Origin of the sequence: Fodinicola feengrottensis, from assembly GCF_010993775.1 — a bacterium.
Classification (GTDB): domain Bacteria; phylum Actinomycetota; class Actinomycetes; order Mycobacteriales; family HKI-0501; genus Fodinicola; species Fodinicola feengrottensis.
Genome location: NZ_WOTO01000058.1, coordinates 1 through 55,478, shown reverse-complemented (window position 1 = coordinate 55,478; position 55,478 = coordinate 1). Strand labels below are relative to the sequence as shown.

Here is a 55,478-nt window from a genome sequence, read left to right as displayed (position 1 = left end):
AAAACGTCGCGGAGGAGGTCCTGCATGGTCTTCCAGTCCGCAATCAACTGGGCCGGGCGCGGGCGTCGCCTTCAGATCGAGGTCAACGTAGTCTCCCCATACCAAACAGAACACCGACCGCTCACTGGCTGCTTGGCTTGAAAGACCGCGCGTCGGCCAACGCCGGTACGGGACCCGCGTACAACCACGCTCCATGTCCCCAAGAGTTCGCAAACTCAAGCCGGCCCGAGCCGCCAGGGTCTTCCTGGGTCATTCCCGCGGCCCGCCTGAGCCGGGCATCTGGTCGCCAAATGTCACCGATGCCAGCGCAGTGCCGCTCACGGGAGCCCGCGATTCCCAGTACATTCCGGAACAAACAGCCGCGCGACCCCAACAGCGCGGCTGGAGGTTGAAAGGGCTGGTGATTGTTGCGGTTGTGAGAGTGGTTGGCTTGGGGCTCGGGCTCGGCCAGAGTATTGCGGTTGCGACGCGGGCAGACCGAAAATCGCATCGGGGGTAGGACTCTTGGCCGCCGGGACTTGTGTTTCCCGGCGGCCAAGAGAGCCTGCTTACTGGGTCTGGCGAAAAGTGTTCCGCAAGGTCTTCGTTCGGGTCGTAATATGCCGGTGGGATGAATTCGGGAAACCGTCCATCATTTGTGCGGACCAATCCCCGTGGTGGATCATCCAATAATTCTGCGAACCCAGCCGACAGTTTCGAGCCTCACATCCTGCCGGCAATGGATGCGGTCAGGGTACTGGTGGCCGCGACGACCCGTTACTCGCGCCTGCTGCAAGTAACGAGGCGTTGCGGACACCAGGTCAGACAACAAGCTCAGCGAGTCAGCCACACCGTCGTAGCGGCGGGAACAACGGCCGAGTGATCCGAGCCGCTGGCGGCGACGACTCTTCCCCAGTCGGACGGCAGTGGATATGGGTCGTCGCCGAAAACAGTGACACACACACGCCCGTAACCACGACGGAAAGCCAGCACATCCGAGCGCCCGGTCGACAGAAACTCCGGCACCTCACCAGCCTCAAAGGTCGACTTCCGGGACGCCAAAGCAGAACGGTAAATCGCCAGGGTCGAGTCTGCTTTGGTCTGGGTAGCGCAGGCGTACGAGCCGAACCAGTCGGGTTGTGGCATCCAGGTTGTTTTGGAGGTGGAGAACCCAAAAGCTGGCGGGTCGGCGGTCCAGGGCAGTGGTACGCGGCAGCCGTCGCGGCCGAGGTCAGCCCCACCCGTACGAATCCACTTGGGATCCTGGCGGGCTTCGTCGGGGAGGTCGAGGACTTCCGGGAGGCCGAGCTCCTCACCTTGGTAAAGGTAGGCGGTGCCCGGCAAAGCGAGCATCAGCAGCGCCGCCGCCCGGGCTCGGCGCAGGCCCAGCTCGCCGCCACCGTAACGGGTCGGCGTCCGTTGTACGTCGTGGTTGTTCAGCACCCAGGCCAAACTGCGGCCGGCGGTCAGTGGGCCGGCGGCTTTTTCGATGGACTGCTGGAAAGCGGTGGCATCCCAGGGTTGCAGCAGCAGGTTGAAGTAAAACGACTGGTGCAGCTCGTCGTCAGCGAGACTGGCGGTCAGGTCATCCATGTCGTCGGTCCAGATCTCGCCGACAAAACTGAGCTGCCGGCTGGCCTCGTACGAGTCCGAGATGGCCCGCCAGCGACGGTAGATGCCGTGCAGTTCGGGCTGCCCGTGGGTGTACGGGTTGACCCGCCGGTTTCCGGCGTGGTCAAGGAAATCCTGATGTTTGATCATCGAGTCCGGTACGTCGATCCGGAATCCGTCGATGCCCCGGTCGAACCAGAATCGCAGGACTCCATCGAACATTTCGGCGACCTCGGGGTTACGCCAGTTGAAGTCGGCCTGCGAGGAGTCGAAAAGATTCAGATACCACTGGCCGGGCTGGCCGTCCGCCTCGGTCACTCGGGTCCACGCGGGGCCACCGAAAGAGGACTCCCAGGTGTTGGGTGGCAGCTCACCTTTGCCTTCACGAAAGAGAAAGCGTGCCCGCTCGGGAGAGCCAGGTCCGGCCGCCAGCGCGGCGACGAACCATGGGTGGCTGGTCGAGCAGTGGTTCGGCACCAGGTCCATGAGTACGCGCAGGCCGGCTTTGTGAGCCTCATCAAGCAAAAGTGCGTGCGCGTCCAGATCGCCGTACGCCGGCTCGATGTTCACGTAGTCGCTCACGTCGTAGCCGTGGTCGTGCTGCGGCGAGGGATAGCACGGATTCAGCCACAATCCGTCCACCCCGAGGTCCACCAAATGGCTCAGCCTGGACCGCAGTCCGCCCAGGTCGCCGATGCCGTCGCCGTTGGAGTCCGCGAAGGAACGCAGATATACCTGATAGAGCACCGCATCCTGCCACCACTGCCGATTCGGCATGGTCACCGTTCCCCTTCGTCAGACATCCAGTTGTCAAACCAGTCCGCGTGTTCGTCGAGCCTTGGCGGTGGCAGCCGATACGCCCCACGGCGTCGCCGACAGTCGCACTGGATTTGCCGGCTGGCGTACGACAGTGCCGTCTTCCCGAGCCAGTTCGACGATCGGCTCGCAGCCGAGCTTTTCCGCGTACGCGAAGGCTTCCGCCACGTCGTTGACCACGCCGGCCGGCAGCCCCGCGGCGCCCAGCAGCGACACCCCCATTCCGCGGCTGGGCGGCGGCCGAGCGCGGGCTTCCAGCGCCGCGGTCAGCTCGGCGCGATGGGCCGTACGACCGCCGTTGCCGGCATAACGTACGTCGCGGCCCAGCTCCGGCGCGCCGATCACCTGACAGAGCTTGGAAAACTGGGCGTCGTTGCCAACCGCCACGGCAAGTGGGCGGTCGGCCGCGCGCAGGGTCTGGTAAGGCACGATGCTCGGGTGTTCGTTGCCCAACCGGCCCGGCAGCACACCGGCGTTGAGGAAACTGGAGGCCTGGTTCACCAACCCCGCGAGGACGGCGTTCATCAGGCTGACCTCGACCCGCGCTGCCCTTCGCCGGTCCGCTCCCGGGCCTGCAACGCGGCGAGGATGCCGACCTGCAGGTTGAGGCTCGCGAGCACGTCGACCACCGCCACGCCGACCTTCGTCGGTTCGCCATCCGGCCACCCGGTGATGCTCATAAGACCGCCGACCGCCTGCATCAGGAAGTCGTAGCCACCGAGGTCCGCACCAGCGCCGCGGCGGCTGCCGAACCCAGTCACCGAGGCGTAGACGAGCCCAGGATTGTCCGTACGCAGCCGCTCGTAGCCCAGTCCGAGACGGTCGGCGACCCCCGGTCGGAAATTCTCGACCAGCACGTCCGCCCGCGACGCCAGCGCGACGGCCCGCTCCAGATCCGCCGGGTCGGTGAGGTCGAGGGCGACGCTGCGCTTGTTGCGGTTGGCGGTCAGGTAGTACGTGGCCGTCGCCGTCCGCGGTCCAGGGCGGACCCCAACTCCGGGTGTCGTCACCGCCGCCGGGCCGCTCGACCTTCACCACCGTGGCGCCCAGATCGCCCAGCGCGGCGGTCGCCATCGGCCCGGCCAGAATGCGGGAGAAGTCGGCGACGACAACTCCATCCAAAGCGCCGCTGTGTCCCATTAGACCGACCCTATGCGATCAGCAAGCTGAATCGGTCGCCCGAAGTGTCGTTTTCTATCGTGGGATATCAGGAACAACCCGCAGAATGCCGTTCAGCAATGGTGGAAAAGACTTCCGAAAAGACAAAGCCCGATGCAAAGTGTTACCAGCGCCGCGGACGCGAATCCTGATATTTCGGGTAGTTGAGGGAGGCCCTGAAATGTTCGGTTCATCGTGCCCATCGTCGGCGCTCCAGGCCGGTCGGGTCCGCGGCTTGCGGACCGTAGCCGGCCTGGTCTTTGCCGCCGCGGGCCTACTTTTGGCAAGCGCGGCACCGGCAACTGCCGCGACTGGCATCAGCCATCCGGACGCCGACCACGCGGGCTCCGGTCTCGCCGGCACCGGCTCAGCCACCGTCATCCAGCCGCTTGCCGGCATCCGTCAAGGGCATGGATGTCGCCTCGTACGAAGGAAACGTCAACTGGGCGACCGCGTGGAAGAACGGCGCGAAGTTCGCATACGCGAAGGCGACCGAGAGCACCACCTACACCAACCCGTATTTCGCGCAGCAGTACAACGGCTCGTTCACCGTCGGCATGATTCGCGGCGCGTACCACTTCGCGCTGCCGAACAAGTCCGGCGGCGCCGCCCAGGCCGACTACTTCGTCGCGCACGGCGGCGGCTGGTCGAAGGACGGCAAGACCCTGCCAGGCGCGGTCGACATGGAGTGGAACCCCTACTCCGGCGGCGACTGCTACGGCCTCAGCAGCACAGCCAGCATGGTGTCGTGGATCAAGGCCTTCAGCAACGAATACCACGCCAAGACGACCCGCTATCCGGTCATCTACACGGCCACCGCCTGGTGGAGCGAGTGCACCGCCAACAAGGGCAACTTCTCCGCCACCAACCCGCTCTGGCTGGCCAACTACAACGGCTCGCCGGGCACCATGCCCTACCACTGGGGCACGTACACGATCTGGCAGTCCGCGGACCACGGCACCTTCCCCGGTGACCAGGACGTGTTCAACGGCGCGTACGACCGCCTGCAGGCCCTCGCCAACGGCTGACCGCCGATGTCCGCATGGCCCCCCTACCCACGCATGGGGGCCATGCGGACATCCCAGCGCGGCAAAGTGTGACAGAACAGCCAGTACGCGCGTACGGACAGGTTTCTCTCGGGGTTACGCACCGCGTAGCCTTGACACAGCAGGCTCGTCGTGAGTGGAAGAAGGCGAAATAACGGCCGTGTCGACCGAAGGCAGTTCCGCGGACCCCTCCCTTACCTCGTTCGGACCGAACGAGTGGATCGTCGAGGAGATGTACGAGAAGTACCTCAGCGATCCCTCGACGGTGGACGAGGCCTGGCATGATTTCTTTGCCGACTACAAGCCCATCCGCGGTGACGCGGCCGGCGGATCGCCCAGCGCGCCGGCCAAGCCGGCGTCGCCGAACGGGCAGACCGCCACCAAGCCAGCGCCAACACCGGCCGTGACGCCGGCGCCGGCCAAGGCTGCCCCGGTGGCTCAGGCTGCGCCGAAACCGCAGGCCCCGCCGGTCCGTACGGACGACGTCGACCTGCAGCCGATGCGGGGCGTGGCGGCCAAGATCGTCGCCAACATGGACCTGTCGCTGACCATCCCGACGGCGACCAGCGTCCGGGCGGTGCCGGCCAAGATCATCGCCGACAACCGGATCGTGATCAACAACCACCTGGCCCGCGGCAGCGGCGGCAAGACCAGCTTCACCCACATCATCGGCTACGCGATGATCAAGGCGCTGGCCGACTACCCGCAGATGAACAACTCGTACGGCGTGGTCGACGGCAAGCCGACCCTGGTCGTGCCCAAGCACATCAACCTGGGCATCGCGATCGACCAGAAGAAGGCGGACGGCTCCCGCTCGTTGGTGGTCGCCGCCGTCAAGAACTGCGAGGAGATGGATTTCCGCGGTTTCTGGCAGGCATATGAGGACATCATCCGCAAGGCCCGCACCAACAAGCTGACCGCCGAGGACTTCGCCGGTACGACGATCAGCCTGACCAACCCGGGCGGCATCGGCACCGTGCACTCGGTCCCCCGGCTGATGAGCGGCCAGGGCACGATCATCGGCGTCGGCGCGATGGAGTATCCGGCCGAGTTCTCCGGAATGGCCGTGGAGGCACTGGCGGACCGGGCGATCTCCAAGATCATCACGCTCACCAGCACGTACGACCATCGGATCATCCAGGGCGCGGTGTCGGGCGAGTATCTGCGCCGGGTCCACCAGCTGCTCCTGGGCGAGGACGGCTTCTGGGACGAGATCTTCGCGAGCCTGCGGCTGCCGTACGAGCCGGTCCGCTGGGTCCGCGACATGGGCCACCGGCACGAGGGCGAGATCGACAAGAACGCCCGCGTGCTGGAGCTGATCCACTCGTACCGGGTGCGTGGGCACCTGATGGCCGACACCGACCCGCTGGAATACCACGTCCGCAAGCACCCTGACCTGGACATCCTGCAGCACGGGCTGACCCTGTGGGACCTGGACCGGGAGTTCCCGGTCGGCGGTTTCTCCGGCCAGCAGGTGATGAAGCTGCGGGACATCCTCGGGGTGCTGCGCAACTCGTACTGCCGCCGGGTCGGCGTGGAATACATGCACATCCAGGACCCGGAGGAGCGGCGCTGGATCCAGGAGCATGTCGAGGTTCACAACGACAAGCCGGACAACGAGAAGCAGAAGCACATCCTGGGCCGGCTGAACGCCGCCGAGGCCTTTGAGACCTTCCTGCAGACCAAGTTCGTCGGCCAGCGCCGGTTTTCCCTCGAAGGCGGCGAAAGTGTCATCGCGCTGCTGGACGAGGTGCTGCAGGCCGCCACCGAGGACGACATGGACGAGGTCGTCATCGGGATGGCGCACCGCGGTCGGCTGAACGTGCTCGCCAACATCATCGGCAAACCGTACGAGAAGATTTTCGGGGAGTTCGAAGGAAACATCGACCCCGGCTCGGCGCACGGCTCCGGTGACGTGAAATACCACCTGGGCGCGGAAGGCAAGTTCACCACGCCGGACGGGTCGAAGACCTCGAAGGTCTCGGTGGTCGCCAACCCGAGCCACCTGGAAACCGTCGACCCGGTGCTGGAGGGTGTCGTACGCGCCAAGCAGGACCTGATCGACAAACGGCTCGAGGGCTACACCGTGCTGCCCGTGCTGGTGCATGGCGACTCGGCTTTCGCCGGTCAAGGTGTGGTCGCCGAGACGCTGAACCTGTCCCAGCTGCGTGGCTACCGCACCGGTGGCACCGTGCACATCATCGTGAACAACCAGGTCGGTTTCACCACCGCACCGGAGTATTCGCGTTCTTCGTTCTACTGCACCGATGTCGCCCGGATGATCCAGGCGCCGATCTTCCACGTGAACGGCGACGACCCGGAGTCGGTCGTACGAGTGGCCAAACTCGCCTACGACTATCGCCAGGCTTTCAACAAAGACGTGGTGGTCGACCTGGTCTGCTATCGCCGGCGCGGGCACAACGAGGGCGACGACCCCTCGATGACCCAGCCGCTGATGTACGACATCATCGACGCCAAGCGCAGTGTCCGTAAGCTCTACACCGAGGCGCTGATCGGTCGCGGCGACATCTCGCTGGCCGACGCCGAGGCGGCACTGAAGGACTACGGCGAGCAGATGGAGCGGGTTTTCCGCGCCACCAAGGATTCCGCGCCGCCCAGCACCGACCAGTACCCCGAGCCGGTATCCAACCGGCCGGAACGGGTCAAGACCGCGACCACCGCGGAGGTCCTGCGGCAGATCGGCGAGGCGCACCTGAACCTGCCCGCCGGTTTCACTCCGCACAAGCGGATCGCGCAGTTGCTGGCCAAGCGGGCCGAGATGTCCCGCGACGGCAACATCGACTGGGCGTACGGCGAGCTGCTCGCTTTCGGTTCGTTGCTGCTGGAAGACGTGCGTGCCGGTACGGCTGGCCGGCCAGGACTCGCGCGCCGCGGCACCTTCGTCCAGCGGCATTCGGTGCTGGTGGATCGGTTGAACGGCAAGGAATTCACGCCGCTCACCAATCTCTCCGAGGACCAGGCCCGATTCTTCGTCTACGACTCACTGTTGAGCGAGTATGCGGCGATGGGCTTCGAGTACGGATATTCGGTCGCCAACAAGGACGCCCTGGTGCTGTGGGAAGCCCAGTTCGGTGACTTCGCCGACGGCGCCCAGTCGGTCCTGGACGAGTTCATCTCGTCCGGTGAGGCCAAGTGGGGCCAGACGTCCGGCGTCGTACTGCTGCTGCCGCACGGCCTCGAAGGCCAGGGCCCGGACCACAGCTCCGGTCGGATCGAGCGGTATTTGCAGCTCTGCGCCGAAGACAACATGACGATCGTGAACTGCACGACCCCGGCGAACTACTTCCACGCGCTGCGCCGGCAGGCGCTGACCCCCCTGCACAAGCCGATGGTGGTCTTCACGCCCAAGTCGCTGCTGCGGCACAAGGCGGCGGTCAGCCAGGTCGCCGACTTCACCACCGGCACGTTCCAGCCGGTCATCGACGACGCCGGCGTGAACGGCAAGGCATTGCACCCGGGTTCGGTCAAGCGCGTACTTTTCTGCTCCGGCAAGGTTTATTACGACCTGGCCGCCGCTCGCGCCGAGCAGGACCTGACCGACACCGCGATCCTGCGGGTCGAGCAGCTGCACCCGCTGCCGATCGACGAGGTCCGGGCCGCGCTCGCGCACTACCCGAACGCCGTCGACCACGTGTGGGTGCAGGAGGAGCCGGCGAACCAGGGCGCTTGGTCGTTCATCGCGCTGAACCTGTTGGAGCACCTGGAAGGCGTACGTCTTCGCCGGGTGTCCCGCAAGTCCGCGGCCGCGCCGGCGTCCGGTTCCAGCAAGATCCACGCGAAGCAGCAGCAGCCGACCTGATCGCGGCGGCGCTCACCGGGAGCCAGTCCACCTGATGTATTTCACCGACAAGGGCATCGAGGAGCTCGACCAGCGGCGCGGCGAGGAAACCGTGTCGCTGGCCTGGCTCGCCGATCGCCTGCGCGACTTCGTCGACCTGAACCCGGAATTCGAGGTCCCGGTCGAGCGCCTCGCAACGTGGCTCGCCCGCCTCGACGACGAAGACGAGGACTGACCGGCTCTTACTCGCACGCACCGTTAGTTGCGGCCGTTTTCCGTTGCGATCGCTTCGCGTACGGCCGGGACGATCTCGGTGGCCCAGCGGCCGAGGGAGACGGCGTCCTGGGTGCCGCCACTGGGCGAGAAGAGGATGAAGCCCGAGGCGTCGTGGTCCAGCACGGCTCCGGTCAGTTCCTCGATCCACTGGCTGGTGGAGCCGCCGATCCAGCGGCCGTCGTGGTCGCGGGTGGCGGCCAGCGGCTGATCGGTGATGCGCCCTGGGAAGTTGAAGACGGTACGAACCTCGCGCGGGTCGCGGCCCCGCAGCGGCGGCCGCTTCGTCGATGATCGGCCGCGAACTCCGGTATCGCTCGCTGAGCCAGTCCGCCGCGTGGCCGGGGAGCCAGCCGTCGGCCACCCGGCCGGTGGCGGCCAGGGATTTCGGGCCCACCGATCCGGTCCACGCGGGGAGCGCGGCCACCGGAGCAGGCTCGATCTGGTCCACCTGGTAGTGGTGGCCGTGGTAGGTGACCGCGCGCGCCGCCACCGGAGAGCATCTTGACCAGGATGATCGCTTCCTCGAAGGCGCGCACAGCGTCGTCCGGCGACAGCCGAGGCACGCCCAGGTCGGCGATCCGGTCCCAGAGTCCACCCGCGCCCATGCCGAGCACGATGCGACCGCCGGAGAGCGCCGACAGCGACGTCACCGTACGCGCCAGCATGGGAGCGGGCCGGGTGGGCAGGTTGGTCACGTTTGCCAGGCCCGAAATGTGTTGCGTGCGACCAAGGATGAATCCGAGTGCGGCGTACGCGTCCAGGCGCTCACCGAGGTACGGATGGTCCGACAGCGAGACGAGGTCGAGCCCGTCACGGTCGGCCTGCCGAGCCATCCGCAGCAACTCCGGCCCGTCGTCGACGGTGCTGTGCGCACCGAAGCCAAAGACGACCTCTCGTACAGACAATGCCTTGCCTTCCATTTGACGTCACTCCCACGGGCAGAAAATTGAGTTCGTAGCGCGAACTATAATAGTTCGTACTACGAACTCAATCCGTTGTGTCGCGGGACACACCGTCAGGTCTCAGTGCTCGCGAGCGGCAGGTGCTCCTTCGTCCAGTTCCATGAAGACCATCGGAACCCTGTTGTCCAGCACGACGCGGCCAAGGAGGCCGGCGAGGGTGTCACGCTCGGCGTCGCTGAGTGCGGCCGGCAGCTTGTCGATCCGACGGCAGGTTTCGGCATAGAACTCTTCCGCGAGCCTGCTGCCTTTCCGGGTCAGCGCCACCCGCACCGCACGCGTGTCCTTCGGGTCCGACTCGCGCCGGCAAAGCCGTTGCGCTCGGTACGGTCCACCAGGCCCGTCAGGCTCGACTTGGCCAGCCCCAGCATCGAGCCCAGCTCGGTCATGCCATACGGCTGCGCCATCAGCACACACAGCAACTGCCCCTGCTGCGGGGTGAGGCCGTGCTCTCGACCCGACTCGGCATACACGGCATTCACCAGGAACGACGACCGCACCAGCGCGGCCACCATCCCGATCTGGCTCTCACCTTGCTTACTCACCCGGCCAGATTAACACCCTATAATTCGCGAGACGAACTATCTGGTGTTCGGGACGGACTCGGCGACCGGTTCCGCGACGGCCGCAGCGGCCGGCTCCGATGGCGGCGAGCGCCGTCGCAGTTTACGGCGGACGAAATCAGCCAGCCGGCCAGCCGATTCGGGCGAGAGGAAAGACAGGTAGAGCACGAAAACGGCGAAGGAGAAAAAAGCCAACCGCGATGGTGACCAGAATGGAGATGTGCAGAATGACTCCGGCCGTCAGCACCCAGGGCCTGGCGCGCCGGCTCCACACGAAAAGGCCGAGGGACAGCTCGACCAACAGAGTGCCCCAGGCGGCCAGGTTCATCAGCGGGGCGTTCAGCGTCAGCCAGTCTGGCACGACGAAGTTCTGCAGGTCGACGATGCGCAGCGAATACGACACCGCCGTACCGGCGTTCCAGGTGTCGCCGCGGACTTTGTCCCACACGGTCGCCAAATAGACAATCGACAGCTGGATCTGGAAAAGCCGCAGCGCCCAGGGCGCTCTTTCCTGTGCGTTGAAGAAACTCCCGGTGGTACGACGCTGATCGAGCGACAGGGCGGCGCCGGACGGGGCCAGCAGGAGGAAAAGCGACTCGATCCGCATCATTCCGTCGCCGGCGTTGAAAATCCACGGCTGCCGGCGCTCGATCGACATGATCGCGATGAAAACGATGAGCGCGGCGAGCCGGCTGTGCCAGCCCAGCGTGAGCGCGGCGGCGGCGATCAGCAGCACCGCCCCCCAGACCAGAATGACCGCGGTGTCGGTGTTGAAAACCGACAACACGCTCCAGGCGAGCGGGCCACCACGGTCCGGCTGGGCCAGCACGCCGTGCGGTCCCAGCAGTGGCCCCAGCTCAGGAAGAAGGGTCAGCGCCCACAAAAAAAAACGTGATGACTCCGAAGAAAATCCGGACCACGCCGAGTGGATACGCCGACTGCGGCCGGAACCAGAAGCCGACCCAGCCAGCCATCGCCGCCGAACCGGCATGACTCACCCGGTCGCGTACCGCCGCCACAAGCCCGCTCATTTCTGGTTGAACACCTCGTCATAAAGGACCAAGTCCTGCGCCGGGCCGATTTTGCCGCCACCGGGCGGCACCAGCAGCGGGACCAACCGGGCGGTGATCTTCACCCTGGCCGGCGGGTCGGCGGCGGTGGTGAGCTGGCCGGCCACCCATTGGGCGAACGGCTTGCGGATGCTGTCCGTACGGGCCAGGTTCTCGTCGAGCTTTCGCCAGCGATAGACCCAGTAGTGCCGGATCACCGGGTCGGAGGCGGGTCGCCGCCAGGTCAGCTCCCGACCGCTCCTGGTCGTCACCGCGACCGTGAGATACGTCAGCTGGCGGGGCGGGTTCGGCGCGAAGACGCCCCAGTTCTGGTCGAGCCCGGCGACGTTGGCGACCGGTTGCAGATTGGCGACCACGATCGCCCGGATCGGCGAATCCGGCAGGTTCCAGACGATCCCGACCAGCACGACGAAGATGACCAGGGCGCTGATCACGCCCTGCCCCAGCGGAGTGCGTTCGGCCCGGGCCTGGAAGTCCTTGACCCAGGCCCGGGCCGCACTCGCTTTGTTCGTCGCGGCGGGATCAGGCATCAGCACCTGTGCCCCGCTGCCGTCACTTCTTGTTCGACCGCTTCACCAGCGAGACCGGCTTGATCAGCGACACCAGCGGACCCGTCATCGCCAGCTGCGGCCGGCGGCCGAGCAGCAGGAACAGGCCACCGAGGCCAAGGATCAGAGCGGACAGCCACAGCATGGAGGTTACCGGCGAGCCGGTGACCGGCAGCGTGCCCGATGCCGACTGCTGGTTGGTCGGCGCCTCGTTCTCGCTCGTGGTGCCGGCCGGGGTGCCACCGGTGGAGCTGGTGCCACTCGTACCCGTGGTGCCGGTCGTCGAGCCGTTGGTGGTGCTGGAGTTCGTCGTGCTGCTGTTCGTGGTGCTCGAGTTCGTCGTGCTCGAGTTGGTGGTGCTGCTGTTCGTCGTGCTGGAGTTCGTGGTGCTCGAGTTGGTGGTGCTGGTGTTCGTGGTGCTGTTGGTCGTGGTGCCCTGGTCAGTCGAGGACTGGTCAGTGCTCGTGTTCGTGGTCACCGGGGTGTCGGTGGTGCCGTTGGTGGTGCTCGAGTTGGTGGTGCTGGTGTTCGTCGACGAGCTGGTCTGGTCCGTGCCGGTGGACGACGAACTCGTACCGGACGTCGTGCCGGTGGACGACGAACTCGTACCGGACGTGCCGCCCTGGTCGGACGACCCCTGGTCGGTGCCGCTACCGACCGTCACCAGGCCGTCGACGATGCCGCTTTTCTCGTTGGCAACGGCAGGCGCGTTGGCGACCTGCACGTTCGACGTACCGGAGTCAGCCGCACCGGCTGGCGAGCCGGTGAACGCCACCGCCGCGAGCACCAGGCCGGACACCACCAAGCCAGCGCCGGCGTAGCGTCGACGATTCTTCCTGGAAATGGTCATAATGCGCATCTTGCCCCTTTCAGCGGGATGCAGAATAACAGGACAAGGCCCTACAACGCAGCGGTAACCACTCGGTCGGCTGCCGAGTGTCACCCCCGTGTCACGCGGTTTGTCGCGGCCATCGTGCCATAACAGGACCCGGACGCGCGGTCGGGTAGCTATGTTAAGCGGTCCAGATCACTCGAAATTCACGAATCCGCGCAGGTCAGCTCGTAGTTAATAGGATTTTTCCGAATACTTCGCCGGTCGCCAGCCGCTCGAACGCGGCCCGCCCGTCCGCGAGCGCGAAAGTCGAGTCGACGATCGGGCGTACGCCGGTGTCCACCAGCAACCGCAGCAGCGCCTCCAGCTCGTCCCGGGTGCCCATGGTCGAGCCAACCAGCGAAAGCTGCCGGAAGAAGACCTGCCGGAGGTCGACCTCGGTCAGGTGGCCGCTGGTCGAGCCGGCGATCACACACCGGCCGCCCGGTTTCAGGGACTTGATCGAGTGGCTCAGGGTGGCCTTCCCGACCGTCTCCACCACGAGGTCGACCCGCTCGGGGAGCCGGCCGCCGCTGTCCACCGCGGTCGCCCCGAGTGCCTCCGCGCGCGCCAGCTTGGCCTCGTCGCGGCTCGTCGCGTACACCGTCGCCCCGAGCGCCTTGGCCAGCGCGATCGCCGCCGACGCCACCCCACCGCCAGCACCCTGGACGAGGACGGCGCCGCCCGCGGGCAGCTGTCCGCGGGTGGTGAGCATCCGGTACGCCGTGAGCCAGGCCGTCGGCAGGCACGCGGCCTCGCTGAAACTCAACTCGGCGGGCTTGGCCACCAGGTTCCGCCGCGGCACCGCCACCTTTTCCGCGATCGTGCCCGGGTAGCGCTCGGACAGCAGGTTCCGCTTCGGGTCAAAAGTCTCGTCGCCCCCACCGGCATCCTTGTCGCCGATAACGGCATGTACGACAACCTCGTTGCCCTCCGGGTCCAGCCCGGCGGCGTCGCAGCCCAGGATCATCGGCAACTGCTCCTGGCTGAGCCCCACGCCCCGCAGCGACCAGAGATCGTGATGATTCAGGGCAGTCGCCCGTACGTCCACGACCACCCAGTCATCGGCCGGCGGCTTCGGATCGTCGATCTCGCCGACCTCCAGGCCGGACAACGGATTCTCGGCGTCAATTCGGGCAGCGTAGGCGGCAAGCATGGCTCAGGACCCTACGTGCACCCCGGTAACCCGGCAATCGCCGTACCAGAAACATCACAATCCCCGCCGACGACCAGGGCCCGGCAAAGTCGGATGTTCAGCGGCGGTGCTCGGCCCGCCTTTCGGCGGCGAGTGACCGGGCGAAAACGTCGAGTTCACCGTGGACGGCGACGACGGTGTCGAAGCCCCAACACGCCGGGTGGGGCGCGAAACTGTCGTACCCGGGTGAAACTTTGAGCCCCCGCCCTTTCAGAAGGGTGGGGGGTGGGTGGCGGGTTTTCGTTACGTACGCAAACGCGCGCGTGTAAGCGCGCGCTCCGCACCTCTCAGCCGAGCAGCGCGTGTCCGATTGTGACTTTGTTGCCCAGTTACCCGTCGGTGGCGGGCAAGAAAGTCACAATCGGACATATCGACGGGATGTCCGACTGTCACAGCCCAGGGCATCTACGCAGCTCAGAGCCCTGCTGTTGTGACAACCGGATTCCGATTGCGACAACAGCAGGGGTGGCGGAGCTACGAGCGGGCGACGCCTTCGGAGCGGGCGGCCCGAGCGACCGCGGCGGCGACCGCCGGTGCGACCCGGTCGTCGAAGACGGACGGAATGATGTAGTCCGGGCGCAGGTCGTCGGCGACCAGGTTGGCGAGCGCGTCGGCGGCGGCGAGTTTCATTCCGGCGGTGATCCGGCAGGCCCGGCAGGCCAGCGCGCCGCGAAAGACGCCGGGGAAGGCCAGCACGTTGTTGATCTGGTTCGGGTAGTCGCTGCGGCCGGTCGCGACGACACTCGCATAACGGGCCGCCACCGTCGGCGGGATCTCCGGGTCCGGGTTGGCCATCGCGAAGATGAAGGCGCCCGAAGCCATCCGGGCCACGTCGGTCTCGGGCACGATGCCGCCGGACAGGCCGAGGAAAACGTCGGCGCCAACCAGCGCGTCGGCGAGCAGCCCGGTCAGGCCGTTCGGGTTGGTGTCCTCGGCCAGCGCCGCCTTCACCGGGTTCATGTCCGTACGGTCCGTGCTCAGGATCCCCTTGGAGTCGGTCACCACGATGTCGCGCGCGCCGGCGGACAGCAGGATCCGGGCCACCGCGATCCCGGCCGCGCCGGCTCCGGAAACCACGATCCGCAGGCTCTCCAGCGGCCGACTGGTGAGCCGGGACGCGCCACGCAGCGCGGCCAGCACCACGATCGCGGTGCCGTGCTGGTCGTCGTGGAAGACCGGGATGTCCAGCTCCGCGGTCAGCCGCTCCTCGATGTCAAAGCATCGCGGCGCGCTGATGTCCTCCAGGTTGATTCCGCCGAAGGACGGCGCGACCGCCTTCACGGCCGCGACGATCTCGTCCGGATCACTCGTACCCAGGCATAGCGGCACCGCGTCGACACCACCGAACCGCTTGAACAGCACGGCTTTGCCTTCCATCACCGGCATCGCGGCCTTGGGCCCGATGTCGCCCAGGCCCAGCACCGCGGTGCCGTCGGTGACCACGGCGACCGCGCGGGTGGCCCAGGTGTACGAGTCGTAGAGCTCTGGATCGGCGGCGATCGCCCGGCAGACCTGGGCGACACCTGGGGTGTACGCCATCGAGAGGTCGTCGCGGTCGACCAGCGGCGCGGTCAGTGTGACGGCCATCTTGCCGCCGCGGTGCAGCGCGAAAATCGGGTCGTCGTCCAGGCTGGCCGCGTCGGCCAGCGGTTCGGTGAGTGGCTCGGCCACCATCGGAACTCCTCGGGGGTCTGCTGCTTGCAGGACAGGACACGCCGCGACAGCCGTCTGGGGTTACCTGGTGCGGGAGGCGCATGCGATGGCGATGCGCGGCGGTTGGGCTTGCGGCGGGGCGATCGGCGCAGTACGGCGCCATCTCCACCTGCTGCCCGGGGGTCACCCGAGGTGCTGTGTCCAGTCTCGCACAGCGACCCGCTCGTACGGTCCACGGAACCGAACCAGGTGCGCGATTTCACACCGCCCGCCCCACCATCACACCGCGACCGTTAGCGGGGTGACGGGCGGAGCCGGCCGAGCGTACGAAAGGGCAGATATCGCAGCAACACCCGGCCGTCGTCGACGACAGCCGGTCCATGGCGCCGGGAGTCGTCGGTGACGAATCGTTGTCGGATTCCAGCCACCAGCGGTCGCCGACGGCTCGTACGGCTCGTTTCACCACCAGGCCGGGCACCTCGTCGAAGCGGCCGATCACCACGTCGCCGACCCGGATTCGGCCGCCACGACGTACTACCACCGCATCGCCGTTCCGCAGCGTAGGGACCATCGACGGCCCTTTAATGCGAATTAATTGCAATAACAAATGAGATGCTCCTACGAGGAATTTTCCTTAATCCTTCCGGGTCTGCGTCTGCATTCAGACCGGAGTAGGGTCGTTTTGAAGAACCTATTGCAGCATTTCCGCTGCCTACTCGTGAGCCTTTACTGGAGGGCTAGTAATGCGGTTGTCCCGCTGGTTTACCCCGAGCACGACGGCATCGGCGCACTGCGACCTGCCCTGTGGCGTCTACGACCCGGCGCAGGCCCGGATCGAGGCCGAGTCGATCAAGGCGATCATCGCCAAGGTCGAGGGCAACGACGACCCGGACTTCCGGACTCGCGCCATCGTGATCAAGGAGCAGCGCTCCGAGCTCGTCAAGCACCACCTGTGGGTGCTCTGGACGGACTACTTCAAGGCGCCACACTTCGAGAAGTATCCGCAGCTGCACACCCTGTTCAACGAGGCCACCAAGCTGGCCGGCGCGACCGGCACCAAGGGTGCCCTTGACGCCAAGGTGGCCGACCAACTGCTGGAGAAGATCGACCAGATCGCCGAGATCTTCGCCGAGACCAAGAAGGCCTGACCGGCCGTAAGACCCGCACCCGATCCACCACCCGGTGGGTCGGGTGCACCGTTTTCGGGGGTAGGTTCCGCAGGTGAGCCAGAGTGAGCAGGTGCTGCTGATCCGGCACGGCCAGACCGAATGGGCCGCCGCCGGCCGGCACACCGGGCGTACGGATGTGCCGCTGACCGCCGTCGGCGAACAGCAGGCCAAGGCGCTGCGCCCGCTGCTCGCAGAGCTGCTGGGCGACACCACTGCGTCCATCGTGCTGTCCAGCCCGATGGAGCGGGCCCGCCGCACGGCCGAGCTGGCCGGCCTGTCGGTCACCGGGGTCGATCCGGACCTCGCGGAGATGGATTACGGCGCGTACGAGGGCATGACGACCCCGGAGATCTCCCGTACGGTCCCCGGCTTCACGGTCTGGACTCATCCGCTGCCGGGCGGGGAAACTCCCGCCCAGGTCGGCGAGCGGGCCGATGCGGTGCTGTCCCGCGTCGGGGCGGCCGGCGGCACTGCCGTACTGGTCGCGCACGGCCACCTGCTGCGCGTTCTGGGCGCTCGGTGGGTCGGGCTGGACCCGACCGGTGGCGGCCTGTTGGCGCTGGGCACCGCGGCGGTCTGCGTACTGGGCCGGGAGCATGGTCGACCGGTTTTGCGACACTGGAACCTTCAGGCGACGAACGGGTGAGGACGTGGCCATGAAGACAGCACCGATCTGGCGGGTCGCGCCCGGCTATCTGGTCAGCGATTTGACCACTCTTATCACACCCTGTGGCTTTTGCAGGAGTATGGCCGAGAAGCTGACGGACGGCAGTGTGACCACTACGCTCTCCGCTGTGATGCCGCCACCTTCCGACCCGACGTGCGGCCGGTGAGCCAGATGCCCAGTGGTCACACTGTGGACACGCCGGCCGACGACCCGACGACCGGACCGTCCTGGGACCGTGCGAGCGTGGCACCTGGCTACGGCGGCATCCCAGCGCAGAAAGGCGGACCTGGCGGCGTGTCGGCTCCCGACAATCCCACCAGCGGCGACTCCACCGCGGGGCAAGAGCGTGCGAACGGGCTGCCGGCTGGCGACGACCCGATCGGCAGGAACGCCCCGGAGACCGGCGGCACCGACACAGTGGCGCTCCGGCTGCCCGCCTCAGGCGCGTATCTGTCGGTCCTGCGGACCGCCACCGCCGGCCTCGCGGCCCGGCTCGACTTCACCCCCTCGACGACATCGAGGACCTGCGCATCGCCGTCGACGAGGCCTGCGCGATGTTGCTGCCCGAAGCCCGGCCCGGCAGCGATCTCGTGTGCATCTTCGAGCTGTCCGCCGAGGCGATTGGCGTGCAGGTCTCGGTGGCGAGCACGGCGGCGCGTACGCCCAGCCGCGACACCTTCGCCTGGATGGTGCTTTCCGCGCTGGCCGGCGACGTCGACTCGACGCTGGCCGACGGCCAGCTCGGCATCCGGCTGCTCAAGCGCCGGCAGGACCGCAGATGACCTCACCGGTGCCTCGGACCACCTCGCCGACCGACACCCGCCGGCCAATCGCCGGTGGCGGCACTGTCATGGGCGGCACTGTCGCCGGCGCGCCGTCGGCGGTGCCGCCGCGGCCCCGCCGCGCGCGAGTCGAGAGTCTCCGGTTCGGCCGAGGACACCGCCACGCTTTTCGCCGCGCTGCTGAGCACCGCCGCCGGTTCCGCCGAGCACCGCCGAGTACGTGACGAACTCGTCCATCGGCACATGCCGCTCGTCCACTTCCTCACCCGCCGCTTCCGGCACCGGCGGCGAGTCGCCAGCCGACCTCGTACAGGTCGCCACCATCGGCCTCATCAAGGCGATCGACCGGTTCGACCCGACCCGTGGCCTCGAATTCGCCACCTTCGGCACTCCGACGATCATCGGCGAGCTCAAGCGGCATTTCCGAGACCGCGCGTCGGCCATCCGAGTGCCCCGCCGCCTGCAGGAACAGCAGGCCGCCATAGCCCGCGCGAGCACCGAGCTCTTCCAGCAGCTCGGCCGCTCCCCCACGGTCGCCGAGCTGTCCGCGGCCACCGGCCTGACCGAGGAACAGGCGCTCGACTGCCTGGAATGCTCCCACGCGTATTCGACCGTCTCCCTCGACGCCGTCACCACCTCCCCGTCCCCCGACAGCGCCGCGATGCTGGAAGCGCTGCGAACAACCGACGAGGCACTGGAGGAAGTCGAGCGCCGCGAGGCCCTTCGCCCCCTCCTGGACCAACTGCCCGAACGCGAGCGCCGAATCGTCATCCTGCGCTTCTTCCGCGGCATGACCCAGTCCGAAATCGCCGCCGAGATCGGCATTTCCCAAATGCACGTGTCCCGCCTGCTGACCAGCACCCTCAGCCGCCTCCGCGCCGGCCTCGCCGACTAATTTCCGCTGTTTCCACCCCAAAAACGTCACTCTCGCGGTGGACTGGGGCTGCATTTTCGTCGAGTGCGGGACTTTATCCCGCAGTCGACGTCGAGTGTGGGGTTTTGTCCCGCACTCGACGTCAGGCCCGACGCAACAAGACGCGGCCAAAAAGACGGGTGCGGCGCAAAACTGTCGTACCCACCCCGAAAAATCACCCCCACCCAGTGACGGGTGGGGGGGGGGCGGGTTTGAGGACCGATGTTCAACTAAAAAATTCAGGTCTACCTCTCAACCCACCCCCCGCCCGTTCAAAGGGAGGGGGAAAGAAAAACAGAAACGTACGACAATTTTGCGCCCCACCCGGCGTGTCGGGTATGGACTCGTACGTGTCACAAAGTCGAAGGATCGGAAACTACTTGATCCCGAGGGCCCTCGTCGTCGACGGAAGGACGAGCAGCACGATCGCGACGACGCACACCGCGAGCACGATCGCTCCGGCCGCAACCAGTCCGCCCTTGGCCATGAAATAACCGATCGCGAGGGCGAGCAGGTGCATCGCGACCGACGGGTTGCGGGCGCCGGCCCGGCGGTTGAGTAGGAGCCAGCCGAGCCAACCGAAGAGGCCGGCGATCGCGAGCAGCAGTGCATCCTCGGCGATCGCGCCGGTGAAGGTCTGGGCCACCTGGGTGAACGTGTTGACGATCTGGACGACGGCGAGGACCGCGACAGCGACGGCCTCCAGCCAGAGCAGACATATCACGGCGAGAAGCGTTGCGGGCAGGCCCTTGAAAGTGACCCGTCCCACCTGCCCGTTTTCCGGTTCGACCACGGCGTCAAGCCTACCGGCGGGTAAAATTGGCGTGTGCGCGCGCTGCTGGTGACAAATCCAGGTGCGACGTCCACGACGTCTGGCACCCGGGACGTGCTGATCCACGCGCTGCGCTCCGAGGTCGACCTGGAGGTGGCCACCACCCATCGCCGCGGGCATGCCGCGGAGCTGGCCCGGCAGGCCCGGTTGGACGGCGTCGAGGTGATCGTCGCGCTCGGTGGCGACGGTACGGTCAACGAGCTGGTCAACGGGATGCTCGCGGACGGCGTCTCGGACAAGGTGCCAGCGCTCGCGGTGGTGCCCGGCGGGTCGGCGAACGTCTTCGCGCGCGCGCGCTCGGCCTGCCGAACGACGCGATCGAAGCCACCTCGGTGCTGTTGGAGGCACTGCGCGAGCGACGGACCCGGTCGATCGGACTGGGCAAGGCGAACGACCGATGGTTCACGTTCTGCGCCGGCCTCGGGTTGGACGCGGAGATCATTCGCCGAGTCGAGCGGGCCCGGGTACGCGGCCGGACCGCGACCGTCGCCCTGTACGTCCGATCAACGTTCGCGCAGTACCTGAGCGGCACCGACCGCTCCGAGCCGATGATCCGACTGCGCCGGCCGGGTGGCACCGTCGTCGACGGGCTCTCGATGGTCGTCGTCCAGAACACCGTGCCGTGGACGTATTTCGGCCGTCACCCGGTGACTTTCACCGACACCGCGTCCTTCGACGCCGGCCTCGACCTGTTCGCTATGCGTGGCCTGCATCCCAGCGAAACCGCGGTGGCGGCCGCGCAACTGCTGCTTATGCACCGTAAACCCGGTGGTCGGGCCACCTATCGGCTGCGCGATCAGGAGAGTTTCATGGTGATCTCACGTAGACCCCTGGCGTTGCAGCTGGACGGCGACTATGTTGGCGAGTCCGACGAGGTCACGTTCGAGTCCCATCCGAACGCGGTGCGCGTCGTTCTGTAGGACAGCTTGGTAAGACAGCACTATCACGGCGCCACCCGAGTCTGAGTGGTCCGGCACCATCAGCAGCACCCAGCAGCAGGCTTTGGCGTGCACATGCGGCGCCAGAGATTGTGTGCGAACGTCGAAGACCGGTTGCCCGAAAGTCTGATGACCGAGTGCAACCAATGCATGACAAAGTCTGGCGTAATGGGCGGTTGCCCTGGTATGACTACTGGGGGCAAGCACCCGTGAATTCGGTCACGAGCCGAATTGGGAGCGTCAAGGCCCTTGACATCGCCAGGCTTCGTGAAAGCATTCACAAGCAAGGCGGTCTTCCCGTAGCACTACCCGGATGGACAGGCGCACGGCCACGTGCGTTTCATACGCCCAACAATGACGTTGAGGAGAGCTGGCATGGACTGGCGCCACCGCGCCCTCTGCCGTGACGAGGACCCTGAGCTTTTCTTCCCGATTGGCACCAGTGGTCCAGCGTTGCTGCAGGTCGAAGAAGCAAAATCAGTGTGTCGTCGCTGCCCCGTGACCGAGATGTGCCTGGAATGGGCACTGGAGTCCGGCCAAGACGCAGGTGTCTGGGGCGGCATGAGCGAAGACGAACGGCGAGCGCTCAAGCGCCGCGGTGCACGTCCGCGTGTCCACACCGCCTGATCGACTACCAAAGACCGCGCTTTCATCGCACGACTTCGAACGACCCGGGCCACCGTCGGTCCGGGTCGTTCGCTATGTCGGCCAGCGAACAGCCGATGTGTCTCGCGCATTTACGCTATGCCTTTTCCCGATTCTGACTACGCTGCGTGATCTAGAGCAGATTCTCATCTGCCCGCAGTGTGGCAGCCGGGTACGACAGTTCCGCCGCCGGGCACGGACTAGGGACCTAGGAGACTTCGACCTCAGCGTGGCCGGAGGTCTTGGCGCCACGGCTCGTCAGCGGCACGACCACGACGGCCTCGGTGCCGCCACCGTGCCGGGGCCGCAGGTCGATGGACCCGCCCAGCTCGCTAGTCACCAACGTACGAACGATCTGGAGACCAAGGCGGGTCGAAGCCTGCAGGCTGAAGCCGTCAGGCAGGCCCTGGCCGGAGTCGGCGACCTCGACTCGCAGAGTGTCCCGGTCCCGCTGGGCCATCAGCGTCACGGCACCGGACTGGCCGGGCAGGTAAGCGTGCTCCAGGGCGTTCTGCAGCAGCTCGGTGACCACCATCGCGAGCGGGGTCGCCACCGGCGACGGCAGGACCCCGAAGATGCCCTCTTTGCGCAGGTGGACGACCGTCTCGGTGCCAGCCACCTCGCCGACCATCGAGGAGATCTTGCTGACGATGCTGTCGAAGTCGACGGTCTCGTCCAGCGACAGCGACAAAGTCTCGTGTACGAGGGCGATCGAGGACACCCGTCGTACTGATTCCTGCAGCGCCGACTTGGCCTCCTGCGAGGTGACCCGCCGGGACTGCAGTCGCAGCAGCGCGGCGACCGTCTGCAGGTTGTTCTTCACCCGGTGGTGGATCTCCCGGATGGTCGCGTCCTTGGTGAGCAGTGCCCGGTCCCGCCGGCGCACCTCGGTGACCTCGCAGGCCAGCACCAGCGCGCCGATGTTCTCGCCGTCCGGCCGCAGCGGCAGCGCGCGCAGCAGGATGACCGCACTGCGGGCCTCGACCTCGATCCGGTCCGGCGAAGCGCCGGCCAGCGCCGCGCTGATCCGCTCGTTCGCCTCCGCGCCCTCCAGCGGGTCGTCGGCAAGATCGCTGGTCAGCGGCCCCAGCTCCATGCCCTGCAGGTCGCCGGAGAACCCCAGCCTGCGGTACGCGGACTGAGCGTTCGGACTCGCGTAGTCGACCCGGCCGTCCGGCGCAACCCGGATGACGCCGTCGCCGGCCCGCGGCATGGACGTGTCGTCGGCCAGTACGGGCTGGCGGGGCGGGAACGAGCCGGCGGCGACCATCCGGCACAGGTCGTCGGCACTGCGCAAATACGCCAGCTCGAGCTGGCTGGGCGCCCGGGTGGCGGCCAGGTTGGTGTCCCGGCCCAGGACGGCGACGACCTTCTCACCGTTGCGTACCGGAATGGCCTCGTGCCGGGCCGGGATGTCGTCGATCCACTCCGGATCGCCTTCCCGCCAGATCCGGCCGGCGGTGGCCGCGGCCACCAGGTGTGCGGACGCCTCGACCGACAACAGCCGGCCGACCTGGTCGTGCAGATACGCGGTGGGGCCGGTGGTCGGGCGGATGTGCGCGACGCACAGGTACGCCGGCTCCAGATACGCGTCCGTGGTCGACACCCACAACAACAGGTCAGCGAAGGACAGGTCGGCGAGCAGCTGCCAGTCAGCGGCCAGCCGGTGCAGGTGCTCGATGTCGTCCTCGGTCAGCGTGGAATGCTGCTGGACGAGCTCGCGGAGTGTCGACACGGGCGTCCCGGACTAGGCGAGTACGGCGATCAGGTCGCCGCCCTGCACCACGTCACCCTCGCCTACCGAAATCGACGAGACGGTGCCACCGACCTCGGCAAGCACCGGGATCTCCATTTTCATCGACTCCAGGATCACCACGGTGTCGCCTTCGCCGAGCGCGTCACCCTGGGCGGCCACGACCTTGAGCACGTTGGCCACCATCTCGGCCCGAATCTCTTCAGCCACCGGCGTACTCCCGTCCGCGTCCAGCCACCTCTTGCGTGCATCCAATCATGGCGCTGTGGGTCGCCAACGAGCTACACGCCGCGCGGCCGCATCAGGCGGCGGTGTAGGGGCGGTCAGCGGCTCGTGGGATTCTTGACGTTGACAGTTGCAGGAGGGAGGACACCATGGCGAAAAAGGCGCGTAAGAAGAGGGCCCCGCAAGAACAAGAAGGCGAACCACGGCCGCAGGCCCAACGCCTGACCTCCCGCACCATCTCGAAGGCCACCTCCCGTACGGGACGGTGGCCTTCTTCGTTCCCGGCCGCAACCTTTTCGCAAAGCTGGGTCTCTGTCCTTCCAGCAAACCCACGCGCACGGGGAGGGTGGATGAATGGAGGCGACACTTGCCGAAGGGGCAGGCGCTCCAATCCGGCCAGGAGAGACTGACCCAGTGGACGAGCGACTCGCCGGGCGAGCGGTGGTGGAGGAGCTCTACCGGGTTGCCTACCCGCGGTTGGTCCGCAGCGTGTACGCACTGACCGGCCAGCTCAGCGAGGCGCAGGATGTGGTGCACGACGCCTTCACCATTGCGATGTCCCGGCCGCACCGGCTCGGGTCGGTAGACGACCCGGAGGCGTGGGTACGTACGGTGGCGCTGAACCTCGCCAAACGTCGCTACCGAAGACGACGCGTCTGGATGGACCGCTTCCTACGCCGCGACCGGCCAGTCAGCACGGTCGAGGGCCCAAACCCCGAGCGGCTCACGGTGGTGGCCGCGATGCGCCAACTCTCGCCCGCATACCGGGAAACACTCGGTCTCTACTACCTGGCCGACCTGTCCGTGGACGAGATCGGCAAAACGCTCGGCGTACCCGCCGGCACCATCAAGGCTCGGCTGTCCCGCGGCCGGGCCGCGCTCGCCGACATTCTGGGTGAGAAGGAGGAAACCGATGCCTGACATTGACTTTGCCGAAGTACGCGACGAAATCGACAGCCAACTGAGCCCACCGCTGCCCATCGCGGACATCACCCATCGCGCTCACCGGCGTAATCGAGCCAGAGCCGCGGTTACCGTGCTGACTGTGGGCGTCGCAGTGGCCGCCGTCACCGTCGGCGCCATCCAGCTCACCGCCGACCGCGAGCGGTCGCCAGTTGTTCCGCCGGCCGGAGTGACGGACCCGACGCCGCCGTCTGGGAAAGCCGGTCCGATCACGCCGCCGGTACGCAGTAGCACGTTCCCGGCGGGTTCCCAGGCCACCTTCACCGCCGCGGTCAACCAGAAAATCAGCTATGCCATCACGAGACTTCCGGGCATCGCGGTGACATTCGCCTGGTCCCGGACCGTGGATGGCGGACTGACCTGGGTCAGCCACGACCTGCCGACGCTCGCGCAGCCGGTCGGAACCCCGTTCACGAGCGGTCCCCAGGTACTCGACCTGACCACAGTGATCGCCGGACAGCTGATCAGCCACGACGGCGGCACCAGCTGGACGCGGCGACCCGCCAGTGGCGTCGCGCGTGAGCGTCCTGCCGGCTGGCTGGGTGCTGTCCGCGCCGGGTGTCGACGGACCGATCGTCGCTATCGACCCAGCGGACGGTGCATCGCACACCTTCACGGGTGCGCCGAAAAACTGCTCGCGGCCGTACTCGGGAGAACCGACCGACGGTTCGATTCGATCTGGCTGGGCTGCCCGGGCGGCCTGGTGGTCAGCCACAATCGCGGCGCGAGCTGGAAGGCGTTCCACGTACTGCCCGCGGACGCGAACAAGGGCACCACCTTCACCGGCCTCACGGGCGATCAGCCGATCGTCTGGGTGGACAGCGCCGACGGCCAGCGCGGCTACGCCATCGCTGACGGCGGCGCGCCAGGGGCCCGTCAACAGACCATCTTCCGTACCGACAACGGCGGGACGAGCTGGCAGAAAATCCGTGTCGTGCAGGGCAATGTGCCGACCATGGACGGGGGGCTGACCGGGCTCTCGGTGCTGCCCGACGGCTCGTTCCTCAACGGTGGCGTGACCGCGAACATTAAGCCGCTGGTGCGCTCATCCGACGACGGCGCGACCTACCAGCCACTCGCCCCAGTGTTCCCGACCGAGGACCCGGTGCGTACGCCACTGGGGACCTTCGTCAGCTTCCACTGGGAAGACGTCGGCAGCCCGAAGAACATCTACGTAGTCTCCGACGACGGCATCCACTGGTCGCCGATTCCGGTGCCGACCGGGGTCAAGCCACCGCAGTTCTGATCCCAGAAAACGGAAAACCCGTGTTGGTCCCTTCGGATCAGCACGGGTTTTCGTTATTCGGCGCGGTATTCGCGTACTTCGGCCTCGATGACGACCTCGCGGAGTTTGAGCTTGAGCCGGATCCGCAGGCTTTCCGGCGCCCGGTCGCCACCGCAGCAGCGGGACACCAACGCCTTCACCTCCTGCTCGATGCCGAACTCGCGCAGGCACGGCGAACAGTCGTCGATGTGCTGGCGGATCTTGGCCCGCGACACGTCGTCGGTTTCCGCGTCGTCGGTAGAGATAAACGTCCTCCAGCACCGAACGGCACTCGGGCTTTATCCCGTTAAACGAGCTGTCCTCGCCGCAGAAAAACTGTCGATCTTGCGGGCCAAACTCTCCGCCGCGACGCGTTTGTCCGGATCTTCGCTGGACATCACGACGCCTCCCCTGACGTGACCGGGTCAGGGGCGCCCTGGATGCCACGGTCGACCGCATATTGCTCAAGCATCCGCCGCAGGTTTCGCCGGCCGCGGTGCAGCCGCGACATCACGGTCCCGATCGGGGTGTCCATGATGTCGGCGATCTCCTTGTACGAGAACCCTTCGACATCGGCCAGGTAGACCGCGAGCCGGAACTCCTCGGGCAGCGCCTGCAGCGCTTCCTTCACATCGGAGTCCGGCAGGTGGTCCAGCGCCTCGGTCTCGGCCGAGCGCAGGCCGCTGGAACTGTGCGCCTCCGCGGCCGCCAGCTGCCAGTCCTCGATCTGCTCGGTCGGGGACTGCTGGGGGCCGCCGCTGGCGCTTGCGGTACGAGTTGATGAACGTGTTCGTCAGGATCCGGTAGAGCCAGGCCTTGAGGTTCGTACCCTCCTGGAACTGGTGGAAGGCCGCGAAGGCTTTCACGTACGCCTCCTGAACCAGGTCCTCCGCGTCGGCCGGGTTACGGGTCATCCGCATCGCGGCCGCGTAGAGCTGGTCCAGGAACGGCAGGGCGTCCCGCTCGAAGCGGGCATTGCGCTCCGTCGCGGTTTCTTCGCTTACCAATGCATCTCCGGGCTGTCGAACAGCATGTCCCGCCGAGGATACGCTGCCGCGCCGCGCTCTGCCCGGACCGGTCGCCGCGCCCGGCGGGGGCCATCCACCGGCCACCGGACGGTACGCCGGAGCAGGTCGGAATCCACCGCCGCCGGGACTGTCTCGACCGTCACGAGCTCTGGGGCTGCCATCATGCGCGTACGTCCTCCTAGTGCCGTCCGTACAGGGCCCTTATCGACCCGCACAGCCACTAGAACGCATCGGCTGGCACTGATCTTCCCGCGTCCCTGGTCACATGCCCAGGGTGAGCTGCTCCGGCTCCTCAGGCGTCTCGTCGCGCAGCTCCGGAAAGTTGTTGCGGACGTTGCCGACCGCGGCCGACACCGGCCGAATCTCGATGGCCTCAAGGAACTTGGCCGGCGGTGGTGTGAGCAGCTCCGGATCGGCCGCTGCGCTGGCCAGCCAGTCGGACCAACGGTCGGGCGTGAGGATCAACGGCATCCGGTCGTGCACACCGGCGAGTTCGCCGAGCGCGTCGGTGGTCACCACGCTGCAGCTGAGCACCCGATCGTCGCCGCTCCCCCAGACCTCCCACAGGCCCGCGAAGGCGAGCACCGACCCGTCCGCGGGAGTCATGTAATAAGCCTGCTTGCCAGTCTGGTGGTCGCGCGGCTTCCACTCGTACCAACCGTCCGCCGGCACCAGCGCCCGGCGGCGGGCATACGCCGTACGAAAGGCTGGCTTGGACGTCAGTGAGTCAGCGCGCGCGCGTTGATGAACTTGGCGCCGGTCTTCAGATCCTTGGCCCACCCAGGCACCAGTCCCCACCGGACCACGTCCAGCACCCGCCGCGGATTTTCCTTGTCGCGATGGGAAACCCGCACGATCGGCACGCCGTCGGTAGGCGCCACATTGTACGAGACCCCGAACCGCTCGCGCGCCATCTCGGCCAGTGCCGCGTCGAACAAGGTGCTCAGCTCGTCCGCCGACCGCGTCGTCGTCGCGTACCTGCCGCACATCTCTTCTCCCCTTCAGCGCCCGTCCAGTCCCACCTTAGGCGCGTGGGACAGCCGAAGCGGTGAGCGCGGCCTGGCGCGGAGACTGGCAGACTGATGGCCGTGACGACGAGCGTGATCACTGATCCCTGGCCAGCCCCGACTGCGAGCGGACCGGTCGACGCGGACGTGCGGCTGCCGGGCTCCAAGTCCGCGACCAACCGCGCGCTGCTACTGGCCGCCCTGTCGGAGCGGCCAGCGGTCGTCAGCGGCCCGATGCGGGCCCGCGACTCGGCCTTGATGGTCGGCGGGCTTCGTACGCTCGGCGTCGAGATCGACGACTCCGACGCGCAGGCCTGGCGGGTGACCGGCGGTGCCGTCACCGGCGGTGGGCGGATCGATGTCGGGCTCGCCGGCACGGTGATGCGCTTCCTGCCGCCGGTCGCGGCACTGGGCACCGGACCAACCAGGTTCTTCGGCGACAAGGGTGTCGAAAAGCGGCCGATGGGCATGCTGATCGACGGACTGCGCCAGCTCGGCATCGAGGTCGACGACGGGTGCCTGGGCGCCCTGCCGCTGACCGTCACCGGGCGGGGAGCGGTCACCGGCCGTGAGGTCTCTATAGACGCCAGCGACTCAAGCCAGTTCCTGTCCGCGCTGCTGCTCGCCGCGCCGCGCTTCGCCAACGGCCTCGTGCTGCGGCACACCGGCGAGATCCTGCCGTCGGCGCCGCACCTCGCGATGACCGTACAAATGCTGCGCGCGGCCGGTGCGCAGGTCGACGACAGCCAGCCGAACACCTGGGAGGTCGCACCCGGCCCGCTGACCGCCGGCAGCATCGGCATCGAGCCGGACCTCTCCAACGCCGCGCCGTTCCTGGCCGCCGCGCTGGTGACCGGCGGGACCGTACGAGTGCCGGCCTGGCCGCTGGAGTCAACGCAGCCGGGCGCTGAGCTGCCGGCGCTGCTGACAGCGATGGGTGCGACGGTGACGCTGAACGCGAACGGCCTCGCGGTAACCGGCGGACGACTCCGTGGCATCGACGCCGACCTGCGGGACGTCAGCGAGCTGACGCCGGCCATCGCCGCACTCGCGGCGCTCGCCGACGGGCCGTCGACCCTGCGTGGGGTCGCCCACATCCGCGGCCACGAAACCGACCGGCTGGCCGCGTTGCGTACCGAGATCAACGCTCTGGGCGGCGACGTGAAAGAAACCGCCGACGGGCTCGTCATCAACCCGAAGCCGCTGCATGGCGGGGTTTTCAGTACGTACGCCGATCACCGGATGGCGACCGCCGCCGCGGTGCTGGGCCTGGCCGTGGAAGGCGTCCTCATCGAGAACGTCGCCACCACTTCCAAGACGCTTCCCGAATTCACCGGGCTGTGGACAGCGATGCTCGGCGGCGGCAGCTGACCGGGCCGGCGTCATGACCAGTCATAGCCGCGGGGCACGGGACATGGACGAGGACGACGTCCGGACCCGCCCAGGCCGCTCCTCCCGCCCGCGTACGCGCACCCGCCCCGCCCACCCGACGCCGCGCCGCGTCCGGGCTGGTCATCGGGGTCGACCGGGGCCGCTACACGTTGCGGGTGGACGACGTGACCGTCACCGCGATGCGGGCCCGCGAGCTTGGCCGCAAGTCGGTGGTGGTCGGCGACCAGGTGGCTGTGGTCGGCGACGTCTCCGGCGGCCCCGACGCGCTGGCCCGGATCGTACGCATCCAGGAGCGGTCGTCGGTGCTGCGTCGTACGGCCGACGACGACGACCCGTACGAGCGGGTGGTGGTCGCCAACGCCGACCAGTTGGTGATCGTCACCGCGCTGGCTGACCCGCCGCCGCGGACCGGCTTCATCAACCGTTGCCTGGTTGCCGCGTACGACTCCGGCATCGAACCACTGCTCTGCCTCACCAAGGCCGACCTCGCGACGCCCGAGGAGATCATCGAGACGTACGCCGATCTCGAGCTGCCGGTGGTCACCTGCCGCCGCGACGAGCCACCCGATCCGCTGGCAGCCCGGCTGGCGAACCGGATGAGCGTGCTGATCGGGCACTCCGGCGTCGGCAAGTCGACCCTGGTCAACGCCTTGGTGCCAGGGACGAACCGAGCCATCGGCGTGGTCAGCGGCATCGGCAAGGGCCGGCACACGTCCACCTCGGCGGTCGCCCTGGCGCTGCCCGGCGGCGGCTGGGTCATCGACACCCCCGGCATCCGCTCCTTCGGCCTCGCGCACGTATCGCCCAGCAGCCTGCTCGCCTCCTCCTTCACCGACCTCGTCCCCGGCGCGCAGACGACTGCCCGCCCAGCTGCGCCCCACCTGTCCTGTCCGCCGCCGACGGCTGCGCCCTCGACGCGTACGTCGCCGCCGGCCACGCCCAACCCCGCCGCCTCGCCTCGTACCGACGCTTGCTGGAGTCGCGCTCCGACTAGGGCGTGTCTCCTAATTCCAGGTGGATGAGGGTCGAGATCCAAGCGTCGGCTGCCGGTGCCGGGCGGTCACCTTCATACCGTTGTTGTATGGGGGTGATCGCCCGGTGCCGGCAGCCGACGCTTGGGCTCGGCCCTCGCCGCCTGGGGTTAGGAGACACGCCCTAGACCCGCGGCTGCCTGCTCGGCGGCACCGAGTGGCACCGAGTGGCACCGAAAAGGCGCCGCTCGGCGAGCAAGGTGAACCCAGACCAGGGTGCGGCGCGAAACTGTCGTACCCCTCCGGCAGATTTGCCCCCACCCAGTGACGGGTGGGGGGTGGGTTCGAGGACCAATGTCCAACTAAATCAAGGTCCACCTCTCGACCCACCCCCCGCCCGTTCAAAGGGAGGGGGAAAGAAAAACAGACACCTACGACAATTTCGCGCCGCACCCGGCGTGTTGCCGGCGGGACGCGCCGGGTGGATCTACGCGCTGAACGTCAGACCGGGTGGTGGCCGCCGATGCGCCAGTACTGGCCGGCTTCGCGGGCCAGCAGAGACTCGTCGACGAGGTAGCGGCGCAGGGCCGCGTAGTCGGGGTACCACGCGCGCAGGATCGCGTTGACTTCGCGTTCGGGATAGCGCACACCCGGTTCGAAGGCCAGCGCGATGTGTTCCAGGACGGCGAGGCGCTTGGCGCGGGGGCGGCCGGCATGGTGGTGAGGCGACCGTTGGTGATGAAGGTACGCAGGGCGCCGGCGACGGCTGGGTCGGTGGCGCCGAAGTCTTCGGTTTCGGCTGGTTCGGTGGCGTCCTGGGCAAGTTGGCGCAGTGCGGCGACCGTCAAGTCACCGTCCACAGTGGACAGTAAGCCGCCCGCGACCAGTTGGCCGACGGCTTTGGCGGCGTCTTTGGCGCTCAGGTCGGCGGCCTCGGCGACGTCGGCGATGCGGGCTGCACCGAGCGCGACCGCGGCCAGCGCGCGCAGCCGGGCCGGTTCGGCGAGCAGCCGGACAACCGCGACCGGGGTGAGCACCGGACGGTCGGATTCCGGCTCGGGGAAAAGGAAGAAGGCCATCACGACTCCGGGAAGGCGAGGTGGTGGAGCAGGGCGGTCAGCGCCAGGCCGTTGGTGACCCGGCCGGCGCGGACGTGCCCGGCGAGATCGGCGGCCGGCACCCACTCGACCCGGTCCGACTCGTACGCGTCGACCGGCTCACCGACGTAGTCGGCGCCATCGGCGCGCAGCACATGGAAAGTCTGCCGGGCGGTGCCGTTCAAGGGGTGGTACGCGATCAGCTCGCGCAACGGGCCGGGCCGCCAGCCGGTCTCCTCCAGGGTCTCCCGGGCGCCGGCCTGCGCGGGCGTCTCGCCCTCCTCCATCCGACCGGCCGGGATCTCCCACCCCTGCGAGTCGGTGGTGAACCGGTGCCGCCACAGCAGCAGGACAGCGCCGTCCTTCGGGCGTACGACCAGCACTCCAACCGCCGGATACGGATAGACCACGACGTGGTGGTCGATCTGCCGACCGTCCGGCAGCCGGATGTCGGCGATCGCCACATCCAGCCAGCCAGCCGCCGGCATAAACCGTCCGCTCGTTCCGCACCTGCCATCGCACGGTCCCCGACCCTATCCGACCGCAAGCGCGGCTACGCGAGGGTACGGGCGAACCAGTCCCACATCTTGGGCTCAACCACCACCCAGGCCGCGTCCACATGGCCGCCGCTGGGCGACATCTCCAGCGTCACGCCGTCCGGCCGGGCCACCGCCTTGGCGAAGGTCGCGGCCGCCGTCTGGTCCTCCACACTGTCCACTGTGGAAAAGACATAAAAGTCCAGCGGCAGGTGCTTGCGATGCAAGATCGTCCACTGTGGACTGTTGTCCAGCCGGGCCTGCGCGTTGCCTTTGTAGAGATCACCGGTGGTGTTGTCGGTGACAGCGGTGAAATACCCGGAGAGGCTGGCGGCCGCGGAGAACCGCTGCGGATAGTTCAACGCCAGGTTCGCCGCACAGAACCCGCCGGTCGACACGCCGGCCACACCCCAACCGCGGCGGTCCGTACGCACCCGAAACTGTGCCGCCAGCGCGTCCGGCACATCCTCCGCGAGATAGGTGGCGGCCTGCGCGCCACCGACCGCGTTGACACATTCGCTGTCCTTGGGCGGCGCCGGATTCTGTTGCGGCATCACCGCGATCATCGCCGGCGCGCGGCCGGTCCTGATCTCCTCGTCGAGGTATTTCTTCACGTCCAACGAGACCGGCCAGGTGTACGGGGTGCCCGGATAGCCAGCCAGCAACTCGACCACCGGGAACTTGCGTTTCTGCTCGCTCTTGTTGGCGTACGAGCCGAGCCCGCACATAGACCCATGCCTGGAAGTTGTAGCCGGTCCGCTTGCCGTGCAACGTCACCTGGATGACCTGGCTTTTGGTGGCGTCGTTGCGATCGACCAAAGACGTGAAGAGTCGCGACCCAAGGCCGGTGACCTCCCGCTGGATCGGGTTCGGTGCCTTGCCGTTCGGCCCGCTCTGCACCGGTCGGTTGAACACCTCGCGCGCTTCCTCGTGGGCCGGCGGGATCCCGAGAAGGTCATTCCAGGTCGTGTAGAAACCCTGGTCGGCGTTGACATATCCGGCCAGGACGAGCAGAAAAAGCACCTGCGCGGTGAAAACCACCGTCAGCCGGCGACCCAGCTGCCAGCGCTTCCACTTCCAGGTGAGAAAGGCGAAAACCGTTATTCCAACCGTCAGCACCGCAAGCAGGCCGACAAAGGTTATGTCGTTGGGCTCCATTGTTTTTAACCTCAGGTTTTCAACTGACTTCCCAGCCACTGCCAGGCACGGATTGACGCGGACCGCCAGACGCCATCGTTATGTCCCCGGTCGGCTGCAGCACGACGGCCAGGCCGTCCGGCGGCTTGACCGCGGCGATGAAATTCTTGGTAGACGGATAGGAACTCGGATCGTCCTCGATGGCGAAGAGGTAGAAACTCATCGGCGGCCGGTTGTGCAGCTGCACTGTGTGCGTCGGGCTGTTCGCCTCCCGCAGCTCTGTCGACCCGCCATACAGGTCACCGGTGGTGTCGTCGATGAGCGCGTCGAAGTAACCTCCGATGCTCACCACCGACGCGTATTCGGTCGGGTGTCGCAACGCCAGGTTGGCCGCACAGAACCCGCCGGTCGAAACGCCCATGGTGGCCCAGCCGGTCCGGTCCGTGGCCGTACGCAGCGCGGCCTTCAGGTAGTCCGGCACGTCCTGGGTGAGGAAGGTGTCGACCTGGTCGCCGCCGGCCGCGTTCACGCATTCGCTGTCCCGCGGCGGCGACGGATACTGCAACGCCACCTCCGCGATCACCGGCTGCATCTTGTGTTGGTTGATCAAAGTGTCCAATGTCGACTGCAACTGCATGCCGACCGTCCAGGTCTGCAACGAACCCGGATATCCGGAGAACAGCTGCACCACCGGGAATCTTTTGTTGGCATTGGCTTTGTCGAAATAGGCCGCCGGCACGTATGTCGTCATGGGCAGCGTAATGCCGCTCTTTGAACCGCTGACATACGTGTCTTCCACCACGCTGTGGCCGCCGGCACCACCGAGTTTGGCGATTTTCGCACTGAAGGTGGCCGGTGCGCTCAACTGACTGTTGGGCGGTTTCGGCACCGGTTTGCCGCGCGAGGCAACCGTCCCGCCAGGCGGTCCGGACGTACTCGAAAGGCCCAACAGATCCGACCAGGAAGTAAAGAAATACTCCTGCCGATTGATCCACGCGGCCGCGAACGCAACCAGCAGCACCTGGGAGAGCAGCAGGCCGATAATGCGTCTGGGCATCTTGAATCGCCACCGGTCCCACGTGATCACTGTCACGGCGGTAAAGCCGACGAAAAGCAACGCCAGTACGGCCAGCAATGAGCGCGACAACAACCCCACGGTGGGTTAACCCCCGGTCTCCATGACTCTTTTCAGGCATACCTGTGTTCTGAGACGCTTAACCGACCTCTTAGGTTCCATCAAGATCGTCCTTATCTAACCTGTACGGTGCGCTCATGGCGACTTACACCGACGATCTGGCGTTGGCTCACGTGCTGGCCGACACCGCTGACTCCATCTCGTTGGGCCGGTTCAAGGCACTGGATCTGCGGGTGGACAGCAAGCCGGACATGACGCCGGTCAGCGACGCCGACACCGCCGTCGAGAAGGCGATCGAGTCGACTCTCGCTCGTACTCGCCCGCGCGATGGCCTGCTCGGCGAGGAGTTCGGCGAGCGCAGCGGCCCGGCCGGCAACGGCCAGCGGCGCTGGGTGGTCGACCCGATCGACGGGACCGCCAACTACGTCCGCGGGGTGCCGGTGTGGGCCACCCTGATCGCGCTGCTGGACGGCAACGAGCCGGTGGTCGGGCTGGTGTCCGCGCCGGCGATGCGACAGCGCTGGTGGGCCGCTCGCGGCGGCGGCGCGTACACCGGCCGGCAGCGCTCCTCGGCGACCGCCATAAAGACCTCGGCGGTGACCAACCTCTCCGACGCCTCGCTGTCCTACTCGAGCATCAGTGACTGGTACGACGCCGACCGCGGCGACGCCTTCATGGGCCTCACCCGCGAGGTGTGGCGTACGCGTGCGTACGGCGACTTCTACTCGTACGTCCTGCTGGCCGAGGGCGCCCTGGACGTGGCCATCGAGCCGGAGGTGTCGCTCTGGGACCTGGCCGCGCTGGTCCCGATCATCACCGAGGCCGGTGGCCGGTTCACCGACCTGTCCGGGCAGCCCGGGCCGCATGGCGGCAGCGCGGTGGCCACCAACGGCCACCTGCACACCGAGGTGTTGGCCCAGCTGACGCCCAGTCAGGCGAGGTCTGCCCCACCAGCGTGAAAATGTCGTGAACCTGGGGTGCGGTACAGGGGCGCCCCGAGCGAGGTTGCCGCACCGTAAGTAGTCTCTGGTGGTGTCTGTGGGGTGGGTGTTTCTGGCGCTGTCCGTAGTGTTCTACGGGTTCGCCAATTTCCTGCAGGCGATCGCCGCGACCAGCGAGCGCGGGACGACCCGGTTCGGCGTAAGGACGCTGTTCCGGCTGGCCACCCATCGGACGTACGTCGCCGGCATCCTGGCGCAGTTTCTGGGCTTCGTGTGTGCGTTCTTCGCGCGTGCGGACCTGCCGCTGTTCCTGGTCCAGTCGGCGGCCGCGGGGGGGCTGGGGCTGACCACGCTGCTCGGCGTACTGATCCTCAAGTGGCGGCTGCCCACCATCGAGCTGGTGCTGCTGGGCATGCTGGCCTTCGGACTGCTGGCGCTGATCCTGTCCGCCGAACAGTCCCCGTCCGAGCCGCTGAACCTGTTCGAGGTGGTGTTGCTGGCCGGTACGGCCATCGGGATCGCCCTGATGGGCCGGTTGGCGTCCCGGCAACGCGGGTCCGAGGGCGCGGTGGCGCTGGGCAGCCTCGCCGGGCTGGGGTTCAGCGCCGCCGCGATCGCGTCCCGGCCGCTGGCCGGACACGACTCGGTACTCGCCTTCGTCTCCGATCCGCTGCTCTACATCGTGATCGTCAACTCGATCATCGGCCAGGTGCTGTTGGCCGCGGCGATGCAGCGCGGCAGTACGACCGCCGCGGTCGCGTCGATGGAAGCGGCCACCGCCGTGCCGGCGGCGTTTTTCGGCGTGGTGCTGTTGGGCGACAAGATCGCGCCGGGCCGGACCTGGCTGCGCGGTCCTGGGCTTCGTCGTGAGCCTCGCCGCGGTGCTGCTGATGACCCGCTTCTCCAGCGAACAACACGGCGGCGCGCCGGGCGACTATCCGCTGCAGCTGCGACCTCGAAAGAAAGCCGCGCAGATCAAGAACGGCCGCTGGGTCGCGCCGCCGCGCCGGCAGAAGCGCGTCGCGGCCGTGCGTACAAAAAACGGCGGGTGCTCTAGCGTTGGCGCATTTCGTCGGTTAATGTCGTCGCCGTGACTACCGGGTCGGCCATGGGCCACAAGCGAGTGAGGTTCCCGGTCGCGGCGTGAGCGCCCGGCGGGCCAGAGGCCCGCCTTTCCCTTTGGTTCTCCCCTTTTTTAAGGGTCTGACGACCGTACCCCCATTTTTCGTCGGCGACATCCGTCCGGCTCCTGGCCCGCGACATTTTCTTGCTGCCCCATGGCAGTTCTTTGTCATGCTCCTTTTTTGCCAACCCTGAGAAGAAAGTAGTGAATTCCCATCGATTTCAACCAGCAGATCATCGACGAGTTCCGCGCCAATGAAGGAAAAGTCGGCGGCTATTTCGAAGGAGCCCGGTTGCTCCTGCTGACCACCACCGGGGCGCGGTCCGGCGCCAAGCGTACGACCCCGCTGGTCTACCTCCCGGACGGCGGCGAGCGGATCCTGGTCATCGGCTCCGCCGGTGGTGCGCCGCGCCACCCGGCCTGGTTCCACAACCTGGTCGCGCACCCCCCCGCGACGACCGTCGAGAACGGCGTTTTCACGTACCAGGCGGCGGCCACGGTGCTGGAAGGCGCCGAGCGGGACCAGATCTTCACCCGGGCGGCGCAGGCCAATCCGGGCTGGGCCGACTACCAGGCCAAGACGAGCAGGGTGATCCCGGTGATCGCGCTGAAGCCGGTCAGCGCCGGCCCGCCGAACACCACCCTGAAGGGCATCCACGACGCCTTCCGCCGGGAACTTTCGTTGGTACGCCAGGAGATCGCCGACTCCGGCCCGACCATCGGCGCACAGCTGCGAGTGAACTGCCTGACCGTCTGCCAGGGCCTGCACCTGCACCACGCCGGCGAGGAGGCGGGGATTTTCCCGCAGTTGGTACGGCGCTTCCCCGAGGTGGAACCGGCGATCGACCGGCTGCGGGTCGAGCACGAGAAGGTCGCGGCCCTGGTCGACGAACTGCGAGAGCGCCATTGCCTCGCCGCCATTGCCTCGGACCGTACGGACCGGCCGGCGGTACTGGCCGAGGTGGACCGGCTGATCGACGAGCTGGAACGCCACCTGACGTACGAAGAAGAGCAGCTGATGCCGCTGCTCGGCTAAAAGTCGGCACTGGACGCTCGCGCGGGCGTCCAGTGCCGGAACTCAGCGGGCTCGGGCCACCGCGAAGACCGACTGGCCGAACGGCGGCCGGATCTTGGACTCGATGCGCCGCTCGACCGGGATGTAGACCTTGTCGTACAAGGTCAGCATCGGGCTTTCCTGCGGGCGCCGGTTGAGCAGTTTCACCGCGCCGTACCAGGCGAACAGGCCCAGCGCGTTGATGTACTGGCAGCGCTCGATCTCCAGGCCGGCGGACGTGAGCGCCTCCGCCATGCTGGCCTTGGTGTAGCGACGCTGGTGGCCGATCTCCAGGTCGAACTTGCTCATCGCGAACTCGAACGCCGGCACCACCAGCACCACCACGCGCCGCCGGCGGCCGCAGCAGGCCGGAGAAGGCCTTCAGCGCGTCGATCTGGTCGGGGATGTGCTCCAACACGTTGTACGCGACGACGGCCGAGTAGTCGGCGGTCTCGTCGATCGGCACGGCCAGCTCGCGCACGCTCACCCGCGGGTCGTTCTCGAACCGCTCGTACAACCCCGCGAGGCGGGCTGGGTCGGCTTCGCTGGCGGTGAGCTTGACGCCCATGTCGGCCCAGTCGGAGGCGTAGTAGCCCATCCCGGAGCCGATCTCCAGCAGGTTGTCGCCGAAATACGGCATCCCCAACGAGCAGAGCCAGCGCCGGTAGTTCACCGCGGCGCGGAGGTCCTCAAGGACGTCCGACTGCAGCTCGGTGTCGCCAACTACCTTGTTGCTCATCAGTCAGTGTGCTCCCGTCGAAGTCGCTAACGCCTTTGTCAGCGGGCCGGCGAGCGCGCGAAGCGCGCGTCCCCGATGGCTCAGCTGGTCCTTCTCCGCCGCTGGCATCTCGGCGGTGGTCCGGCTGTGCCCGGTCGGAACGAAAATGGGGTCGTACCCGAAACCGTTGTCACCTCTTGGTTCGGTGGTCAGCGTACCGTCCACCCTGCCTACCACGACGTCCTCAACCCCATCTGGTGTGACCAACGCCGCAGCGCAGACGAAGGCGGCGCCGCGCCGCAGCGCCGGCACGTCGTTGATCTGGGCCAGCAGCAACGCGAGGTTGGCCGCGTCGTCGCCGTGGCCGCCGGACCACCGCGCGGACAGCACACCGGGCATCCCGTTCAGCGCGTCGACCGCGATCCCGGAGTCGTCGGCGACCGTCAGCAAGCCGGTGTGCCGGGCCCCTTCACGGGCCTTGAGCAGCGCGTTGTCCTCGAAGGTCTGGCCCGTCTCGGGGACCTCCTGGTACGCCGGCACGTCCGCCAGCGACAACAGCTGCACGTCACCGAGGTCGATGGTCACCAGGATCCGGTGCAGCTCGTCGAGCTTCTTGAGATTGCGGGTCGCGACCAGCAGCTGGCTCACCCGCGGGCCTCACGCTGCATCCGGGCCAGCTCCGCGGTGCCGGCGACCGCGAGGTCCAGCAGCGCGTCCAGCCGGGCCCGATCGAAGACGCCGTGCTCGGCGGTGCCCTGGACCTCGACGAAGTCGCCGGTGCCCGTACAGATGACGTTCATGTCGACCTCGGCATCGACGTCCTCTTCGTAGCAGAGGTCGAGCATCGGCACGCCGGCGATGACGCCGACGCTGACCGCGGCCACTGAATGGGGCAGCGTGGCGGCCGGGTCCTTGGCCAGCGCGCCACGCTTGGCCAGCCAGTCAACAGCGTCGGCGAGTGCCACATACGCACCGCTGATGGCGGCCGTACGAGTGCCGCCGTCGGCCTGCAGCACGTCACAGTCGAGCTGGATGGTGTTCTCGCCGAGCGCCTTCAGGTCAATCGCGGCCCGCAGGCTGCGCCCGATCAGCCGGCTGATCTCGTGCGTACGACCGCCGACGCGGCCCTTCACGCTCTCCCGGTCGCCGCGGGTGTGGGTGGCGCGTGGCAGCATCGCGTATTCGGCCGTCACCCAGCCGAGGCCGCTGCCCTTGCGCCAGCGTGGCACGCCTTCGGTCACGCTGGCCGCACACAGCACCCGGGTACGCCCGTACTCGACGAGCACCGACCCCTCGGCGTGGTCGAGCCAGTTTCTGGTGAAAGTCACCGGGCGGAGTTGATCGGCGCGCCGTCCATCCGGACGACCAGCGGCGGGCGTCATGTCACGGGAGCCTAGATGATGCCAATCTTCCCCCTTGTCCGGCCCGCCGCCGTCCCATTCCCGCCGTCACCCTCAGAGGCCGGTGCCGGTACGGGTGAGGTGCCAGGGGCCGGTGCCGGGTTGGTCCTGCCAGCCGACGGTGGCGCTGCCGTCGCCGGCCGGGGCGGTGAAAACCAGCCTGCCGATATCGTCCTGGGAGACCGCGACCGGGCCGGTGACCTGCGCGTACGTGTGCGAGGCGTCGCGGATCAGGGTGGCGTGCCATGGGCCGCTGTCGGGAGCGTTCTGCCAACCGTGCAGGACGCGGCCGTCGGACGTACGAACGAAGTACGTGAGCAGGGCGCAGGCGTCCAGCGAGATGGCTGGGTCGCCGACGACGGTGGCGGTGACGTGGGTGCCGTCGTCGTCCGTGTCGGTGACCGGCATCAGGGTCGTCCACTGCCACGGGCCGGCACCCACGTTTGTCTGCCAGCCGTGCGAGAGCCGGCCGGCTGGGTCACGGGCGACGAAGACGAGCCGACCCCACGAGGTTTGCCCGATCGCCGGCCGGCCAGCCACCGGCACCGGGTCACCGGTGTCGTTCTGCCGGATGATCGTGGTGTGCCACTGGGTGGCGCCGGGGCTGTCCTGCCAGCCATGCAGCAGCTGGTTGCCGGTCGTCTGTACGAAGAAGCAGAGCTTGCCGCCGACATCCAGGCCGACCGCTGGATCGCCCGTCGCCGTCGCGACGTTTCCGCTGCTCACATCGGTGAGGGTGGCGGTGTGCCAGCTGTCCGAGGTGGGCGAATCGAGCCAGCCAACCACCAGCGTGTTCTGTGGCGTACGAGCAAGGAAGGTCAGTTTGCCGGCGGCGTCGACCGCGGCGGCCGGCGGGCCGGCGAGGATGACCGACGGCGCGGCCGGGCTCTGCCAACCTCCCGATTGCCGCCGCCAGGTCAGCGCGCCCGCGGTGGTCCGGCCGAGCACGCTCATCCGGCCCGACACGTCCACCACGGACGCGACCGGGCCAGCGACCGGCCCGGCCACCATCGTTTGCTGCCAGGTCGCGGGATCCGCACCCCGCTGGCCAATGGCAATCGCACCATTGGCCGCCGCCAGCGCGTACGTGAGTACGCCGCTGTCGTCCTGCCGTACGGACGTGCCCGGGCTTTCCAGCACCATGCTCGTCGACTCGAACCGCAGGTTGTCCACGTACACCGAAACGTCCGAGCTCTGCTGGTTCGTGTAGATCTGGAACGACGTGAGCCCGGACAGGGTCGAACCCGCCCTGGTCAGGGTGGGTGAGGTCGTTGGGCAGGTGCCACAGCCGAAACCGGACCGTCTGCATTTGGCGCGGCGCAAGATAAACCGGGTGCTTGTCGTCGGCCGTAACAGAATTGTAGAACTTGCCGTTCACCACCAGGACATGGTCGGAGTCGTTGTACGCCTCGAAAGCGAACGTGTCGTATGTGGTCCAGTTGTTGCGGCCGATGTCGGCCGCGTAGAAGTAGACGCCCGGGGACTGCGACCCGGCCTGGAAGGTGATCTGCAGAGACGAGCCGCCGGTCGCCGGGTGCGCGGTCGAGCGGGCCACGCTCGCGCCGACCGTCCGCAGCCGAGTGACGTTCTGGTCGGTCTCGAAACTGTTGATGCGCAACGGATGCGGCAGGCCGATCGGGCCCACTTGTACGGACCTGGTCAAGGTGTCGGCGCCGACCGTCACCACGACTTTCTGGTAGCCGGCGGGCAACGGCAGGATCGTCCGGTGAATGTCGGCCTTGGTCGTACGCTCCGCCGGGGTGCTCGCCGCGCCAGCAATCGTCACGGCCGTGCCTGACCCCACATAGACGGTGACCGGCACGTGGAAGGCTCTTGCCTTGCCCAGCACCACAACCGCGGGCACGCCGTTCACCAGCCGGTCGACCTGAGCGCCGACTTCGCTGCGAACGGTCTCAAAAAGAGCCGGATCGTCGCGATAGTTGTCGATCCAGGTGTAAAGCACGTCAAAATACGGCTTGAGAAGATCGCGAACGGCGATCCGGTCGGCCACCCCGAGGGTGGTCGCGATCGCCATGCTGCGCTGCTCGAAAAGATGGAGTTGTTCGCGGTCCTGCAGACCACCTTCGATGGCGTGCACTCTGATGGACCCGACCGGCCCGGGCAGCCCGACCGATTTTCCTGGATACAACAGGAAACCGTCGCCAGCCGCGTGGATATCCGGGATCGAGTACGGATCAGCGTACGGATCGCGCGGGTGATAGACCGGGTCGACATAGCTGCCGAACGCCGTGGTCGACCAATAAAGCAGGCCGGTGTAGCCGAGGGCGTGTTGCATCCACGGCAGCAACCTCGACCCGACCAGGCTGTCGTCGATCATCAAACCCGGCCACGGCCAGGTGTCGCCAACGCAGACGTACGACCAGACCGTGTCGCCGCGGGCTCGCAACGTGTCGACGGCCCGCGGCTCGTCCAGCATCGGGACGAGGTGCTGCTCGAAACACCAGGCGGCGTTGGCGTCGACAAGTTTCTGCGACGGTGGGAAAGTCAGCGTCATGACGGTCGGGACCTCGGGCGCGAGTTGGTGCAGCTGCCCGTACGCACGCAGCAGGTTGTTCAGCTCCAGATCACTACCCGGCTCGTCACCGACGTAGAAATATGCCTTGCCGAGCAAGCCGTTCTGCCGCAGACCGGCGATCACCTTGCTGAGTTTTGCGGTGTCAAAAGTGATCCCGCTGGGGTCCTTCTGGGAGCCGCTGACATAGGTCGGGATCCGGAGGCGCTCACCCGCTGGTCGCCGAGATAGCCGGGTGCGGCGGCCAGGAACTGGTCCGGATCCGGATCGGGTCCGGCGCCTGGGGTGTAGTTCGGGCCGGGGCCGGGATCGCCGATCAGCGGAATCTCGTCCGCCACGATCCGGTGGTCGCGCTGGTACGCGTAATAGGCGTCCATTCTTGTGTTGAAGTCGGGCGTTCCCCACGCGACCCCTTCGGCGAACGCGGCTTGCTTGTACCAGTTGTCGAAGGCGGTGGCCGTGGTCGGCGCGGTCGGGATGGCGAAACCCCACACTGTCAACGAAATCGGTACGGTGATGCCGCCACTCAGCGTGATGGTGCCCGCGTACGCACCGGCCGGCTGGCCCGCCGGCACGCTGACGGTGACGAGCAGGGCGCTGTTGACGCCGGGCGTGACCGTGATGGTGGTCGCCGGCACCACCGCGTCTGGATACCAGCCGGCCGAAAAGCGCGAGTTCTGCGCGGTGGTGACCTGCACGTACCGTTGCTGGAAGAAATGGATCGCGGACGACGCCAGGGTGCCGTTCGGCCCGGTCAGGTCGGACGCGGTGGCGGTCACCGAGCTGAGACCGTTCGAGGTCAGCACGATCTGGCCGAACTGCCGCTCGTTGCCAGCCGACGTGAGCGTGAGCCGGGCCGGCGGATTGGCTGGGGTCGCCCGATCGCGCCTGACCTTGTCGGCGTTGGCTGGCACCCACACAGTGACCGTCGCGGCCGCGAAGGCGGCCGGCCCCGCCACAAAAGGCGCACCCGAGGCGGCCGCCGCCGCGACCAGGAATCCCCGCCGGCTGATACCCGTCATCCCGAACCCCATTCCACAGTTGACAAATGTCAGATTTCCCAGCAGTGGCAACGAAAGTGAGCGGGCGGCAGCGTACCCACGGGGCGCTGCGGATCGCAATGCCTTCGATCGAAACCGCGGGAATCGACATTCGCCAGTGGGTTCAGGGTCGGCGGTGCGGGACCCGCAAACCCGATCCGGAGGACGTGAGGTGCCACGGCCGGGAGGCCGGCACGTCCTGCGAACCGATGACGGCCGCGCCGTTCGTGCCAGGACCGGCGAACACCAGGCAGCCGATCTCGTCCTGCGAAACCGTTACGTCGTCGGCGATCGTCGCGTACGCACCCGAGGCATCGCGTATGAGCGTGGCGTGCCACGGGCCGTTGTCCGGGCTGTCCTGCCAGCCGTGCAGGACGCGATTGTCGGACGTACGCACGAAATACGTGAGCCGGCCGCTGGCGTCCAGCGAGCAGACCGGCTGGCCGGCGACGGTCACCGTCACGTGGTTGCCGTCGTCGTCCGTGTCAGTCGTGGGCTGCAATGTGGTCCACTGCCACGGACCCTGCCCGGGCACGCTCTGCCAGCCGTGGGAAAGCCGGCCACTGGGGTCGCGGGGCGACGAAAACCAGCCGTCCCGGCGATCCCTGTCCCATTCCCGGCCGGCCAGCGATCAGCACCGGAGCACCGGTACCGTTCTGCAGGATGACCGCGGTGTGCCAGGTCGACGACCCAGGTGTGTCCTGCCAGCCGTGCAACAGCTGGTTTCCGCTTGTCTGGACCAAAAAGCACAGCTTGCCGCTGATATCCAGGCCCACCGCAGGGTCGCCGAGCGCGGTCGCGTCGGGCCCTGTCGCGATCTGCCAGCGGTCCGAGACGGGACTGTCCAGCCAACCGGTGACCAGCGCGTTTTCCGTCGTACGGGCCAAAAATGTCAATCGGCCATGCGCGTCGATCGCGGCCGCGGGCGGCCCGGCCAGTCGTACGCTCGGCACCGCCTTGCTTTCCCAGCCAGTGGCCGTCGACCGCCGCCAGACCAGCGCGCCGGAGCCACTGCGCCCGAGCAGGTTCATCCGCCCCCCCGCAGGTCCAGCACGGACGCGACCTGGCCCGCGACCGGGCCCGGCGCGGACAACCGTGACCAGGTCCCACCGACCCGCCGGCCGTAGGCGATCGAGCCGTCAACCGCCGGCAGCGCGTACGTGAGAGTTCCACTGTCGTCGAGCCGCATCGCCGTCCCCGGGTTTTCCAGCACCACGCTGTTGGACTCGAATCTCAGGTCGTCGATATAGACCGACACCGCTGTCTGGCGTTTGGTGGTGTAGATCTGAAACGAGGTGAGGGTGGAGAGGTCGAAGTCGCCCTGCGTCGGGTCGTAGATATTGGCTGGTACGTGCCAAAGCTTGAACCGGACGGTCTGGCGCTGCCGCGGCGCGAGGTAGACGACGTGGTTGTCGTCAGCGGCGACGGGGTTGTAGAACTTGCCGTTGAGCGCGACAACCTTGTCGGAGTCGTTGTACGCCTCGAAAGCGACCTCGCGGAACTTCGTCCAGTCGTTGCGACCAACATGCTCGATACCACGGAAATAGACACCCGGATAGTCAACGCCGGTCGGGAAAGTGATCTGCAGGCATGACTTCCCGGTGACCGGATGCGCGGTGGACCGGGCGACGGTCGCGCCCGAGGCCTGCAGGCGGGCTACGTCCCGGTCGGTCTCGAAAGTGTTGATCCGGACCGGATGCGGCAGCCCGACCGGGCCGACCTGGACGGACCTGGTGAGGGTGTCCGCGCCGGCGGTGACGATGATTTTCTGGTAGCCAGCCGGCAGCGGGAGCAGTGCGGAGTGAATGTCGGCTTTCGCGGTCCGCTCGGTGACCCCGCACGACTTGCCGGCGATCGTCACCGGCACGCCCGTACGAACGTAGACGGTCACCGGCACGTGGTAGGCGCGCGGCTTGCCGACCACGACGACCGCCGGCTCACCGTTGAGCAGCCGGTCGACCTGGATTCCGACCTCGGTGCGGATGTTCCCGAACAGCACCGGGTCGTCCTGATAGCGGTCCAGCCACTGGTAAAGCACGTCGAAATACGGTTTGAGCAGGTCGCCGACGGCGATCCGGTCGGCTACCCCGAGCTGGATGGCGATCGCCATGCTGCGTTGCTCGAACAGCACAAGGTGCTCGCGGTCCTGCATGCCGGCCTCGAACCGCGTGCATCCGCAGCGACCCGACCGGCCCGGCCACTCCGACCGGCTTGCCCGGGTAGAGCATGAACCCGTCGCCGGCGCTGGAGTCATCCGCGTACGGGATGGCGTACACGTCCCGGGGTGTGTAGTTGGTTCCGTCCCAGGTGCCGAAGGCCGTCGTCGACCAGTAGAGCAGGCCGGTGTAGCCCTGGGAGTGCTGAAACCAGGGCACCAGCTGGGAACCGACCAGCGAGTCGTCGATCATCACGCCCGGGTACGGCCAGGTGTCACCGATGCAGATGTACGTCCAGAGCAGGTCGCCACGGGCCTTGAGGGTGTCGACCGCGCGCGGCTCGTCCAGCATCGGAACCGTGTGCTGTTCGAAAACCCAGGCGTTGTTCTCGTCGATCAGCGACTGCCGCGGGCGGTGCGTCAGGGTCATGATCGTGGGCACCTCGGGCGCGACCTGATGCAGGGTTTTGTAAGCGCCGACAAGGACGTCCTCGGCCTGGTCGGAACCCGGTTCGTCGCCGAGATAGAAAAAGGCCTTCGGCAACAGGCCCTGCTGACGAAGGTAGCCGGTCACTTTGGCGAGCTTGCCGGTGTCGATGGTGATGGTGCTGTTCTGGTCGCCGCTCGCGTACGTCGGCAGCTGGAACGACGTGACCCGCGGGTCCTTCACATAATCGGCGATCTGCGCGATGTAGGCGTCCGGCTCTGCATCAGGTCCGGGTCCCGGGTGGTAGCCCGGCCCGGGGCCGGGGTCGCCGATCAGCGGTGGGTGGTTCGGCATCACGCGGTGGTCGATCTGGTAGGCGTAGTACGCGTCCATCCGGGTCTTGAACTCGGGAGTCCCCCACCGCACGCCTTCGGCGAGCGCGGCCTGCTGATACCACGGCCAGAACGCGGCGGTGCTGGTCGGCGTGACCGGGCTCGCGAATCCCCACACGGTCAGTGCCACCGGGACGGTGACTGGGGCGTCGCCGCCACTGAGGGTGATCGAGCCGGTGTACGCGCCGCCCGGCTGGTCGGCCGGGATTCGTACGGTCACCAGGAAAGCCGCGTTGACGTCCGGGCCGGTCAGCACCGAGGTCGCCGGCACCAGGGCGTCTGGATACCAGCCGGTCGGGTATTTGTCGTTCTGCTTGGTGGGCACGTTTACGTACCGTTGTTGGAAAAACGAGACCGCAGTCGCCGGCATTCTGGCGCCGCCGGGCCCGCTGAGATCGGTGGCCGCCGCGGTCACCGTCGCCGCCGCGCTGGTACGCACCACGACCTGCCCGAACTGGCGCTCGTTGCGAGCCGAGCTGAGGACCAACTGGGCCGCGGGATGGGCTGGCACAGCACGGTCTCGCCGGATCTTGTCGGCGGCGGACGGCACCCAGACAGTCGCCGTCGAGGCCGCGAACGCGGCCGCGCCGCCCCACACCGGAGCCGTCGCCGCCGCTGCCGTGGCGACCAGAAAACCCCGCCGGCTGATACCTGCCATCACGCAACCCCAATCCTTGTGCATGACAAATGTGATTTCGCACTTTTGGAAGCAAACTCGGGAGCGGGCGGCAGCTTAACCACGGCTTCGGCGCGGCCGCAACGGTTTCCCGGCGATGCCAGCGAATGAATTTTCAGCATTCCGCTGTCGTTGGGCACGCCCCAAAATCCGGACCCTTTAGTCACGTTATGCGTTATTTACTCTATAAATGGCTCTTCGAATGATTTGACAGGAATTTGGACCAGTCCTGCGCGAAACTGTCGGCCCCATCCGGCAGCGTCGATTTCGGGGGCAGCTCGACCCGGAAACGGACATTTCCGGCACATCCTGGATTCATGCCATATCCGGCGGCCGGCGTGCCGCCGCGATGATCATCTGTCGTACGGTCACGCCGTGATGACGAAGGCGAGCGGCCCACAGGCGGGGCCGTACCAGCTGCTCAAAAGGCTCGGCGACGGCGAGCTCGGCGGGGTGTTCCTGGCCGCGGACAGCGCCGGCCGGCACGCGATCGTGGCGCAGCTGATCAAGGGGCGCGGCCGAAGCGGACCAGCAGCGTTTCGCCGAGGCGGTACGGGCGTTGGCCCTCGGCGAGGCGGATGGCGCTGGAGTGCTGGGTGCCGAACCCAAGGCCAAGCGGCCGTGGGTGGCTACCGCGCTGGGCAACCCGACCGGCGCTGAAACACTGTTCGCGGCCTTCGACCCGACGCTCAAGATCCGCCGGCCGGTGCCACGGTCCGCCGCCGATCTGGTGCCGCCGGACCCCTTCGCCGGCATTCCAGCGACCGGCGACACTGCCCGGTCGCGGGCGCTGATGCCGATAGTGGTGACAGTCGCCATTGTCTTGACGCTGTGCCTCGGGCTGGGCACCGCGGCCGCGGTGCTGGCCGGCCGGTCGACGACCGCGAAGCCGAACGCGTCGAACTGGACCCCGATGGACCACCCGATGCCAGTCACCACGCCGAGCACCCAGCCCACCACCCCCACCCCATCGGCGCCCTCGGTGTCACCAGCGCCCGAACCGCCGACCAGGGGCAGCTGGCCGGCCGCGTGGAAGAAATTCAGCGGTACCGACAAAACTCGCGTCATCGACCTGCAAGGACTGCCGCTTTCCTTTCGAGTGCCCGAATCCTGGGGCTGTCTGGTGTTGTCCAGCAGCGCCACCTCGACCGTGGTTTCCTGCATCGACGACGAATACCCGAACAGCCAGGGCCCGCGGGTGCGGCTCACCTTCCGGTCCTGCCCGAATTCCTGCTCGGCCACCCAGCAGCGCCAGCAGCGCGCTGACATTGAGACCTTCGGTCAACGCTGGATCACCGCCGACGCGCAATCCACTTACGCGGAAGCGAAAAACGTCACCACGACGATCGGCAGCGGCCGGTACGTGCTGGTCATCAGCCGGTTCTTCCACAGCAGGTCCGGCGCCGCGCTGGACCGCCAACTGATCGTCACCGGGTCCAGCGGCTCCGACCGGGTCGGTCAGGTACAGCAGGTCGTCAACGAGATCCGCGGCTGAGTTGTTGTTGCTGAGTTTCTGGCCGCAGTTCCTGCGGCGGCGCATCCGGTTCACGTCGCCAGGGCGCCCAAAAAAAGCGGGCTGTGCCTCTGGCCGCAGTGCCTGCGGCGGCGCATCCGGTTCACGTCGCCAGGGCGCCCAAAAAAACGGGCACCCCACCGCCGCGAACCTGGGCGGCCTCCGGCCGCCGCGCGTGCGTGGCTGGGCGTGCGGGCGTGCGGGCGTGCGGGCGCGTGCGGCGGGCGTGCGGGCGAGCGGGCGCGAGCGGCGAGCGGCGGCGATCGCCGAGTGTGCGGGCGCGGGCGTGCGGGCGTGCGGGCGAGCGGGCGGCGGCGGCGATCGCCGAGCGGGCGCGATCGCCGAGTGTCGTACTTTGTCCCGCACTCGGCGTCGAGTGCGGGATAAAGTGCCGCGATCGACGACCTGCCAAAGCTGGTGGCGGGGGTGTCCCCAGGTGGTAGGTACGGGCAGCGGCGGGCTTGGGGTCAGACCAGCCGGCGCGCTGCCGAATAGATGGTTTCTTCTGACAGCAGCACAAGATTCGCGGCGGCGCCGAGCGGGATGAAACTGTCCTCGCTAGCGACCCGGGCGAGTTTCCCGCCGAATCCGGCATCGACCAGCGCGGTCACCACGCCCTCCGAGACACCGCCGGTCCGCCGGGTCTCGTCCACCACCAAGACCTTGCCGGTGGCCTGCGCGGCGGCGACCAGATCGCCTACCGGCAGCGGTGACAGCCAGCGCAAATCCAGCACCCGTACGGAAATTCCGTCCTGCGCGAGCCTGGCCGCCACCCGCAGGCTCATCGGCACGCCATTCCCGAATGTCACCAGCGTCAGATCCGAGCCGTCGCCGTACGTACGAGCGGAGCCCAGTGGCACGTGCGTGTCGGCCCACCGGGAAGGCGGCTCGTACGGCGCCATCCACTGCCCATCGCCCTCTTCGTGGAGGTCGCGGGTGTGGTAAAGCGCGATGGGCTCAAGGAAAACGCTGACCGTGCCGTCGACAGTGGCCGCGGCCGCGCACGTACGCAACATCGCGGCGGCGTCGTCCGCGCGGGACGGCGAGGCGATCACCAACCCGGGAATGTCCCGCAGCGCGCCAACAGCGTTGTCGTTGTGGAAATGGCCGCCGAAACCCTTCTGATAGCCGTAGCCGGCGATGCGTACGACCATCGGGTTTCGGTACTGCCCGGCGGAAAAGAACTGCAAGGTTGCCGCCTCGCCGCGGAGCTGGTCGGCGGCGTTGTGCACATACGCGAGATACTGGATTTCCGGAATGGCGACCAGGCCGGAAATGCCGGCACCCAGCGCCAGCCCCAGAATCGACTGCTCGTCCAGCAAGGTGTCGAAAACCCGCGCCGAGCCGAATTGTTTCTGCAGACCCCTGGTCACCCCGTAGACGCCGCCCTTGCGGGCCACGTCCTCACCGAAGACGAGCGTGTTGGCGCGAGCGGCCAGGACATCGGCCAGCGAACGGTTAATCGCCTGGGCGAGCGTCAGCGGACCCTCGTTTTTTCGGGGAGGTTCTGGGAAAAGACCCGGTCCCGGTCGGCCGTTGACTTCGCCACCTCGGCGGCTACCCAGTTCGGCCGGCGGGGTGCCAGCGCGGCGATCACGGCGGCCGCCGAGGTGAGCTTGGGCCGGGTCACCGCATCGTCGGCGATCTCTCTTACGCGTGCCCGCATCTGGTCGTAGCGTTGGACAATCTCGTCCGGGGTGAGAATGCCGGCCTCGGAAAGCGTACGAGCGGTGCAAAGCAGCGGGTCTCGATCCAGGTCCGCGGCCACCTCGGCCGGTGTCCGATAGCCGGACTCCACATCGGACCCGGCGTGACCCATCAGCCGAACCGTGGACAGGTGCAGGAAAACCGGCGAGCGGCGACTGCGTACCCACTCGACCGCCTCAGTGGCGGCGGTGTACGCGGCGACCACGTCGAGGCCGTCGGCGGCGATGTATCGCACGCCAGGGCGAGCCGCGTTCGCGGCCTCCACCCAGCCCGACGGCGTACGCACGCTGATGCCGATCCCGTTGTCCTCGCAGACCATCAACAACGGCACCGGCATGCCCTGGTGGCGGGTGTACGCGATCGCGTTCAGCGCGCCGACCGTGGTGGAGTGGTTGGAGGACGCGTCGCCGATGCTGCAAACCGTGATGGCGTCTCGCGGCCAGGTCGACGGCGCGGCCAGCTTGCGGGCCCGCTCGATGGCCAGCGCCACCCCGAGCGCCCGCGGCGGATGCGAGCCGATCGTCGAGGTCTGCGGGATGACCGCCAGCTCGGCATTGCCGAACACCTTGTGCCGGCCGCCGGCGATCGGCTCGTCGGCGGCCGCGACGATGCCCAGCAGCACGTCCCGGATGCCGGCGTCCAGGCCTCGTACCTGCTGCGACCGGGCCAGGTAGAAACCGCCCGACCGGTAGTGCAGCAGCGCCGGATCGGTCGGCCGCAAAAGCCGCCGCGACCCCCGCGTTGCCCTCGTGCCCGGACGAGCCGATCGAATAGAACCCGTTGCGGCTCGCGCCGAGCTCGCGGGCCACCAGGTCCAGGTGCCGGCTGGCCAGCTGCGCGTCGAACAGCCCGAGCACCTCGTCGCCGGTCAGCGCGCTGCCGTCCCGCACCGGCGCGGCCCGGTCACTGGCCGGCTTGGCCGGGAACGAACGCGCGACGAGGAGAAAATGCTCATCCACCGGATGCGGCTGGCTCACCGTACGAACGTATCAACCCGCGCCACCCCGCCCGGCCGCGTCATCGCCTGGATCACACCGCAAGCCCGGATCAGAGGGCGACCTGGACCGGTTCGACCTCGGCGAGAGCGGCGGGGGGGGGGGCGGGGTGACCCGCCATTCGGTACGCAGGACGGGCGCCGGGCGCGGCGGCTGCTCCAGCGGGCGGCGGCGCAGGTCGGCCCAGATCTCGGCGGCGGCGAGGCCGACCAGCTGCGGCACCAGGTCGTGGCTGCGGGCGGCCACCCACGCGGTGCCGCGAGTGGCCAGCCACCACAGCTGGCCGCGCCGGGTGACCTGCTGCGCGCCGCCGGAGCGATCGACGGTCAGCCGGCCCGGGAGGTGGAAGCCGAGGGCGGTGAGCGCGGCCGCGTACTCGACCGCGATGTGCCGGTGGCCCACCTCGGACGGATGCAGCCGGTCGACGCTCCACAGTGGACGCTCGTACGTCCGCGGATCGCCGGCGAGGTCGACGTGAACCGTGCCATAGCGGCGCGAGATGTCGTCGACGGCGGTGTTCACCTCGGCGATTCGGCGGGCCAGCGGGCGGGCCAGCGCGGCCGGCAACGACAGCATCCGGCCCGGGTCGGGCATCCGGGCGGTGAGCACGGTCGCGCGCGGCCGCGGTCAGGCCGGCGACCGTACGCTCCAGATGGGTCGCGCACACGTCGGCCCGAAAGTTGCCGCGCAACGTGTCGTTCACGCCGACCAGCACCGACGCGATGTGCGGCCGCTGCACGAGGGCCTTCTCCAGCTGCCCGCCACTCACGTCGGCGGCGGTCGCGCCGTTGACCGCCACGTTGATGAAGACCGCGTCCATGGCCAGCGCGAGCAGGCTCGCCCAGCCGCGCCATCCCCCGCCGGGCAACGGGTCGCCCAGCCCCACCGTGGTGCTGTCCCCCAAGGCGACGAACCTTAGAGGGCGTCTAAGAGACATCACTTCCCCCTCACGAAACTTCGACATCGATCGACAACCCATGCGTACGCAACATCGCCTGCACCGACGTCGACCAGCTGAAACGCTCGGCCTGGCGGCGGGCGGCCAGCCGCCGGGCCGCCGGTGGCAGCGCGGCGATCTGCAGCAGCCCGTCGGCGAAGGCCTCGCCGTCCGCGACCACGTCGTGCTGTCCCCGTACGACCACCCCGGCGTCGCCGACCACCTCACCGAGCGCGCCGTCCCCGGGCGCGACCACCGGCGTACCGCAGGCGAGCGCCTCCAGGGCGGCGAGACCGAAGGTCTCGACCGGCCCCGGCGCGATCAGTACGTCCGCGGTGGCCAGCAGGCGGGCCAGCTCGGCGCGGTCGTGGCCGAAGCCGGCGAACCGGATCGGCAGCCCTTGCGCGGCCGCCTCCAGGGAGCCGCGCAGAGGTCCGTCGCCAGCCACCACGGCCGCCGCCCGTACGCCCCGAGCCAGCAGCGCCTCGATCGCGTGGATGACCCGGTGCGGCAGCTTCTCGGTGTGCAGCCGGGTGCACTGCACCACCAGCAGCTCACCTGGGCTGGCCAGCCGGCCGCGCAGCGCCGCGTCGTACCGGCTCGAGTGGAACAGCTCCAGGTCCACGCCCAGCGGCACCCGGCGCAGATTGGTGACGCCGAGCCGGGTGAACTCGGCGCTGGCCCAGTCGGTGGTGATGACGACGGTGTCGTACGCCTGCGCCATCCGCCGGTTCAGCGCGTCGGCGACCGGGATCGCCCGGCCGCTCGCCGCCGGCAACCACGTGTCGGCATAGAGCCTGAGCAGCGAATCCAGCCGCTCGTGGGAGACGACCACGGAGCCGACGCCGCGGGCCCGCGCCCAGCTCGCGACCCATCGCAGGGTCGTACGGTCGTGCACCTCGACGCGGTCCGGGCGCAGCTCACCGAGCCAGCGCCGGACGTGCCGGCGGGACACGATCGCCCGGTAGCCGCCGGTCCCGGGGATCACCGGCGACGGCACGGTGATCACCCGGCCGTAGTCGGTCTCGGTGTCGCTGGCGGTGCCCGCCGGCACGATCAGGACCGGGTGGTGGCCGGCCGCCCGGTAGCCGCGGCCCCACTCGCGCAGCGCGGTCCGCAGGCCGCCGGACACCGGTCCGACGAAGTTGGCCAGCCGGACGATTCGCGCCGGGCCGGCACCGTTGTCGTCCGCGATCACGCGGCTCGCACTTCCGGCCCGGCGTGGCGTACTGCGAGGTAGTGCTGCACCAAGGCCGCGTTAACCGACGACCAGGTCCGGTGCAGCACCGACGCGCGGGTGCCGGCGGCGAACCGGGCGAGCCTGGTCCGGTCGGCGACCAGCGCACTCACCGCGGTGACCAGCTCGGGCCGGGTCATCGGGGCGTACGAGCAGGCCGGTCTGGCCGTCTTTGACCAGGTCGAGCGGGCCACCGGCGGCTGGCGCGACGGCCGGCACGCCAGCGGCGAGAGCCTCCTGGACGGACTGGCAGAAGGTCTCGTTCGCGCCGGTGTGGACAAAGAGGTCCAGGCTCGCGTACGCGGCCGACAGGTCGGCGCCACGCAACTCGCCACGGAACGTCGCCTGCGGCATCCGGTGCTCCAGCGCCTTGCGGGCCGGACCGTCGCCGACGATCACCACCCGTACGCCGGGCAGCAGGGTGACGGGCTCCAGCAGCTCAAGGTGCTTCTCGGCGGCCAGCCGACCGACGTACCCGACCAGCAGCTCACCGCCGGGAGCCAGCTCCCGCCGCAGCGCCTGACTGCGGTGCTCAGGCGAGAAGCGATCGCCGTCCACCCCGCGCGGCCACAGGTGTACGCGCGGCACGCCGTGGTTCTGGAGGTCCTGGACGGCGGGACGGGAGGGCGCGAGCGTACGCCCGGCGGCACAGTGCACCCGGCGCAGCCATCGCCAGGCCCGCCGCCCGGCCGACCCCGAGCCGATAGAAACCGGCGAACCCGGCCACATCGGTCTGGTAGATCGCCACCGACGGCAGCCCGAGCCGCTCGGCCACGAACGCGCCGTGCGCGCCGAGCGCGAACGGCGACGCCAGATGCACGACATCGGCACGGTGTGCGATCAGCGCGTTCTCGAGTCTGCGGCTGGGCAGCCCGATCCGGAAGGACGGGTAGCCGGGCATTGGCACGGACGGGACCCGGACAACCTCGCACTGGTCGTCATGGGCGTACGACCCGGCTTCGGCGGCCGGCTCCGGCGCCACCACCATCGGCTGGTGGCCCTGCCGGTTCAGGTACTCGACCACCCGTTGCACCGAGTGCGAGACACCATTGGCATCGGGGAGATAGGACTCGGTCACGATCGCCACTCGCATACGTCCACGGTGACGGCGAATGTCGCAAATCCGGCCACACGTCCGTATGTCGCGTCTGGGACACGTTGTTGAACGCTTGGAAATCAATGACGCTCAGTCACCGTACGGATGTCGTACAAGCAGCCGCCCGGCGAACAACTCCGCCAGCCCAACTCTGCCAGCCCAAACCGGCCAGCCCAAACAGCCAGCTCAAAACTGTCGGTCCCCCGGCGGATCCTCGGATTCGGGGGCGGCTCATTCTGGTCAGGTGTCGTTTCGATTCCATCGGTAGAACCGGAGCTTCTCGTTCTCCTCGACCAACCGCATCCCAACGGCCTCCATGACCCGCTGGGAGCCGAGGTTGTCGTGCGTGGTGTCGCCTTCGACGGCGGTGACGCCGTGGGCCGCGGCGAAACGCAGCAGCTCCCGAAGCGCCTCAGTCGCGTATCCCATCCCTCGTACCGACGGGATCAGGCCATAGCCGATGGTGACGACGCCCCGCTCATCGGCGGCACCGTGAAAGCCCAGGCCGCCGATCGCCTGCCCGTCCTCGCGGCGGCGGATCTCGTACGTGCCGAAGGGCCGCGGATCGCCGATTTCCTCGCAGGTGGTCAGGTATCGCAGCGCGGCGTTGCGCTCACCGTCGGCCGGATATCCCGGCGCCCAGCGCGCGTCGGCGTCCGGCATCTGCGCCAGCACCTGCTGCGCCTCATCGATCGTCATCGGATGCAGCACGAGTCGTGTTGTCACAAGGTCTTCCACGTTTGTCTGGATAGCACGCCCCCCTCGATTCGGCGACGGCATTTTCGGTTGGTAGACCTTTGTTCTGATGGCGTACAAAGACCTGGAGGGTCACGATGGCTGAGCGTACGAAGGCATTGCTGCGGCCGGCGGGAACCGGGGAGACCATCCCCGGGCCCGGCGTGCAGATGCTGTTCAAGGTGACCGGCGCGGACACGAACGGGACGTTGGCGTTCCAGGAGTTCCGGCTGGCGCCGGGCGGGCCGGCCGTACGGCCGCACATCCACTGGGAGCACGACGAATACTTCTACGTCGTCGGGCGAGCTGACCGTACACACCGGCGACCGCGAGACGGCGGTCGGACCCGGCGGGTTGCTGGCTGCCGTACGCGGCTCGGTGCACGGCTTTCGCAACGCGTCGGACGCGCCGGTTAAGGCGCTCTGCGTGTTCTCGCCGGCCGGGTACGAGAACTATTTCCGCGAGGTGCATGAGGCGATCGCGTCCGGCGAGGCGATGACTGACGAGCGGATGGCCGCGCTGCGGTCGAACTACGCGTCGGAGACCGTCTAGATCTCGTACACAGAACCGCAGCGCACAACGTCGAGAGAGCCGGCGAAGGACGCGCGGGCCTCGGCATATGTACGAGTGCTGTCGTTCCAGGCCACCAAGTGGGTGAGCAGCAGCCGGTCGACACCGGCGGCGGTGGCGTGTTCGGCGGCTTGGCGACCGGATCAAACGGTGCAGGTCCTGAGTGTTGTCCCGGCTCGTCCAGAATGGCCGCCTCGCACAGCAGCGGGTCAGCGCCCGCCGCCAACTCCA

Annotated in this window: 57 protein-coding genes and 10 pseudogenes; 24 read left to right on the top strand and 43 right to left on the bottom strand. The window is 67.8% G+C overall.

Annotated elements, in window-relative coordinates:
• Positions 1–813: 813 nt before the first annotated feature.
• The gene (locus GNX96_RS38500) at positions 814–2,367 is read right to left on the bottom strand and encodes an alpha-amylase family glycosyl hydrolase (RefSeq protein WP_163572652.1); all 1,554 of its coding nucleotides are present in this window, start codon (positions 2,365–2,367) and stop codon (positions 814–816) included.
• A gap of 2 nt (positions 2,368–2,369) precedes the next feature.
• A pseudogene (locus GNX96_RS38495) lies at positions 2,370–3,546 on the bottom strand (CaiB/BaiF CoA transferase family protein).
• A 428-nt stretch (positions 3,547–3,974) separates the two neighbouring features.
• Between GNX96_RS38495 and GNX96_RS38490 the strand changes: the two are divergent.
• The 3 genes from GNX96_RS38490 to GNX96_RS38480 all read left to right on the top strand — a co-directional run bounded on the left by GNX96_RS38490 (position 3,975) and on the right by GNX96_RS38480 (position 8,644).
• Positions 3,975–4,592, top strand: a complete 618-nt coding sequence (locus tag GNX96_RS38490) for a GH25 family lysozyme (protein WP_163572651.1) — start codon at positions 3,975–3,977, stop codon at positions 4,590–4,592.
• A 178-nt stretch (positions 4,593–4,770) separates the two neighbouring features.
• A complete protein-coding gene (locus GNX96_RS38485) occupies positions 4,771–8,430 on the top strand; it encodes a multifunctional oxoglutarate decarboxylase/oxoglutarate dehydrogenase thiamine pyrophosphate-binding subunit/dihydrolipoyllysine-residue succinyltransferase subunit (RefSeq protein ID WP_163572647.1) in 3,660 nt (1,219 codons plus the stop codon).
• Positions 8,431–8,464: 34 nt separating this feature from the next.
• Positions 8,465–8,644: a DUF6104 family protein gene (locus GNX96_RS38480; protein ID WP_163572646.1), complete on the top strand. Its 180-nt coding sequence runs from the start codon at positions 8,465–8,467 to the stop codon at positions 8,642–8,644.
• 23 nt (positions 8,645–8,667) lie between these two features.
• Here the strand turns inward: GNX96_RS38480 and GNX96_RS58495 are convergent, their stop codons facing one another.
• The 9 genes and pseudogenes from GNX96_RS58495 to GNX96_RS38450 form a co-directional block, all read right to left on the bottom strand.
• Entirely contained in the window at positions 8,668–8,808 is a 141-nt protein-coding gene (locus GNX96_RS58495) for a hypothetical protein (RefSeq protein ID WP_279582586.1), read from the bottom strand.
• A gap of 181 nt (positions 8,809–8,989) precedes the next feature.
• Positions 8,990–9,109 (bottom strand): annotated as a pseudogene (locus GNX96_RS65945) (LLM class F420-dependent oxidoreductase); the annotation flags it as partial.
• A gap of 124 nt (positions 9,110–9,233) precedes the next feature.
• Positions 9,234–9,518, bottom strand: a pseudogene (locus tag GNX96_RS65940) (LLM class flavin-dependent oxidoreductase); the annotation flags it as partial.
• Positions 9,519–9,707: 189 nt separating this feature from the next.
• Positions 9,708–9,917: a hypothetical protein gene (locus GNX96_RS58490; RefSeq protein ID WP_279582584.1), complete on the bottom strand. Its 210-nt coding sequence runs from the start codon at positions 9,915–9,917 to the stop codon at positions 9,708–9,710.
• Entirely contained in the window at positions 9,902–10,189 is a 288-nt protein-coding gene (locus tag GNX96_RS58485; RefSeq protein ID WP_279582583.1) for a hypothetical protein, read from the bottom strand. The genes GNX96_RS58490 and GNX96_RS58485 overlap by 16 nt, the downstream gene beginning before the upstream one ends.
• A 136-nt stretch (positions 10,190–10,325) precedes the next feature.
• Positions 10,326–11,090: an HTTM domain-containing protein gene (locus tag GNX96_RS38465; RefSeq protein WP_163572645.1), complete on the bottom strand. Its 765-nt coding sequence runs from the start codon at positions 11,088–11,090 to the stop codon at positions 10,326–10,328.
• Positions 11,065–11,238, bottom strand: a complete 174-nt coding sequence (locus GNX96_RS38460) for a hypothetical protein (protein WP_163572644.1) — start codon at positions 11,236–11,238, stop codon at positions 11,065–11,067. The genes GNX96_RS38465 and GNX96_RS38460 overlap by 26 nt, the downstream gene beginning before the upstream one ends.
• Positions 11,235–11,807, bottom strand: coding sequence for a hypothetical protein (locus tag GNX96_RS38455; protein WP_163572643.1), 573 nt, complete (start codon positions 11,805–11,807; stop codon positions 11,235–11,237). Before GNX96_RS38455 ends, GNX96_RS38460 begins: the two co-directional genes overlap by 4 nt.
• Positions 11,808–11,829: 22 nt before the next feature.
• Complete coding sequence (locus tag GNX96_RS38450; RefSeq protein ID WP_163572642.1) at positions 11,830–11,970, bottom strand: hypothetical protein; 141 nt, start codon at positions 11,968–11,970, stop codon at positions 11,830–11,832.
• On the opposite strand from GNX96_RS38450, the gene GNX96_RS38445 reads away from it, so the two are divergent.
• The gene (locus tag GNX96_RS38445; RefSeq protein ID WP_163572641.1) at positions 11,969–12,646 is read left to right on the top strand and encodes a hypothetical protein; all 678 of its coding nucleotides are present in this window, start codon (positions 11,969–11,971) and stop codon (positions 12,644–12,646) included. The two genes, GNX96_RS38450 and GNX96_RS38445, sit on opposite strands and share 2 nt — an antisense overlap.
• Positions 12,647–12,880: 234 nt before the next feature.
• Here the strand turns inward: GNX96_RS38445 and GNX96_RS38440 are convergent, their stop codons facing one another.
• The 3 genes from GNX96_RS38440 to GNX96_RS38430 all read right to left on the bottom strand — a co-directional run bounded on the left by GNX96_RS38440 (position 12,881) and on the right by GNX96_RS38430 (position 16,151).
• Positions 12,881–13,852: a zinc-binding dehydrogenase gene (locus GNX96_RS38440; protein WP_163572640.1), complete on the bottom strand. Its 972-nt coding sequence runs from the start codon at positions 13,850–13,852 to the stop codon at positions 12,881–12,883.
• Between the two features lie 513 nt (positions 13,853–14,365).
• Positions 14,366–15,565, bottom strand: a complete 1,200-nt coding sequence (locus GNX96_RS38435; RefSeq protein ID WP_163572639.1) for an NAD(P)-dependent malic enzyme — start codon at positions 15,563–15,565, stop codon at positions 14,366–14,368.
• 238 nt (positions 15,566–15,803) lie between these two features.
• Positions 15,804–16,151: a S24 family peptidase gene (locus GNX96_RS38430; RefSeq protein ID WP_390624250.1), complete on the bottom strand. Its 348-nt coding sequence runs from the start codon at positions 16,149–16,151 to the stop codon at positions 15,804–15,806.
• A 136-nt stretch (positions 16,152–16,287) separates the two neighbouring features.
• Between GNX96_RS38430 and sodN the strand changes: the two genes are divergently transcribed.
• The 5 genes from sodN (at position 16,288) to GNX96_RS38405 (ending at position 19,057) form a co-directional block, all read left to right on the top strand.
• A complete protein-coding gene (gene sodN / locus GNX96_RS38425; protein WP_163572638.1) occupies positions 16,288–16,692 on the top strand; it encodes a superoxide dismutase, Ni in 405 nt (134 codons plus the stop codon).
• A 91-nt stretch (positions 16,693–16,783) separates the two neighbouring features.
• Positions 16,784–17,359, top strand: coding sequence for a histidine phosphatase family protein (locus tag GNX96_RS38420; protein WP_279582593.1), 576 nt, complete (start codon positions 16,784–16,786; stop codon positions 17,357–17,359).
• A gap of 575 nt (positions 17,360–17,934) precedes the next feature.
• The gene (locus GNX96_RS67450; protein ID WP_279582582.1) at positions 17,935–18,162 is read left to right on the top strand and encodes a hypothetical protein; all 228 of its coding nucleotides are present in this window, start codon (positions 17,935–17,937) and stop codon (positions 18,160–18,162) included.
• Entirely contained in the window at positions 18,159–18,386 is a 228-nt protein-coding gene (locus GNX96_RS38410) for a hypothetical protein (protein ID WP_163572610.1), read from the top strand. Before GNX96_RS67450 ends, GNX96_RS38410 begins: the two co-directional genes overlap by 4 nt.
• Positions 18,383–19,057: a SigB/SigF/SigG family RNA polymerase sigma factor gene (locus tag GNX96_RS38405; protein ID WP_279582581.1), complete on the top strand. Its 675-nt coding sequence runs from the start codon at positions 18,383–18,385 to the stop codon at positions 19,055–19,057. The genes GNX96_RS38410 and GNX96_RS38405 overlap by 4 nt, the downstream gene beginning before the upstream one ends.
• Before the next feature lie 394 nt (positions 19,058–19,451).
• Here the strand turns inward: GNX96_RS38405 and GNX96_RS38400 are convergent, their stop codons facing one another.
• Positions 19,452–19,868: a hypothetical protein gene (locus GNX96_RS38400; RefSeq protein WP_163572636.1), complete on the bottom strand. Its 417-nt coding sequence runs from the start codon at positions 19,866–19,868 to the stop codon at positions 19,452–19,454.
• A 33-nt stretch (positions 19,869–19,901) separates the two neighbouring features.
• Here GNX96_RS38400 and GNX96_RS58475 point away from each other — a divergent pair, with 33 nt between their 5' ends.
• The 3 genes from GNX96_RS58475 (at position 19,902) to GNX96_RS38390 (ending at position 21,472) form a co-directional block, all read left to right on the top strand.
• Entirely contained in the window at positions 19,902–20,432 is a 531-nt protein-coding gene (locus GNX96_RS58475) for a diacylglycerol/lipid kinase family protein (protein WP_279582580.1), read from the top strand.
• 23 nt (positions 20,433–20,455) lie between these two features.
• Complete coding sequence (locus GNX96_RS58470; RefSeq protein ID WP_279582579.1) at positions 20,456–20,827, top strand: diacylglycerol kinase family protein; 372 nt, start codon at positions 20,456–20,458, stop codon at positions 20,825–20,827.
• A gap of 393 nt (positions 20,828–21,220) precedes the next feature.
• On the top strand, positions 21,221–21,472 hold the full coding sequence (locus tag GNX96_RS38390) for a WhiB family transcriptional regulator (RefSeq protein ID WP_163572635.1): 252 nt from the start codon (positions 21,221–21,223) through the stop codon (positions 21,470–21,472).
• Positions 21,473–21,698: 226 nt separating this feature from the next.
• Here GNX96_RS38390 and GNX96_RS38385 read toward each other — a convergent pair whose 3' ends face one another.
• Positions 21,699–23,225: a sensor histidine kinase gene (locus tag GNX96_RS38385; RefSeq protein WP_163572634.1), complete on the bottom strand. Its 1,527-nt coding sequence runs from the start codon at positions 23,223–23,225 to the stop codon at positions 21,699–21,701.
• 12 nt (positions 23,226–23,237) lie between these two features.
• Entirely contained in the window at positions 23,238–23,453 is a 216-nt protein-coding gene (locus GNX96_RS38380) for a biotin/lipoyl-binding carrier protein (protein WP_163572633.1), read from the bottom strand.
• Positions 23,454–23,882: 429 nt separating this feature from the next.
• Here GNX96_RS38380 and GNX96_RS38375 point away from each other — a divergent pair, with 429 nt between their 5' ends.
• A complete protein-coding gene (locus GNX96_RS38375; RefSeq protein WP_279582578.1) occupies positions 23,883–24,389 on the top strand; it encodes an RNA polymerase sigma factor in 507 nt (168 codons plus the stop codon).
• Complete coding sequence (locus GNX96_RS38370) at positions 24,382–25,677, top strand: sialidase family protein (protein ID WP_163572631.1); 1,296 nt, start codon at positions 24,382–24,384, stop codon at positions 25,675–25,677. The genes GNX96_RS38375 and GNX96_RS38370 overlap by 8 nt, the downstream gene beginning before the upstream one ends.
• Positions 25,678–25,730: 53 nt before the next feature.
• Here the strand turns inward: GNX96_RS38370 and rsrA are convergent, their stop codons facing one another.
• The 4 genes and pseudogenes from rsrA to GNX96_RS58460 all read right to left on the bottom strand — a co-directional run bounded on the left by rsrA (position 25,731) and on the right by GNX96_RS58460 (position 27,712).
• Positions 25,731–25,961 carry a mycothiol system anti-sigma-R factor gene (gene rsrA / locus GNX96_RS58465; RefSeq protein WP_390624251.1) on the bottom strand — a complete coding sequence of 77 codons (231 nt, stop codon included), beginning with the start codon at positions 25,959–25,961 and terminating at the stop codon, positions 25,731–25,733.
• Between the two features lie 131 nt (positions 25,962–26,092).
• Positions 26,093–26,702, bottom strand: a pseudogene (locus GNX96_RS38360) (sigma-70 family RNA polymerase sigma factor).
• A gap of 282 nt (positions 26,703–26,984) precedes the next feature.
• A complete protein-coding gene (locus GNX96_RS38355) occupies positions 26,985–27,503 on the bottom strand; it encodes an SOS response-associated peptidase (RefSeq protein WP_279582576.1) in 519 nt (172 codons plus the stop codon).
• Complete coding sequence (locus GNX96_RS58460; RefSeq protein WP_279582575.1) at positions 27,443–27,712, bottom strand: SOS response-associated peptidase family protein; 270 nt, start codon at positions 27,710–27,712, stop codon at positions 27,443–27,445. Before GNX96_RS58460 ends, GNX96_RS38355 begins: the two co-directional genes overlap by 61 nt.
• 93 nt (positions 27,713–27,805) lie before the next feature.
• Between GNX96_RS58460 and aroA the strand changes: the two genes are divergently transcribed.
• A complete protein-coding gene (gene aroA / locus GNX96_RS38350; protein WP_163572630.1) occupies positions 27,806–29,101 on the top strand; it encodes a 3-phosphoshikimate 1-carboxyvinyltransferase in 1,296 nt (431 codons plus the stop codon).
• Positions 29,102–29,114: 13 nt separating this feature from the next.
• Positions 29,115–30,116, top strand: a pseudogene (rsgA, locus tag GNX96_RS38345) (ribosome small subunit-dependent GTPase A).
• Positions 30,117–30,524: 408 nt separating this feature from the next.
• On the opposite strand, the gene GNX96_RS67445 reads toward rsgA, so the two are convergent.
• The 3 genes from GNX96_RS67445 to GNX96_RS38330 all read right to left on the bottom strand — a co-directional run bounded on the left by GNX96_RS67445 (position 30,525) and on the right by GNX96_RS38330 (position 32,454).
• Positions 30,525–31,172 carry a hypothetical protein gene (locus GNX96_RS67445; protein ID WP_279582574.1) on the bottom strand — a complete coding sequence of 216 codons (648 nt, stop codon included), beginning with the start codon at positions 31,170–31,172 and terminating at the stop codon, positions 30,525–30,527.
• The gene (locus GNX96_RS38335; protein WP_163572629.1) at positions 31,172–31,678 is read right to left on the bottom strand and encodes an NUDIX hydrolase; all 507 of its coding nucleotides are present in this window, start codon (positions 31,676–31,678) and stop codon (positions 31,172–31,174) included. Before GNX96_RS38335 ends, GNX96_RS67445 begins: the two co-directional genes overlap by 1 nt.
• Before the next feature lie 65 nt (positions 31,679–31,743).
• Positions 31,744–32,454: an alpha/beta hydrolase gene (locus tag GNX96_RS38330; protein ID WP_163572628.1), complete on the bottom strand. Its 711-nt coding sequence runs from the start codon at positions 32,452–32,454 to the stop codon at positions 31,744–31,746.
• Positions 32,455–32,491: 37 nt separating this feature from the next.
• On the opposite strand from GNX96_RS38330, the gene GNX96_RS38325 reads away from it, so the two are divergent.
• Positions 32,492–32,893, top strand: coding sequence for a hypothetical protein (locus tag GNX96_RS38325; protein ID WP_163572627.1), 402 nt, complete (start codon positions 32,492–32,494; stop codon positions 32,891–32,893).
• Between the two features lie 10 nt (positions 32,894–32,903).
• Here the strand turns inward: GNX96_RS38325 and GNX96_RS38320 are convergent, their stop codons facing one another.
• Entirely contained in the window at positions 32,904–34,010 is a 1,107-nt protein-coding gene (locus GNX96_RS38320) for an alpha/beta hydrolase (RefSeq protein WP_279582573.1), read from the bottom strand.
• A 125-nt stretch (positions 34,011–34,135) separates the two neighbouring features.
• On the opposite strand from GNX96_RS38320, the gene hisN reads away from it, so the two are divergent.
• The 4 genes and pseudogenes from hisN (at position 34,136) to GNX96_RS58450 (ending at position 37,098) form a co-directional block, all read left to right on the top strand.
• Positions 34,136–34,957, top strand: coding sequence for a histidinol-phosphatase (gene hisN, locus GNX96_RS38315; RefSeq protein WP_163572625.1), 822 nt, complete (start codon positions 34,136–34,138; stop codon positions 34,955–34,957).
• A 70-nt stretch (positions 34,958–35,027) separates the two neighbouring features.
• Positions 35,028–35,996, top strand: coding sequence for a hypothetical protein (locus tag GNX96_RS38310; RefSeq protein WP_279582572.1), 969 nt, complete (start codon positions 35,028–35,030; stop codon positions 35,994–35,996).
• A 274-nt stretch (positions 35,997–36,270) separates the two neighbouring features.
• Positions 36,271–36,672, top strand: a pseudogene (locus GNX96_RS58455) (nitroreductase family deazaflavin-dependent oxidoreductase); the annotation flags it as partial.
• Positions 36,652–37,098 (top strand): hemerythrin domain-containing protein, encoded by a 447-nt coding sequence (locus GNX96_RS58450; protein WP_313885885.1) that lies wholly within the window; start codon positions 36,652–36,654, stop codon positions 37,096–37,098. The pseudogene GNX96_RS58455 and the gene GNX96_RS58450, both read left to right, overlap by 21 nt.
• A 42-nt stretch (positions 37,099–37,140) precedes the next feature.
• On the opposite strand, the gene GNX96_RS58445 is transcribed toward GNX96_RS58450, so the two are convergent.
• The 11 genes and pseudogenes from GNX96_RS58445 to GNX96_RS38255 form a co-directional block, all read right to left on the bottom strand.
• Positions 37,141–37,425 carry a hypothetical protein gene (locus tag GNX96_RS58445; protein WP_279582571.1) on the bottom strand — a complete coding sequence of 95 codons (285 nt, stop codon included), beginning with the start codon at positions 37,423–37,425 and terminating at the stop codon, positions 37,141–37,143.
• 106 nt (positions 37,426–37,531) lie between these two features.
• Positions 37,532–37,684: pseudogene (locus GNX96_RS65930) on the bottom strand (hypothetical protein); the annotation flags it as partial.
• Between the two features lie 174 nt (positions 37,685–37,858).
• Complete coding sequence (gene rdgB / locus GNX96_RS38295) at positions 37,859–38,482, bottom strand: RdgB/HAM1 family non-canonical purine NTP pyrophosphatase (RefSeq protein ID WP_163572623.1); 624 nt, start codon at positions 38,480–38,482, stop codon at positions 37,859–37,861.
• Positions 38,479–39,216: a ribonuclease PH gene (rph, locus tag GNX96_RS38290; RefSeq protein WP_163572622.1), complete on the bottom strand. Its 738-nt coding sequence runs from the start codon at positions 39,214–39,216 to the stop codon at positions 38,479–38,481. The genes rdgB and rph overlap by 4 nt, the downstream gene beginning before the upstream one ends.
• 72 nt (positions 39,217–39,288) lie before the next feature.
• Positions 39,289–39,780, bottom strand: coding sequence for a hypothetical protein (locus tag GNX96_RS38285; protein ID WP_163572621.1), 492 nt, complete (start codon positions 39,778–39,780; stop codon positions 39,289–39,291).
• 4 nt (positions 39,781–39,784) lie between these two features.
• Positions 39,785–41,893, bottom strand: a complete 2,109-nt coding sequence (locus tag GNX96_RS38280; RefSeq protein WP_163572620.1) for a glycoside hydrolase domain-containing protein — start codon at positions 41,891–41,893, stop codon at positions 39,785–39,787.
• The gene (locus GNX96_RS38275) at positions 41,890–42,789 is read right to left on the bottom strand and encodes a hypothetical protein (protein ID WP_163572619.1); all 900 of its coding nucleotides are present in this window, start codon (positions 42,787–42,789) and stop codon (positions 41,890–41,892) included. The genes GNX96_RS38280 and GNX96_RS38275 overlap by 4 nt, the downstream gene beginning before the upstream one ends.
• A gap of 142 nt (positions 42,790–42,931) precedes the next feature.
• A complete protein-coding gene (locus GNX96_RS38270; protein ID WP_163572618.1) occupies positions 42,932–43,309 on the bottom strand; it encodes a hypothetical protein in 378 nt (125 codons plus the stop codon).
• On the bottom strand, positions 43,293–43,838 hold the full coding sequence (locus tag GNX96_RS38265) for a hypothetical protein (RefSeq protein WP_163572617.1): 546 nt from the start codon (positions 43,836–43,838) through the stop codon (positions 43,293–43,295). The genes GNX96_RS38270 and GNX96_RS38265 overlap by 17 nt, the downstream gene beginning before the upstream one ends.
• A 906-nt stretch (positions 43,839–44,744) precedes the next feature.
• Positions 44,745–46,439, bottom strand: coding sequence for a glycoside hydrolase domain-containing protein (locus tag GNX96_RS38260; RefSeq protein WP_163572616.1), 1,695 nt, complete (start codon positions 46,437–46,439; stop codon positions 44,745–44,747).
• 333 nt (positions 46,440–46,772) lie between these two features.
• Positions 46,773–46,943 (bottom strand): hypothetical protein, encoded by a 171-nt coding sequence (locus GNX96_RS38255; RefSeq protein ID WP_163572615.1) that lies wholly within the window; start codon positions 46,941–46,943, stop codon positions 46,773–46,775.
• Positions 46,944–47,016: 73 nt separating this feature from the next.
• Between GNX96_RS38255 and GNX96_RS38250 the strand changes: the two genes are divergently transcribed.
• The gene (locus GNX96_RS38250) at positions 47,017–47,952 is read left to right on the top strand and encodes a hypothetical protein (RefSeq protein WP_163572614.1); all 936 of its coding nucleotides are present in this window, start codon (positions 47,017–47,019) and stop codon (positions 47,950–47,952) included.
• Between the two features lie 485 nt (positions 47,953–48,437).
• Here GNX96_RS38250 and GNX96_RS38245 read toward each other — a convergent pair.
• The 7 genes and pseudogenes from GNX96_RS38245 to GNX96_RS38225 all read right to left on the bottom strand — a co-directional run bounded on the left by GNX96_RS38245 (position 48,438) and on the right by GNX96_RS38225 (position 54,722).
• Positions 48,438–50,567: pseudogene (locus GNX96_RS38245) on the bottom strand (dehydrogenase E1 component subunit alpha/beta).
• Positions 50,568–50,724: 157 nt separating this feature from the next.
• A complete protein-coding gene (locus tag GNX96_RS65925; protein ID WP_390624248.1) occupies positions 50,725–51,609 on the bottom strand; it encodes a GDSL-type esterase/lipase family protein in 885 nt (294 codons plus the stop codon).
• A gap of 10 nt (positions 51,610–51,619) precedes the next feature.
• Complete coding sequence (locus tag GNX96_RS38235; protein WP_279582567.1) at positions 51,620–52,807, bottom strand: glycosyltransferase; 1,188 nt, start codon at positions 52,805–52,807, stop codon at positions 51,620–51,622.
• 60 nt (positions 52,808–52,867) lie between these two features.
• Positions 52,868–53,404 (bottom strand): glycosyltransferase, encoded by a 537-nt coding sequence (locus GNX96_RS58430; RefSeq protein WP_279582591.1) that lies wholly within the window; start codon positions 53,402–53,404, stop codon positions 52,868–52,870.
• 48 nt (positions 53,405–53,452) lie between these two features.
• Positions 53,453–53,575 (bottom strand): annotated as a pseudogene (locus GNX96_RS58425) (alpha-mannosyltransferase); the annotation flags it as partial.
• Positions 53,523–53,939 (bottom strand): annotated as a pseudogene (locus GNX96_RS58420) (glycosyltransferase); the annotation flags it as partial. The pseudogenes GNX96_RS58420 and GNX96_RS58425, both read right to left, overlap by 53 nt.
• 243 nt (positions 53,940–54,182) lie before the next feature.
• Positions 54,183–54,722 (bottom strand): GNAT family N-acetyltransferase, encoded by a 540-nt coding sequence (locus GNX96_RS38225; RefSeq protein ID WP_279582566.1) that lies wholly within the window; start codon positions 54,720–54,722, stop codon positions 54,183–54,185.
• Between the two features lie 53 nt (positions 54,723–54,775).
• Here GNX96_RS38225 and GNX96_RS38220 point away from each other — a divergent pair, with 53 nt between their 5' ends.
• The gene (locus GNX96_RS38220; protein WP_163572611.1) at positions 54,776–55,093 is read left to right on the top strand and encodes a cupin domain-containing protein; all 318 of its coding nucleotides are present in this window, start codon (positions 54,776–54,778) and stop codon (positions 55,091–55,093) included.
• On the top strand, positions 55,032–55,229 hold the full coding sequence (locus GNX96_RS65920) for a cupin domain-containing protein (RefSeq protein ID WP_390624247.1): 198 nt from the start codon (positions 55,032–55,034) through the stop codon (positions 55,227–55,229). Before GNX96_RS38220 ends, GNX96_RS65920 begins: the two co-directional genes overlap by 62 nt.
• Positions 55,230–55,478: the final 249 nt, after the last annotated feature.

Excerpts from the sequence above, each read along its gene's own strand:
- GNX96_RS38265 (WP_163572617.1), bottom strand. The coding sequence starts at position 43,838 with ATGAACCTGCTCGGGCGCAGTGGCTCCGGCGCGCTGGTCTGGCGGCGG.
- GNX96_RS65925 (WP_390624248.1), bottom strand. The coding sequence starts at position 51,609 with ATGTCTCTTAGACGCCCTCTAAGGTTCGTCGCCTTGGGGGACAGCACC.
- GNX96_RS58470 (WP_279582579.1), top strand. The coding sequence starts at position 20,456 with ATGATCCGACTGCGCCGGCCGGGTGGCACCGTCGTCGACGGGCTCTCG.
- GNX96_RS38225 (WP_279582566.1), bottom strand. The coding sequence starts at position 54,722 with ATGCCGTCGCCGAATCGAGGGGGGCGTGCTATCCAGACAAACGTGGAA.
- hisN (WP_163572625.1), top strand. The coding sequence starts at position 34,136 with ATGGCGACTTACACCGACGATCTGGCGTTGGCTCACGTGCTGGCCGAC.
- GNX96_RS38330 (WP_163572628.1), bottom strand. The coding sequence starts at position 32,454 with ATGTGCGGGCTCGGCTCGTACGCCAACAAGAGCGAGCAGAAACGCAAG.
- GNX96_RS38460 (WP_163572644.1), bottom strand. The coding sequence starts at position 11,238 with ATGAGCGGGCTTGTGGCGGCGGTACGCGACCGGGTGAGTCATGCCGGT.
- GNX96_RS38450 (WP_163572642.1), bottom strand. The coding sequence starts at position 11,970 with ATGCTGTGGCTGTCCGCTCTGATCCTTGGCCTCGGTGGCCTGTTCCTG.
- GNX96_RS38410 (WP_163572610.1), top strand. The coding sequence starts at position 18,159 with ATGACCTCACCGGTGCCTCGGACCACCTCGCCGACCGACACCCGCCGG.
- GNX96_RS58445 (WP_279582571.1), bottom strand. The coding sequence starts at position 37,425 with ATGAGCAAGTTCGACCTGGAGATCGGCCACCAGCGTCGCTACACCAAG.
- rph (WP_163572622.1), bottom strand. The coding sequence starts at position 39,216 with ATGACGCCCGCCGCTGGTCGTCCGGATGGACGGCGCGCCGATCAACTC.
- GNX96_RS38335 (WP_163572629.1), bottom strand. The coding sequence starts at position 31,678 with ATGCCGGCGGCTGGCTGGCTGGATGTGGCGATCGCCGACATCCGGCTG.
- GNX96_RS38275 (WP_163572619.1), bottom strand. The coding sequence starts at position 42,789 with ATGACGGGTATCAGCCGGCGGGGATTCCTGGTCGCGGCGGCGGCCGCC.
- GNX96_RS38440 (WP_163572640.1), bottom strand. The coding sequence starts at position 13,852 with ATGCTTGCCGCCTACGCTGCCCGAATTGACGCCGAGAATCCGTTGTCC.
- GNX96_RS38480 (WP_163572646.1), top strand. The coding sequence starts at position 8,465 with ATGTATTTCACCGACAAGGGCATCGAGGAGCTCGACCAGCGGCGCGGC.
- aroA (WP_163572630.1), top strand. The coding sequence starts at position 27,806 with ATGGCCGTGACGACGAGCGTGATCACTGATCCCTGGCCAGCCCCGACT.
- GNX96_RS38220 (WP_163572611.1), top strand. The coding sequence starts at position 54,776 with ATGGCTGAGCGTACGAAGGCATTGCTGCGGCCGGCGGGAACCGGGGAG.
- GNX96_RS38500 (WP_163572652.1), bottom strand. The coding sequence starts at position 2,367 with ATGCCGAATCGGCAGTGGTGGCAGGATGCGGTGCTCTATCAGGTATAT.
- GNX96_RS38370 (WP_163572631.1), top strand. The coding sequence starts at position 24,382 with ATGCCTGACATTGACTTTGCCGAAGTACGCGACGAAATCGACAGCCAA.
- GNX96_RS67450 (WP_279582582.1), top strand. The coding sequence starts at position 17,935 with ATGTTGCTGCCCGAAGCCCGGCCCGGCAGCGATCTCGTGTGCATCTTC.
- GNX96_RS38455 (WP_163572643.1), bottom strand. The coding sequence starts at position 11,807 with ATGCCTGATCCCGCCGCGACGAACAAAGCGAGTGCGGCCCGGGCCTGG.
- GNX96_RS67445 (WP_279582574.1), bottom strand. The coding sequence starts at position 31,172 with ATGGCCTTCTTCCTTTTCCCCGAGCCGGAATCCGACCGTCCGGTGCTC.
- GNX96_RS38260 (WP_163572616.1), bottom strand. The coding sequence starts at position 46,439 with ATGGCAGGTATCAGCCGGCGGGGTTTTCTGGTCGCCACGGCAGCGGCG.
- sodN (WP_163572638.1), top strand. The coding sequence starts at position 16,288 with ATGCGGTTGTCCCGCTGGTTTACCCCGAGCACGACGGCATCGGCGCAC.
- GNX96_RS38490 (WP_163572651.1), top strand. The coding sequence starts at position 3,975 with ATGGATGTCGCCTCGTACGAAGGAAACGTCAACTGGGCGACCGCGTGG.
- GNX96_RS38445 (WP_163572641.1), top strand. The coding sequence starts at position 11,969 with ATGGAGGTTACCGGCGAGCCGGTGACCGGCAGCGTGCCCGATGCCGAC.
- GNX96_RS58460 (WP_279582575.1), bottom strand. The coding sequence starts at position 27,712 with ATGTGCGGCAGGTACGCGACGACGACGCGGTCGGCGGACGAGCTGAGC.
- GNX96_RS38435 (WP_163572639.1), bottom strand. The coding sequence starts at position 15,565 with ATGGTGGCCGAGCCACTCACCGAACCGCTGGCCGACGCGGCCAGCCTG.
- GNX96_RS38390 (WP_163572635.1), top strand. The coding sequence starts at position 21,221 with ATGGACTGGCGCCACCGCGCCCTCTGCCGTGACGAGGACCCTGAGCTT.